55 protein-coding genes and 2 tRNA genes (1 of these 57 cut by a window edge) are annotated in these 55,984 nt (G+C 66.7%); 25 read left to right on the plus strand and 32 right to left on the minus strand.

Features of this window, described 5'->3' with window-relative positions; genetic code table 11:
• The first annotated feature begins 993 nt into the window (after positions 1-993).
• The 6 genes from RN629_RS04995 (at position 994) to RN629_RS05020 (ending at position 10,173) form a co-directional block, all read left to right on the plus strand.
• The gene (locus RN629_RS04995) at positions 994-2,136 is read left to right on the plus strand and encodes a succinylglutamate desuccinylase/aspartoacylase family protein (RefSeq protein ID WP_407034176.1); all 1,143 of its coding nucleotides are present in this window, start codon (positions 994-996) and stop codon (positions 2,134-2,136) included.
• 129 nt (positions 2,137-2,265) lie between these two features.
• A complete protein-coding gene (locus RN629_RS05000; RefSeq protein ID WP_407034177.1) occupies positions 2,266-3,462 on the plus strand; it encodes an aspartate aminotransferase family protein in 1,197 nt (398 codons plus the stop codon).
• Positions 3,459-4,880, plus strand: coding sequence for a succinylglutamate-semialdehyde dehydrogenase (astD, locus tag RN629_RS05005; protein WP_407034178.1), 1,422 nt, complete (start codon positions 3,459-3,461; stop codon positions 4,878-4,880). The genes RN629_RS05000 and astD overlap by 4 nt, the downstream gene beginning before the upstream one ends.
• Positions 4,877-5,893, plus strand: coding sequence for an arginine N-succinyltransferase (locus RN629_RS05010; protein WP_407034179.1), 1,017 nt, complete (start codon positions 4,877-4,879; stop codon positions 5,891-5,893). Before astD ends, RN629_RS05010 begins: the two co-directional genes overlap by 4 nt.
• Before the next feature lie 21 nt (positions 5,894-5,914).
• On the plus strand, positions 5,915-7,291 hold the full coding sequence (gene hglS / locus RN629_RS05015; protein WP_407034180.1) for a 2-oxoadipate dioxygenase/decarboxylase HglS: 1,377 nt from the start codon (positions 5,915-5,917) through the stop codon (positions 7,289-7,291).
• The gene (locus tag RN629_RS05020) at positions 7,291-10,173 is read left to right on the plus strand and encodes an FAD-binding and (Fe-S)-binding domain-containing protein (protein WP_407034181.1); all 2,883 of its coding nucleotides are present in this window, start codon (positions 7,291-7,293) and stop codon (positions 10,171-10,173) included. Before hglS ends, RN629_RS05020 begins: the two co-directional genes overlap by 1 nt.
• A gap of 6 nt (positions 10,174-10,179) precedes the next feature.
• On the opposite strand, the gene RN629_RS05025 is transcribed toward RN629_RS05020, so the two are convergent.
• Together RN629_RS05025 and RN629_RS05030 are read right to left on the minus strand one after the other, a co-directional pair.
• Positions 10,180-10,632, minus strand: coding sequence for an Lrp/AsnC family transcriptional regulator (locus RN629_RS05025; RefSeq protein WP_407034182.1), 453 nt, complete (start codon positions 10,630-10,632; stop codon positions 10,180-10,182).
• Positions 10,619-12,568 carry an isoaspartyl peptidase/L-asparaginase gene (locus tag RN629_RS05030; protein ID WP_407034183.1) on the minus strand — a complete coding sequence of 650 codons (1,950 nt, stop codon included), beginning with the start codon at positions 12,566-12,568 and terminating at the stop codon, positions 10,619-10,621. The genes RN629_RS05025 and RN629_RS05030 overlap by 14 nt, the downstream gene beginning before the upstream one ends.
• A 118-nt stretch (positions 12,569-12,686) precedes the next feature.
• Here RN629_RS05030 and RN629_RS05035 point away from each other — a divergent pair, with 118 nt between their 5' ends.
• The gene (locus RN629_RS05035; RefSeq protein ID WP_407034184.1) at positions 12,687-15,470 is read left to right on the plus strand and encodes a TonB-dependent receptor domain-containing protein; all 2,784 of its coding nucleotides are present in this window, start codon (positions 12,687-12,689) and stop codon (positions 15,468-15,470) included.
• Positions 15,471-15,475: 5 nt separating this feature from the next.
• Here RN629_RS05035 and RN629_RS05040 read toward each other — a convergent pair whose 3' ends face one another.
• Both RN629_RS05040 and RN629_RS05045 read right to left on the minus strand, forming a co-directional pair.
• Positions 15,476-16,390, minus strand: coding sequence for a LysR substrate-binding domain-containing protein (locus RN629_RS05040; protein ID WP_407034185.1), 915 nt, complete (start codon positions 16,388-16,390; stop codon positions 15,476-15,478).
• A gap of 290 nt (positions 16,391-16,680) precedes the next feature.
• Positions 16,681-16,757: transfer RNA gene (locus tag RN629_RS05045), tRNA-Arg, on the minus strand.
• An 83-nt stretch (positions 16,758-16,840) separates the two neighbouring features.
• Between RN629_RS05045 and RN629_RS05050 the strand changes: the two genes are divergently transcribed.
• Positions 16,841-17,575 carry a queuosine precursor transporter gene (locus RN629_RS05050; protein WP_407034186.1) on the plus strand — a complete coding sequence of 245 codons (735 nt, stop codon included), beginning with the start codon at positions 16,841-16,843 and terminating at the stop codon, positions 17,573-17,575.
• On the plus strand, positions 17,572-17,988 hold the full coding sequence (locus tag RN629_RS05055; protein WP_407034187.1) for a GNAT family N-acetyltransferase: 417 nt from the start codon (positions 17,572-17,574) through the stop codon (positions 17,986-17,988). Before RN629_RS05050 ends, RN629_RS05055 begins: the two co-directional genes overlap by 4 nt.
• A gap of 99 nt (positions 17,989-18,087) precedes the next feature.
• On the opposite strand, the gene purQ is transcribed toward RN629_RS05055, so the two are convergent.
• Genes purQ through purC form a run of 3 tightly spaced genes read right to left on the minus strand, consistent with a single transcriptional unit; the run spans position 18,088 to position 19,765 of the window.
• Positions 18,088-18,756, minus strand: coding sequence for a phosphoribosylformylglycinamidine synthase subunit PurQ (gene purQ, locus RN629_RS05060; RefSeq protein WP_407034188.1), 669 nt, complete (start codon positions 18,754-18,756; stop codon positions 18,088-18,090).
• On the minus strand, positions 18,756-18,986 hold the full coding sequence (purS, locus tag RN629_RS05065) for a phosphoribosylformylglycinamidine synthase subunit PurS (RefSeq protein ID WP_175313981.1): 231 nt from the start codon (positions 18,984-18,986) through the stop codon (positions 18,756-18,758). Before purS ends, purQ begins: the two co-directional genes overlap by 1 nt.
• On the minus strand, positions 18,986-19,765 hold the full coding sequence (gene purC, locus RN629_RS05070) for a phosphoribosylaminoimidazolesuccinocarboxamide synthase (protein WP_407034189.1): 780 nt from the start codon (positions 19,763-19,765) through the stop codon (positions 18,986-18,988). The genes purS and purC overlap by 1 nt, the downstream gene beginning before the upstream one ends.
• A gap of 278 nt (positions 19,766-20,043) precedes the next feature.
• On the opposite strand from purC, the gene RN629_RS05075 reads away from it, so the two are divergent.
• The 4 genes from RN629_RS05075 (at position 20,044) to RN629_RS05090 (ending at position 26,107) form a co-directional block, all read left to right on the plus strand.
• Positions 20,044-20,433 (plus strand): hypothetical protein, encoded by a 390-nt coding sequence (locus tag RN629_RS05075; protein WP_407034190.1) that lies wholly within the window; start codon positions 20,044-20,046, stop codon positions 20,431-20,433.
• Between the two features lie 238 nt (positions 20,434-20,671).
• Positions 20,672-21,844 carry a GGDEF domain-containing protein gene (locus RN629_RS05080; RefSeq protein WP_407034191.1) on the plus strand — a complete coding sequence of 391 codons (1,173 nt, stop codon included), beginning with the start codon at positions 20,672-20,674 and terminating at the stop codon, positions 21,842-21,844.
• A gap of 259 nt (positions 21,845-22,103) precedes the next feature.
• Positions 22,104-24,356 (plus strand): DNA topoisomerase IV subunit A, encoded by a 2,253-nt coding sequence (gene parC, locus RN629_RS05085; protein WP_407034192.1) that lies wholly within the window; start codon positions 22,104-22,106, stop codon positions 24,354-24,356.
• Between the two features lie 158 nt (positions 24,357-24,514).
• On the plus strand, positions 24,515-26,107 hold the full coding sequence (locus RN629_RS05090) for a putative bifunctional diguanylate cyclase/phosphodiesterase (protein ID WP_407034193.1): 1,593 nt from the start codon (positions 24,515-24,517) through the stop codon (positions 26,105-26,107).
• On the opposite strand, the gene RN629_RS05095 is transcribed toward RN629_RS05090, so the two are convergent.
• The 4 genes from RN629_RS05095 to RN629_RS05110 form a co-directional block, all read right to left on the minus strand.
• Positions 26,098-27,255, minus strand: coding sequence for a CCA tRNA nucleotidyltransferase (locus RN629_RS05095; RefSeq protein ID WP_407034194.1), 1,158 nt, complete (start codon positions 27,253-27,255; stop codon positions 26,098-26,100). The two genes, RN629_RS05090 and RN629_RS05095, sit on opposite strands and share 10 nt — an antisense overlap.
• Positions 27,252-27,836 (minus strand): CoA pyrophosphatase, encoded by a 585-nt coding sequence (locus RN629_RS05100; protein ID WP_407034195.1) that lies wholly within the window; start codon positions 27,834-27,836, stop codon positions 27,252-27,254. Before RN629_RS05100 ends, RN629_RS05095 begins: the two co-directional genes overlap by 4 nt.
• Entirely contained in the window at positions 27,833-28,405 is a 573-nt protein-coding gene (locus RN629_RS05105) for a DUF1285 domain-containing protein (RefSeq protein ID WP_407034196.1), read from the minus strand. The genes RN629_RS05100 and RN629_RS05105 overlap by 4 nt, the downstream gene beginning before the upstream one ends.
• A 69-nt stretch (positions 28,406-28,474) precedes the next feature.
• Positions 28,475-28,987 carry a GNAT family N-acetyltransferase gene (locus tag RN629_RS05110; protein ID WP_407034302.1) on the minus strand — a complete coding sequence of 171 codons (513 nt, stop codon included), beginning with the start codon at positions 28,985-28,987 and terminating at the stop codon, positions 28,475-28,477.
• A 145-nt stretch (positions 28,988-29,132) separates the two neighbouring features.
• Here RN629_RS05110 and RN629_RS05115 point away from each other — a divergent pair, with 145 nt between their 5' ends.
• Both RN629_RS05115 and RN629_RS05120 read left to right on the plus strand, forming a co-directional pair.
• Entirely contained in the window at positions 29,133-29,504 is a 372-nt protein-coding gene (locus RN629_RS05115) for a dihydroneopterin aldolase (RefSeq protein ID WP_407034197.1), read from the plus strand.
• Between the two features lie 2 nt (positions 29,505-29,506).
• The gene (locus RN629_RS05120) at positions 29,507-29,794 is read left to right on the plus strand and encodes a Rossmann fold domain-containing protein (protein WP_407034198.1); all 288 of its coding nucleotides are present in this window, start codon (positions 29,507-29,509) and stop codon (positions 29,792-29,794) included.
• Here RN629_RS05120 and RN629_RS05125 read toward each other — a convergent pair.
• Entirely contained in the window at positions 29,770-30,702 is a 933-nt protein-coding gene (locus tag RN629_RS05125; protein WP_407034199.1) for a hypothetical protein, read from the minus strand. The two genes, RN629_RS05120 and RN629_RS05125, sit on opposite strands and share 25 nt — an antisense overlap.
• Positions 30,703-30,917: 215 nt before the next feature.
• Here RN629_RS05125 and RN629_RS05130 point away from each other — a divergent pair, with 215 nt between their 5' ends.
• From RN629_RS05130 to RN629_RS05150, 5 genes are all read left to right on the plus strand, one after another.
• Positions 30,918-31,598, plus strand: a complete 681-nt coding sequence (locus RN629_RS05130; protein WP_407034200.1) for an energy transducer TonB — start codon at positions 30,918-30,920, stop codon at positions 31,596-31,598.
• 51 nt (positions 31,599-31,649) lie between these two features.
• Positions 31,650-32,444: a MotA/TolQ/ExbB proton channel family protein gene (locus RN629_RS05135; protein WP_407034201.1), complete on the plus strand. Its 795-nt coding sequence runs from the start codon at positions 31,650-31,652 to the stop codon at positions 32,442-32,444.
• Positions 32,445-32,547: 103 nt separating this feature from the next.
• A complete protein-coding gene (locus RN629_RS05140) occupies positions 32,548-33,021 on the plus strand; it encodes an ExbD/TolR family protein (protein ID WP_407034202.1) in 474 nt (157 codons plus the stop codon).
• 34 nt (positions 33,022-33,055) lie between these two features.
• Complete coding sequence (locus tag RN629_RS05145; RefSeq protein WP_407034203.1) at positions 33,056-33,481, plus strand: ExbD/TolR family protein; 426 nt, start codon at positions 33,056-33,058, stop codon at positions 33,479-33,481.
• A gap of 310 nt (positions 33,482-33,791) precedes the next feature.
• Positions 33,792-34,136 (plus strand): tetratricopeptide repeat protein, encoded by a 345-nt coding sequence (locus tag RN629_RS05150; RefSeq protein ID WP_407034204.1) that lies wholly within the window; start codon positions 33,792-33,794, stop codon positions 34,134-34,136.
• A gap of 324 nt (positions 34,137-34,460) precedes the next feature.
• On the opposite strand, the gene dcd is transcribed toward RN629_RS05150, so the two are convergent.
• Positions 34,461-35,015: a dCTP deaminase gene (dcd, locus tag RN629_RS05155; RefSeq protein ID WP_407034205.1), complete on the minus strand. Its 555-nt coding sequence runs from the start codon at positions 35,013-35,015 to the stop codon at positions 34,461-34,463.
• A gap of 126 nt (positions 35,016-35,141) precedes the next feature.
• Between dcd and RN629_RS05160 the strand changes: the two genes are divergently transcribed.
• Entirely contained in the window at positions 35,142-35,903 is a 762-nt protein-coding gene (locus tag RN629_RS05160) for a MerR family transcriptional regulator (protein WP_407034206.1), read from the plus strand.
• Positions 35,904-35,907: 4 nt separating this feature from the next.
• Here RN629_RS05160 and RN629_RS05165 read toward each other — a convergent pair whose 3' ends face one another.
• From RN629_RS05165 to RN629_RS05175, 3 genes are read right to left on the minus strand one after another with little or no spacing between them, the layout of a single operon-like run.
• Complete coding sequence (locus tag RN629_RS05165; protein WP_407034207.1) at positions 35,908-36,366, minus strand: cytidine deaminase; 459 nt, start codon at positions 36,364-36,366, stop codon at positions 35,908-35,910.
• Positions 36,363-37,037 (minus strand): GH25 family lysozyme, encoded by a 675-nt coding sequence (locus tag RN629_RS05170; protein ID WP_407034208.1) that lies wholly within the window; start codon positions 37,035-37,037, stop codon positions 36,363-36,365. The genes RN629_RS05165 and RN629_RS05170 overlap by 4 nt, the downstream gene beginning before the upstream one ends.
• Positions 37,037-37,519: a UPF0262 family protein gene (locus tag RN629_RS05175; RefSeq protein ID WP_407034303.1), complete on the minus strand. Its 483-nt coding sequence runs from the start codon at positions 37,517-37,519 to the stop codon at positions 37,037-37,039. Before RN629_RS05175 ends, RN629_RS05170 begins: the two co-directional genes overlap by 1 nt.
• Before the next feature lie 98 nt (positions 37,520-37,617).
• On the opposite strand from RN629_RS05175, the gene RN629_RS05180 reads away from it, so the two are divergent.
• Positions 37,618-39,111: a replicative DNA helicase gene (locus RN629_RS05180; RefSeq protein WP_407034209.1), complete on the plus strand. Its 1,494-nt coding sequence runs from the start codon at positions 37,618-37,620 to the stop codon at positions 39,109-39,111.
• Positions 39,112-39,211: 100 nt separating this feature from the next.
• On the opposite strand, the gene RN629_RS05185 is transcribed toward RN629_RS05180, so the two are convergent.
• From RN629_RS05185 to RN629_RS05195, 3 genes are all read right to left on the minus strand, one after another.
• The gene (locus tag RN629_RS05185) at positions 39,212-39,661 is read right to left on the minus strand and encodes a MaoC family dehydratase (RefSeq protein ID WP_407034304.1); all 450 of its coding nucleotides are present in this window, start codon (positions 39,659-39,661) and stop codon (positions 39,212-39,214) included.
• Positions 39,662-39,688: 27 nt separating this feature from the next.
• Positions 39,689-40,978, minus strand: coding sequence for an alkaline phosphatase family protein (locus RN629_RS05190; protein ID WP_407034210.1), 1,290 nt, complete (start codon positions 40,976-40,978; stop codon positions 39,689-39,691).
• Between the two features lie 110 nt (positions 40,979-41,088).
• Positions 41,089-44,475: a chromosome segregation SMC family protein gene (locus RN629_RS05195; protein WP_407034211.1), complete on the minus strand. Its 3,387-nt coding sequence runs from the start codon at positions 44,473-44,475 to the stop codon at positions 41,089-41,091.
• 410 nt (positions 44,476-44,885) lie between these two features.
• On the opposite strand from RN629_RS05195, the gene RN629_RS05200 reads away from it, so the two are divergent.
• Positions 44,886-45,323, plus strand: coding sequence for an acetyltransferase (locus tag RN629_RS05200; protein WP_407034305.1), 438 nt, complete (start codon positions 44,886-44,888; stop codon positions 45,321-45,323).
• An 86-nt stretch (positions 45,324-45,409) separates the two neighbouring features.
• On the opposite strand, the gene RN629_RS05205 is transcribed toward RN629_RS05200, so the two are convergent.
• The 3 genes from RN629_RS05205 to RN629_RS05215 all read right to left on the minus strand — a co-directional run bounded on the left by RN629_RS05205 (position 45,410) and on the right by RN629_RS05215 (position 47,884).
• Positions 45,410-46,009: an ATP-dependent Clp protease proteolytic subunit gene (locus RN629_RS05205; RefSeq protein WP_407034212.1), complete on the minus strand. Its 600-nt coding sequence runs from the start codon at positions 46,007-46,009 to the stop codon at positions 45,410-45,412.
• Positions 46,006-46,377 carry a helix-turn-helix domain-containing protein gene (locus RN629_RS05210; protein ID WP_407034213.1) on the minus strand — a complete coding sequence of 124 codons (372 nt, stop codon included), beginning with the start codon at positions 46,375-46,377 and terminating at the stop codon, positions 46,006-46,008. The genes RN629_RS05205 and RN629_RS05210 overlap by 4 nt, the downstream gene beginning before the upstream one ends.
• A gap of 241 nt (positions 46,378-46,618) precedes the next feature.
• Positions 46,619-47,884, minus strand: a complete 1,266-nt coding sequence (locus tag RN629_RS05215) for an NAD(P)/FAD-dependent oxidoreductase (RefSeq protein WP_407034214.1) — start codon at positions 47,882-47,884, stop codon at positions 46,619-46,621.
• 45 nt (positions 47,885-47,929) lie between these two features.
• Here RN629_RS05215 and RN629_RS05220 point away from each other — a divergent pair, with 45 nt between their 5' ends.
• Entirely contained in the window at positions 47,930-48,946 is a 1,017-nt protein-coding gene (locus tag RN629_RS05220) for a 4-hydroxyproline epimerase (protein ID WP_407034215.1), read from the plus strand.
• A gap of 40 nt (positions 48,947-48,986) precedes the next feature.
• On the opposite strand, the gene RN629_RS05225 is transcribed toward RN629_RS05220, so the two are convergent.
• Genes RN629_RS05225 through yajC form a run of 4 tightly spaced genes read right to left on the minus strand, consistent with a single transcriptional unit; the run spans position 48,987 to position 52,326 of the window.
• The gene (locus tag RN629_RS05225; protein WP_407034216.1) at positions 48,987-49,370 is read right to left on the minus strand and encodes an MTH938/NDUFAF3 family protein; all 384 of its coding nucleotides are present in this window, start codon (positions 49,368-49,370) and stop codon (positions 48,987-48,989) included.
• Positions 49,371-49,380: 10 nt separating this feature from the next.
• A complete protein-coding gene (gene secF, locus RN629_RS05230) occupies positions 49,381-50,361 on the minus strand; it encodes a protein translocase subunit SecF (protein WP_407034217.1) in 981 nt (326 codons plus the stop codon).
• A 16-nt stretch (positions 50,362-50,377) separates the two neighbouring features.
• Positions 50,378-51,982 (minus strand): protein translocase subunit SecD, encoded by a 1,605-nt coding sequence (gene secD, locus RN629_RS05235; RefSeq protein ID WP_407034218.1) that lies wholly within the window; start codon positions 51,980-51,982, stop codon positions 50,378-50,380.
• An 8-nt stretch (positions 51,983-51,990) separates the two neighbouring features.
• On the minus strand, positions 51,991-52,326 hold the full coding sequence (gene yajC, locus RN629_RS05240) for a preprotein translocase subunit YajC (RefSeq protein WP_407034219.1): 336 nt from the start codon (positions 52,324-52,326) through the stop codon (positions 51,991-51,993).
• A 191-nt stretch (positions 52,327-52,517) separates the two neighbouring features.
• Between yajC and RN629_RS05245 the strand changes: the two genes are divergently transcribed.
• Positions 52,518-52,594 (plus strand) — tRNA-Pro (locus tag RN629_RS05245).
• A gap of 160 nt (positions 52,595-52,754) precedes the next feature.
• Here RN629_RS05245 and RN629_RS05250 read toward each other — a convergent pair.
• The 6 genes from RN629_RS05250 to RN629_RS05275 all read right to left on the minus strand — a co-directional run.
• A complete protein-coding gene (locus tag RN629_RS05250) occupies positions 52,755-53,201 on the minus strand; it encodes a hypothetical protein (RefSeq protein WP_407034220.1) in 447 nt (148 codons plus the stop codon).
• A 406-nt stretch (positions 53,202-53,607) separates the two neighbouring features.
• On the minus strand, positions 53,608-54,105 hold the full coding sequence (locus RN629_RS05255; RefSeq protein ID WP_407034221.1) for a hypothetical protein: 498 nt from the start codon (positions 54,103-54,105) through the stop codon (positions 53,608-53,610).
• On the minus strand, positions 54,098-54,379 hold the full coding sequence (locus RN629_RS05260; protein WP_407034222.1) for a hypothetical protein: 282 nt from the start codon (positions 54,377-54,379) through the stop codon (positions 54,098-54,100). Before RN629_RS05260 ends, RN629_RS05255 begins: the two co-directional genes overlap by 8 nt.
• A 6-nt stretch (positions 54,380-54,385) precedes the next feature.
• On the minus strand, positions 54,386-55,027 hold the full coding sequence (locus RN629_RS05265; protein ID WP_407034223.1) for an OmpH family outer membrane protein: 642 nt from the start codon (positions 55,025-55,027) through the stop codon (positions 54,386-54,388).
• Positions 55,028-55,031: 4 nt separating this feature from the next.
• Positions 55,032-55,937, minus strand: coding sequence for a SapC family protein (locus tag RN629_RS05270; RefSeq protein ID WP_407034224.1), 906 nt, complete (start codon positions 55,935-55,937; stop codon positions 55,032-55,034).
• On the minus strand, positions 55,934-55,984 hold the final stretch of the coding sequence (locus RN629_RS05275; protein ID WP_407034225.1) for a TIGR03032 family protein. Its footprint extends 1,116 nt past the window's final position; only the last 51 of its 1,167 coding nucleotides appear in the window; its start codon lies beyond the right edge, outside the window; its stop codon occupies positions 55,934-55,936. Before RN629_RS05275 ends, RN629_RS05270 begins: the two co-directional genes overlap by 4 nt.

The raw sequence follows: 55,984 nt of genomic DNA on the forward strand, positions 1-55,984 counted from the left end.
CTTGGGAAAGAACGGTTGCAGACGCGCCATCTGCTCATCCGTCAGCCAGTACAGGTCGCTCATCCACTCTCTCCTCACGGAGCCTGAATCAGATCGCGCCTCCCACATCAATGGGTCCTGACCCTAGCCGCGTCAACGGCCTCTTGATTTCGGCGCAAACCTGCTGCCAACATCACGCTTGATGCGCTACCAATTGGTTCTGATGCTATTCGGCCTGTTAACCGCGTGTAGCAGTGCTTCAAACCAGTCTCTGCCACCTATTGCCGATAAACTTCCGGCTGACGTTCGCGATGCCGAGCGGGTCTTCGATCAGCGAGTGCGTGCCGCTTATCCTGTGGGCTCCGCCGAGAGCGCTGTTATTTCGACACTTCAGAAGGACGGCTTTAAAATCAGCCCTCAAGGCCCTGACGGATACCGGTCGGCAGATATTCAACGAGGTAGCGCAATCTGCACAACGATATGGTCAGTGCGCTGGAAGGTTGACGCCAAGTCCATCACGGAGGTGTTCGGCGTATTTGGTCACCGATGCCCATAGACCTGCAATTTGTCCACGCCTCCTAGACTTCTGAGTGCCGTTTTGCGGTGGCGGCTGGCAAGCCCGACGCCAAGGATAATAGGCCATTGCCCGGACCTCACCTGTAATTTCCACCTGCAATGAGCAGGTGTCCACGCAAACCGACTCGATGGCACGGTTCGCTAGCCAAGGGGAGCCATCCTCCATGTCATCGCCTGATCCAGCACTCCGTTGAATGGCGATCGAGAGTGCAGCGGCACGATTTCGCGTTAGACGCCAAGGGTCGGCGGGGCAACGCCTCATACCTGCTCGACCATCGTCTCAGGATAGCTGCAAACTCACGCGGATGCGTCAGGAACCTTCCATGACGACACCCTGTTCCAGTGATGAGCAGGATGCATGAGGACATGACGGATTTTCGCTTAGCCGCATACGTAACGACATGCGAGGTCTTGATCCTGTGACCTTGGAGAACCGCCATGTTCGGATCGTTCCGTATGTTCATCCGGCCCATGCTGGCCGTCGCATTGTCGGCAGCCTTGCCTGCCGCCGCCCTGTCGAGCGAGCCGGGGGACCGGATCGACGGTTCGCCGGTGATCGAGAAGCTGGACGTCGCCGCCCTGCCCAGCGGCAAGACGCGGCTGTGGCTGCGGGTCGAAGACAATGAGGTTGGACAGGGCTATTATGTCCCGATCGTGGTGGTGAAGGGTGCACAGCCCGGCCCGCGCTTCCTTCTGACCGCGGGCATCCATGGCGACGAACTGAACGGCATCGGCGTGATCCATCAGCTGGTCGAAGGCCTCGATCCGGCGGCGCTGAAAGGAACGCTGATCGCGGTGCCGGGCCTCAACGCGCCGGGGCTGCGCAATTCGACCCGCGCCTTTACCGGCGGGCACAATGGCTCGGGCGACAATCTCAACCGCCTGATCCCCCGCGATCCGCACGCGCAGGGCGGTGAGGGCAATGCGGCAAAGCGCTACGCCGGGCGGCTATGGTCGCGTATCTTCATCGGCAATACCGATTTCGCGGTCGACCTGCATACCCAGTCGCGCGGCGGTACCTATCCGGCCTATGTCTTTGTCGCGACCTCCATCGCCAAGCGGATCGCGATGATGCTGCGGCCCGACAGCGTCTATGTGAATGCGGGCTATGACGGCGCGGTGGAGGACATGCTGAACGCCAATGCCATCCCGGCCGTCACCTATGAACTGGGCGGTGCGGAGATGTTCGACGATGCGATGATCGCACGCGGCCTGCGCGGCGTGCGCAACGTGATGATCGACCGGGGGATGCTGCCGGGCAAACCCGATCTGCGCGATCCGGAACCGTTCCTCGGCAATGTCGTGACCAATGTCGAAAGTCCGCGCGGCGGATGGGCGCATGTGCGCGTGAAGCTGAACCAATATGTGAAGAAGGGCGACGTGCTGGCGATCGTCACGGACCCGTTCGGCCGGACCATCGCCACGGTGACCGCGCCGCTCGACGCGCGGGTCGCGGGCATCGGCACCGACCCGCGCACTCAGCCCGGCGACATGGTCGTCCGCCTGTTGTCATGGGACGACAGCCTGCCCTGCAAGCGGGAAGGATGCCCGCCGACCGTCACGCCCGTCACGGCGAAATAGCGCCAGCGTGTTCATTCCGAACCGTCATCAACAGATGACGTCAATGCGTTTGGCCACGCCCATATCCGGGTCCAATAGCACCGTTGCGTGAAGCGCCCGTGCATTCCCGAATCGATGATAGGAGCCGTCATGACAGATCCCCTGATGAACCTGTACAACCGCGCGCCGATCGCGGTGGACCACGGCGAGGGCGTCTGGCTAATCGATACCGAGGGACGGCGCTATCTCGACTGCGTGGCGGGGATCGCCACCGACGCGCTGGGCCATGCCCATCCCGCTCTGGTCGCCGCGCTTATCGAACAGGCAGGCAAGCTGTGGCACGTCTCCAACATCTTCCGCATTCCGGGGCAGGAGGCGTTGGCGCGGCGGCTGGTGGATGCGTCGTTCGCCGACTGCGTGTTCTTCGCCAATACCGGCACCGAGGCGGTCGAATGCGCGATCAAGACCGCGCGTCGCTATCACCACGTCAGCGGCCAGCCGGAGCGGATCGACATCGTCGGGTTCGCCGGGTCGTTTCATGGCCGGACCTATGCCGCGATCAACGCCTCGGGCAATGCGGGCTATATGGAGGGGTGCGGTCCCCGCCTGCCGGGCTTCGTCCAGTTGTCGATCGATGATGCCGCCGCGATCGAGCAGGCGATCGCCAGCCCGACCACGGCGGCGGTGATCGTCGAGCCGGTGCAGGGCGAAGGCGGCGCGCGTGCCCTGTCGGGCGATTGGCTGCTGCGGCTGCGCGAACTGACCCGCCATCACGGCGTCCTGCTGATCCATGACGAGGTGCAGAGCGGCATGGGCCGTACCGGCACGCTCTTCGCGCACCAGTGGTTCGATGGGGCCGCGCCCGATATCATGGCGCTGGCCAAGGCGCTGGGATCGGGCTTTCCGGTCGGGGCCTGCCTGGCCACCACCGAAGCGGCCAAGGGCATGACGCCGGGCGTCCATGGCACGACCTTTGGCGGCAATCCGCTGGCCATGGCGGTCGGCATCGCTGCCTTCAACACCATCGCGAACGACGCGACGCTGGCTCATGTCCGTGCCGCCAGCGCCGATTTCTTCGAGCGGTTGGAGGCGTTGCGCAGCAGCTTCCCCGACGTGATCGCCGAGGTGCGCGGCAAGGGCCTGCTGATCGGCCTGAAGATGATCCCGAACAATCGCGCGTTCATGGGGATCGCGCGCGACCATGGCATCCTGGTCGCGGGCGGGGGTGAGAATTGCGTGCGCCTCCTCCCCTCGCTGCTGATCTCGGCCGAGGAGATTGCCGAGGCCGTCACCCGGCTGGAAGCGGCCTGTGTCGCGGCGCGCGGCATGATGGCGCAGGCGGCATGAACATGTTGACCTCCATTTGTCCGGCGACCGGCGAGACGGTCTGGTCCGGCCCGACCGCGAGCCGCGTCGATGTCGACGCGGCGGTAGCGCGCGCCCGCACGGCGTTCCGCGACTGGCGGCGGACGTCGGTAGAGGAGCGTGTGGCCATCGCCCGTGCCTATGCCGCGGTGCTGAAGGCCCGGACCCCAGACATCGCTGAACTGATCGCACGCGAAGCCGGCAAGCCCTTGTGGGAGAGCACGCAGGAGGTCGGGACGATGGTCGGCAAGGTCGCGCTGTCGATCGCCGCCCAGGCCGAACGCGCCGGGGAAAAACGCAGCGCCATGCCCTTCGGCGAGTCGGTGCTGCGCCACCGCCCGCATGGTGTGATGGTGGTGCTGGGTCCGTATAACTTCCCCGGCCACCTGCCCAACGGTCATATCGTGCCCGCCCTGCTGGCCGGGAATACGGTCGTATTCAAGCCGTCCGAGCTGACCCCGGCGGTCGGCGCGGCGATGGCGGCGGCCTGGTCGGAGGCAGGTCTTCCCGGAGGCGTGCTGAGCGTTGTGCAGGGCGCGCGCGAAACCGGCGCGGCGCTGGTCGCGGCGGATATCGACGGACTGTTGTTCACCGGATGGGCGACGACCGGCGCGCATTTCCGCCGCGCATTTGCCGAGCGGCCCGACGTCATCCTCGCGCTCGAACTTGGCGGCAACAACCCGCTGATCGCGTGGGACGGGGACGTGACCGAGGTGGCGGCGCTGATCGTCCAGTCGGCCTATATCACCACCGGGCAGCGTTGTTCCTGCGCCCGCCGCCTGATCCTACCGACCGGGACGTTCGGCGATGCGGTGATCGAGGCGGTGGCCGCGCTGATCCCGCGCCTGCCCATCGGCCGCTGGGACGAGAACCCCTATATCGGCTCCCTGATCTCCGACGCCGCCGCCGCGACCGCCCGTGCGCAGGTCACCGCGCTGGAGGCCGCCGGTGCCCGCGCCATCGTGCCGTTCGAAGGGATTGACGGGCGCAGTGCGGCCTTCGTCACGCCCGCACTGCTCGACGTGACCGGCGTGGCGGTGCCCGACGAAGAGATTTTCGCGCCCGTGCTGCAGGTCGTCCGCGTCGCCGATTTCGACGCCGCGATCATGGCGGCGAACGACACCCGGTTCGGCCTGTCCGCCGGGCTGCTGACCGGCGACGATGCACTGTGGGAGCGCTTCGTCCTCGACGCGCGTGCCGGGGTGGTCAACCGCAACCGCTCGACGACCGGCGCGGCGGGGGCGCAGCCGTTCGGTGGGATCGGCGACTCCGGCAATCATCGCCCCAGCGCTTATTATGCCGCCGATTATTGCGCCTATCCGATGGCCAGCTTCGAGGCGGCCAGCGCGGCGGGCAACTGGGACACGCTGAAAGCCGTATTGGGAGCGGGTGCCGCGTGACGATCGTCCTGCGGGCGGCCGGCGGGCATGACCTGTCGGCGCTCTATGACATGGCCCGGACCACCGGCGGCGGGTTCGTGAACCTGCCGCCGGACGAAGCGAAACTGGGCCAGCGGCTGGCCGCTGCCGATGCCGCCTTTGCGCGCGATACCGACAGCTTCGGCGTCGACCGCTTCCTGTTCGTGCTGGAGAACAGCGCGACCCGCGCGATCCATGGCACCTGCCAGATATTCTCGCATATCGGCACCGACGCGCCATTCTATAGCTATCGCATCGACCGGCATGGCGCGGACCATGGCGTGCTGGGCCGCTCGGTCGATCACACCACGCTGACCATTTGCACCGACCATGCCGGGTGCAGCGAGGTGGGCGGGCTGTTCCTGCGTGCCGATGCCCGCGCCGGGGGAGCAGGCACGCTGCTGGCGCGCAGCCGCTATTTGTTTATCGCCATGCACCGTCGTCGTTTCGCCGACCGGACCATCGCCGAGTTGCGCGGCGTGGTCGACGATGCGGGCGAAGCGCCGTTCTGGGACGGGATCGCCGCGCGTTTTTTCGGAATGGGCTTTGCCGCGGCGGATGCGTTCAACGCGGAACATGGCACCCATGTCCTGGCCGGACTGATGCCGACCACCCCCGTCCTGCTGGCGATGCTGCCCGAAAGCGCGCGGGCCGTGCTGGGCGTGCCGCACCCCTCCGGCCGCCCCGCGCTGCGGCTGCTGGAGAAGGAGGGGTTTCGGCATGACCATTATGTCGATCTGTTCGACGGCGGCCCGACCGTGACCGCCGCGACCGACGACATCGCCACCATCCGCACCGCCCGCAGCGCCGTCGTCCGGGCGGTGGGACACAGCGATACCGCCATGCCCAGCATCGCCGCCGCTGGCCGGCTGGCGGGCTTTCGCGCCTGTTTCGCGCAGATTGCCGCGCAAGATGACGGTGTCCTGCTCGACCCCGATGCCGCCCATAGGCTGGGCGTCGGGATCGGCGATCCCATCACCTTTGCCCCGCGCTAACCCCATATGTTCGAGGTGACCATGACCCGCCCCTTCACGCCCGCCGACGCCATCCGCACCCGCTTTTCCGAGGCCATGTCGGCGATGTACCGCGCCGAAGTGCCGCTCTATGGCGAGTTGCTGTCGATCGTCGCGGAGGTGAATGCCACCGTGCTGGCCGAGCGTCCCGATCTGGCGGCGGAATTGGCGGCGGCCGACGAGTTCGACCGGCTGGACGTCGAACGACACGGTGCGATCCGGCTGGGCACGGCGGCCGAACTCCACATGATGCGCCGCGCCTTTGCCGTGATGGGGATGGTTCCGGTCGGCTATTACGACCTGTCGGTGGCGGGCGTGCCGGTGCATTCGACCGCCTTTCGCCCGGTCGACGACGGGGCGCTCGCGGCCAATCCGTTCCGGGTCTTCACCTCGCTGCTCCGCCTCGAACTGATCGAGGATGCGGGCCTGCGCGCCGAGGCTGAGACGATCCTTTCAACGCGCCGGATCTTTACCGACGAAGCGATCCATCTGATCGAACGGCATGAGGCGCAGGGCGGGCTGGACGATGCCGATGCCGGTCGCTTCGTCCTGGCGCTGCTCGAAACCTTTCGCTGGCACGGCGATGCACGGGTCGATGCCGCGACCTATGACCGGCTGCATGAAGCCCACCGGCTGATCGCCGATATCGTGTCGTTTCGCGGGCCGCATATCAACCACCTGACCCCGCGCACGCTCGACATCGATGCCGCGCAAGACGCGATGCAGGTGCGCGGCATCGACGCCAAGGCGGTGATCGAGGGGCCGCCGCGGCGCGCCGTGCCGATCCTGCTGCGCCAGACCAGTTTCAAGGCGATAGAGGAGGACGTGATCTTTCCCGGCGAGCAGCCCGGCCAGCACACCGCCCGGTTCGGCGAGATCGAACAGCGCGGCGCGGCGCTGACGCCCAAGGGCCGCGCGCTCTATGACCGGTTGCTGGCGACGGCGCGGGGCGAGGCGGGGTCGCAGGATGCAAGCTATGCCGACCGGCTCGCCACCGCCTTCGCCGCCTTTCCCGACACAGTCGATGCCTTGCGCGAACAGGGGCTAGCCTGGTTCCGCTACGAACTGACCGAGGCTGGGCAGCGGCTGGTGACGACCGGCGGATGTCGGGCGGGCGACATCGAGGACTGGCTGGCGGCAGGCCATGTCCGCGCGCGGCCCATCGTCTATGAGGATTTCCTGCCGGTCAGCGCGGCGGGCATCTTCCAGTCGAACCTGGGCGGCACCGAACAGCGCAGCTATGCCGCATCGGCGGCGCAGGCCGCGTTCGAGGCGGCGCTGGGTAGCGCAGTGCAGGATGAACTCGCGCTCTATGCCGAGGTGGAGGCACGGTCCATGAGGGCCGTGCGCGAGGCCTTGCGCGGGGCGGCGGCGGCCTGATGGCGACGGTCGCCGACCTGCTACGCGCCCTGGACCGGGCGGGATTCACCGGCGATGCGGAGGACGGCATCGGCGCGCGGCAGGTCGCATCGACCGACAACAGCATCTATCAGGTCCGCCCGGCCGCCATCGTCTATCCGCGCTCCGGCGATGATGTGTCCCTGCTGGTCCGCGCCCTGCGCGACACCGACCTGTCGCTGACGCCACGGGGCGGCAATACCGGCACCAACGGCCAGTCGCTGAACGACGGGATCATCGTCGATTTCGCCCGCCACATGCGGGGCATCGGCACGTTCGACGCGGATGCGAACACGGTCACGGTCGAACCCGGGGTGGTGCTGGACCAGCTCAACGCCTTTCTGAAACCGCATGGCCGCTTCTTTCCGCCGATGGTGTCGACCGCCAGCCGCGCGACGATCAGCGGCATGGTCGCGACCGATGCGTCGGGCAAGGGATCGCGCCGCTGGGGCAAGACATCGGACTATATCGTCGCGATGGACCTGACCCTGTCCGACGGCACCTCCTGGCGCGCAGAGCCGATGACTCGGCGCGAGGCAGAGGCCATCGCGGCGGGTAGCGGCATCGTCGCCGATATTCACCGCGAAGCGCTGCGCATCGTCACGACCCGCGCCGCCGACATCGCCGCGATCTTCCCGGAGATGAACCGGGGCCTGACCGGCTATAACCTGCAAAAGACATGGGACGCCGCAACCGATCGGTTCTTCCTAGGCTATCTGCTCGCAGGGTCGGAGGGCACGCTGGCGATCACCCGCTCGATCACTTTGCGCGTCGCCCACCGTCCGAAGACGCGCGCACTGGCGGTCATCCGTTACGGTGCGTTCGACACCGCGATGCGCGACGTTCAGCGGCTGATCGCCGCCGATCCGGTCGCGATCGAAATCCTCGACGACAAGGTGCTGGGCGTCGCGCGCAGCGATATCATCTGGGCGAGCGTCGAAGGGCTGCTGGGCAGCACGGGCGACGAGCCGGTAGCGGCAATGAGTTTCGTCGAATTCACCGCCGATGACGAGGCGACGATCGAAGCCGGCCTGACCGCGCTGGCCGATATCGGCCCGCAGGGCGACATGCGGATCGTCCGTGACGAGGCCGCGATCGGCCAGCTCTGGTCCTTGCGCGAGAAATCGGTCGGGCTGCTCGCCCGGCTGGGCGGCACGCGACAGGGTATTCCGTTCGTCGAGGATACCGCCGTCCCGCCGGAAAAGCTGGCCGATTTCGTGGCCGAGTTTCGCGCATTGCTGGACGGGCACGGCCTCAACTACGGCATGTTCGGCCATGCGGATGTCGGCTGTCTGCATGTTCGCCCGTTCCTGGACCTGCGCGATCCCCAACAAGCCGCGCTGATCCGCCCGATCTCCGACGAGGTGGCCCGGCTGACCAAGGCTTATGGCGGGCTGCTCTGGGGCGAGCATGGCCGGGGCTATCGCGGCGAGTTCTCGCCCTTGTTCTTCGGCAGCCTGTACCCGGAATTGCAGGCGCTGAAGGCCGCGTTCGATCCGTACAATCGCCTCAACCCCGGCAAGCTCGCCGCCCCCGCTGGCCAGCCGATCGACCGGATCGACGCTGTGCCCCTGCGCGGAGAAGCCGATCGCCGCATCGATGCGGCGCACTCGGAAGCCTTCGACCGCGCGGTCGCCTGCAACGGCAACGGCGCGTGCTTCGCATGGGACTCCCTTGACGTGATGTGTCCGTCCTACAAGGCGACCCACGACCGTGCGCAATCGCCCAAGGGCCGCGCCTCGCTGTTGCAGGCCTGGGCACGGCTCGATTCGATCCCCCATCCGATGCCGGCTGAGGTGGCGGAACGCGACGCAATGGCCGCCGATACCCAGGCATCGCTCGCCACCTGCCTGTCGTGCAAGGCGTGTACGACGCTGTGCCCGGTCAAGGTCGACGTGCCGACGATGAAGTCACGCTTCGCCGAACGCTATTGGGGCAAGCGAGCCCGTCCCATCCGCCACCACGTCGTCGCGCGGATGGAAGCGATGCTGGCCGTGGCGCGCCTCCTGCCGGGCATCGCCAACCGCATCGCCAGCAGCGACCGGGCGAGAGCGACGCTGGAGCGCAGGCTCGGTTATGTCGATCTGCCCGCCTTCGCGGTCGCCCATCCGCGCGCGCTGCCCCCGATCGTCTCGCCCAGCAGGATCGGGAAGATGGCCGCCGACATGCGCGCGCGCACGGTCGTGCTGGTCGAGGACAGCTTCACCGCCAGCTTTGACGGCCCGCTGGCCGCGGCCGCCGCTCGGGTGCTCGCGGCGTGCGGCTACACCGTGCAGCGCCTGCCACCGCGCAACAATGGCAAGGTGCTGCACCTGCTGGGCATGAGGGACCGCTTCGCTCGCATCGCCCGTGCGCGGATGGCGGAAGTACGCGCGCTGGCCGATCTCGGGGTGCGGCTGGTCGGGCTCGATGCCGCCACCGCGCTGATGTTCGCACAGGAATTTGCCGAGATGACCGGCGACAGCGTTGAGGTCGCCGGGCTGGAGACACTGCTGGCCGAGGCGGTTCGACAGGGCCGCGTGCCTGCCGCCGCTAACGCAGTTCCGCCGCAACGCCTGCTGGGCCACTGCTCTGAACAGGCGCTGCGGCCACAGGTGCTGGCGCTCTGGGCGGAGGCGCTGGCAGGGTTCGGCATCCCCGCCGAGCCGACCAGGACCGGCTGTTGCGGCATGGCCGGGCTGTTCGGCCATGAGGCGGAGAACCAGACATTGTCGCGCGATATCTTCGCGCTCAGCTGGGCGCAGGCGACTCAGGACGATGCGATGCTCGCGACCGGCTTTTCGTGCCGCTGCCAGACCAAGCGCCTGACCGGCCGCCGCCCGCTGCACCCGGTCGAACTGATCGACCGGGTGTTGGCGAGGTAGGAACCGCTACCGCCGCAACCGGGTCGCCAGCACGACCGCCGACATGGTTCGCCCGATCCCTTCCAGCCGCCCGATCGCGTCGATCACATCGTTCAGCCGCTCCAGGCTGGGCGCCTCGACCATGGCGATCAGGTCATATTCGCCGGCGATGGCATAGATCCCGGTCAGCTCCGGGATCGCCGCCAGCGCCTCGTTCGTCTCGTCCAGCAGCTTGGGCAGCGTCGTCATCATCACATGCGCGCGCACCATGCGCCGGTCATGCGCCTCGCCCAGCCGCACGGTATAGCCGTCGATCGTCCCGTCCTGCTCCATGCGCGCGATGCTGGCATAGACATGCGCGCGCGACACGTTCAGCACATGCGCCAGTTCCGACACCGGCACGCGCGAATCCTGCCGCAACAGCGCCAGCAATCGCGCGTCCAGTTCGCGCTTCGAGGGGGTTGGGTTATCGGCCGACATCCTGTTCTCCCGCATAGATAGCGGTACGTGGGGGCTGGTCGTCCGATACGCTACCACGATACATGCCGTCGCTGTTCATCGCGAAGGCGATGTGGCCGCGTCCATCCATCGCGATCAGCCCACCATCGCCGCCGATCTCGCTCACTTCCTCGATCGTGTCGCTGGCCGCCGTGGCGATGTCCTTCCCCTTCCACTGGACCCGGTCGCAAAGCTGGCGCGCGGCGACTTGCCGGATGAAGAATTCGCCGGTGCCGGTCGCCGACACCGCGCAGGTCTGGTCCATCGCATAGGTGCCCGCCCCGATGATCGGGGAGTCGCCGATCCGGCCCCAGCGCTTACCGGTCAGCCCGCCGGTCGAGGTCGCGGCGGCCAGGTGCCCGCGCTGGTCGCGCGCCACCGCGCCGACCGTGCCGAAGCGGTGCGTCGGGTCGAGCGCCGCGTGCTGCTCGTCCTTCTTCCACTCCAGATATTCGCGCCAGCGCTTGTCGGTGCGGAAATAGGACGGATCGACCTGCTCCACCCCCTGTTCGCGCGCGAACTGGTCCGCCCCCGCCCCGGTCAGCAGGACATGGCGGCTATGCTCCATCACCGCGCGGGCGAGCACGATGGGGTTCTTGGTCGCGCTCACCCCGGCGACCGCGCCCGCGCGCAACGTCGCGCCGTCCATGATCGCGGCGTCGAGCTGGTTCTTGCCCTCCGCATCGAACACCGCGCCGCGCCCCGCGTTGAAGTTGGGATCATCCTCCAGCACCCGAACCGCCGCCTGTACCGCATCGAGGCTGCTACCGCCCTTCGCCAGCACCGCCGACCCAGCGGCCAGCGCCGCGTTCAGCCCGGCGCGATAGGCGCGCTCCTGCTCCGGGGTCAGCGATCCCTTGGGGATCACCCCCGCCCCGCCATGAATCGCCAGCGACCAGTGACCGCCGGGTGGCAGCGGCGCGTCGATCAGCTTGCCCGCGACGACCTTTGCCGTGCCGACGAATGCAGGCTTCGGCACGCTCAGCCGGTTGAGGTCGATGGTTCCGCCCGGTGCGATGCCGGTGATGCGGATATCGGCCCAGTCGAGCGGCTTGCCCGGCGTCAGCGGCGGCACCCCTTGCGGCTGCACCAGCCAGGCATGAGTGTTCGCCGGTCCGTAAAAGGTCGCGCGTCCGTCCGCCTCGACGCACAGCGTGCCCGCTTCATCGACGCCCAGTCCGATCGCGGTCGGATCACCGGTCGCGCGCGCCTTGGCCACGAAGGCGATCAGCCGACCCAGCCGGTCGCGCTCGTTGAAATGCGTGTCCGTGATGACGTGGGCCAGGCGCGGCATGTGCAGGAAATCATGCACCAGCGTCACCGCATCACCCAGCGGGTCGGACAGCGCCTTGAACGAATCGATGCTGCCCCCGTCCGTCGCGCCGTAAGCGGTCCCGCCCAGCACGGCGAGACCGGCGCTGGTGCCCCCGATCGGCTTGCCCGCAGCGACATGCGCGTCGAGCGCGCGGGCGACCGGCGTCCCCTTCCAGAAGCGGACATATTTCGCCTGGTCGCCGCCCGCCAGATAGATGCCGTCGGCCTTGGCGATCGCCGCCAGCACGCGGGGGTCGGTCGAAGCGGCGCGATCGGTGAACAGGATGGTCGATACCGACTGCACCCCGGCCATCATGGCGAACATCTCGCGTCCGCCCTCGCCGTCACCCGATGCGCGCAGGATCAGGATGTGGCCATAGCCCGCCTTCTTCGCGAACCATTGAAACGCCTGCTTGTCCCAGTCACCGCCGCCCATCAGCATCAGGCCCTGCGACGTGGTGGCGGGCCGGGGCTTGGCCGGATCGCCGGACACCAAAAAGCGGGCGCCTGCGACCGAAGCCGTTGCCGCCTGCTGCGCCGCAACAGGCACTCCCGACGCGATTCCCGCGCATATCAATGCGATGCCCGTAACATAGTGTCGCAAGGCCACACTCCCTATCAAAATAGCTATACGCTCATTCAGTTTTGAGTTTTTATATTTCAGTATGTTCAAAGTCTATGTCATTATGATTGCATTCAGGGGAGAAAAAGGGAGCATTGTAATGCGGGGGGAATGGGTCGCGCACTGGCTGGCGGGTGCGGGGATGGTAACGCTGGCGACCGCAGGCAGCGCGATAGCGCAGGACCTGCCCACCAGCGCTCCGGCGGCGGGGGCATCGGATGAGATCACCGTCCTGGGATCGCGCATCCCGCGCGTGCAGAAGGAAGGCCCCGCGCCGGTCACCGTCGTCACCTCGGAAGATATCCTGAAGGGCGGCTTTCTCAGTGTGCCCGACGTGCTACGCAGCCTGACCCAGAACAGCGGCGACACCCAGGGACAACAAAGCGCCTCGGGCGCCAGCTTCAGCCCTGGTGCGCAACAGGTCGACCTTCGCGGCCTAGGACCCAACCACACGCTGGTCCTGGTCAACGGCCGCCGCATCGCCGACTTTCCCCTGCCGTTTCAGGGCAACAGCAACTTCACCGACATTTCCAACATCCCGGTCGGCCTGATCGACCGGGTCGAGGTGCTGAGCGGCAGTGCCTCGGCGATCTACGGGTCGGATGCGATTGCGGGCGTCGTCAATTTCCAGCTGAAGACCAGGGCCGATGGCACCCGGATCGACATGCGCTATAGCGATACCGACCATGGCGGCGGCGCGGCCTATCGGTTGATGGCGACGACCGGCTGGGAAACCGGCGGCTTCCACGGTGTCGCCGGGATCGAATATCTGAACCAGCGCCCCTTGTGGCAATATCAGCGCAAGCGGCAGGATTCGACCGCCGACAACCCGACCACCGCCGCCCCGCTGGCGCAGCGAACCTTCCTGCGGTCCGACGAGAATACGAACTATCTCGATCCGGGCCAGGCGACGTGCAGTGTGCTGTCCTCGCTGAACCAGGGCACGACCTATTACGCCGACCGCCGCCGTTACGGCCGTTTCTGCGGTAGCAACGAGTCGGTTGCCTATGGCACGATACTTTCGGAGCGCAAGTCGCTCACCGCCTACAGCTCCATGGGCTACGACCTGGGCGGCGGCACCGAACTGTTCGCCGACCTGCAATTTAGCGTGTCGAAGCTGAACCTCTTCCGCCGGGTGAAAAGCTGGTATTACGTATCCCCCGCCGGGAATGAAGAGGGCACCTTCTTCAATCCCAACCTCTCCCCTGACGCGACCGACAGCGGGCTGCAACTCGACAACTGGACGCGCCAGTTCACACCCGAGGAGATGGGCGGATTTCAAAACGGCATGACCCGTAACCGGTCGATCACCTTCAACATCACGCCCGGCATCCGAGGTCAGTTCGGCCAGAACAACAAATGGAAATACGAGGTATCGCTCAACCACGCGCAATATGATTCGCGCGTCACCTTCCCCGAAATCGTCATCTCGAAATCGAACGCGCTGTTCCTGGGGCAGCAGCAGGGGGTCGATCCTGCGACCGGCTATGCGATCTTCAACGCCGATGCACGCCGCCTCTACACGCCGCTGACCCCGCAGGAATACCGCTCGATCTCGGTCGATTCGCTCTATCGCCCGCGCTCGTGGACCGACACGCTGTCCGCGTCGCTCAACACGACCGACCTGTTCCAGCTGCCCGCCGGACCGGTCGGCTTCGCGCTGGTCGCGGAGGCGGGCAAGCAGGGTTATGAACTGCGCCCCGATCCGCTGGCGCTGACCAATCATTATGTCGGGCTGGTCGATTCGGACGGCAGCGGGTCGCGCAGCCGCTGGGGGCTGGGCTATGAATTCCGCGTGCCGGTGCTGTCGTTCCTGCAACTGAGCACGGCCGGTCGTTACGATTCCTTCCACATCGCCGACAACACCTTCGGCCGCTTCACCTATAATATCGGCGGCGAGTTGCGCCCGACCCGGCGACTGTTGCTGCGTGCCGCCTATGGCACCGGCTTCCGCGCGCCCGACCTCAATTATGTCTTCCGCGGGCCGGGCAACACCCATCCTTCCGCGACCGATTATTATCTGTGCCGGACCAAGGAGCCGAACGAGACGATCGGCGATTGCAGCTATGCCGACCAGACCATCATCGCCCGCAAGGAAGGCAATCGTCAGCTTCGGCCCGAAACCTCGACCTCGTTCAATGGCGGGGTGGTGTGGCAACCGTCGAGCCGGATCGACGTGTCGATCGATTATTTCCGGGTCAAGATGAAGAACCAGGTGCTCGATATCAGCATCGACTCGGTCTTGCGTAACGAATCGCAGTGCCAGGCGGGCGGCAATCTCGACCCGTCCTCACCCACCTGTCGCGACGCCATCGCGCGCGTGGTCCGCTATGCCAGCGGCGCGCTGGCCGGCCGGTTACAGGCGGTGAAGGTCAACCCGATCAACGTCGCGGAGGAAACCACCGACGGCATCGACATCGCCGCCAATTTCCGTCTGCCAACCGCCGCGATCGGCGACTTCACCCTGTCGGGCGGCTATACCTATGTCTTCAACCACACGGTTCGACAGTATCCGGGCGATCCGGTCATCAACAAGTTCGCGGTCGACAGCAATTTCGACATTCCGCGCGAAAAGGGCACTGCCAGCCTGACCTGGAGCCTGGGCGATTTCTCGACCACGCTCACCGGAATGCGGCTGGGCAAGCTGCCCAATTACGACCAGAATAGCTTCATCAAGGCAAGCTATCTGTTCAACCTGTCGGCGCGCTACGACCTGACCGAACGCCTACGCGTGACCGGGACCGTCACCAACCTGTTCGACCAGGCTCCGATCCACGATGCGACCTATGCGTCCTATCCCTATTACGACATTTCGTGGTTCGACGGGATCGGCCGCAGCTATGCCGTGCAGCTGACGTGGAAGATGGGCGGCAAGCCGCTCTGATCCTCCTACGCTTCCGCCCTGGCTTCATCCAGCAGCCAGTGGCGGAAGCGGTCGAACAGGGGGCTGTGGCTGCTGCTGCGCGGCCATACGAGATAATAGGCTTCGCGGGCGCTGAGCGTGATATCGACCGGTGTCACCAGCGCCCGCGATTCCAGTTCCGGCCGGATCAGGAAGGACGGGACCAGTGCCATGCCCATTCCCGCCGCCGCCGCATGGGCCAGCATCAGGAAGTGTTCGTAGACCGGTCCGTCGCCGATCACGGCATCGGCCATTCCGGCAGCGGCGAACCAGCGGCTCCACGCATCGGGCCGTGCCTCCAGCGACAACAGCATATGCGGCAACAGGTCGGCAGGCGTCGCCACCGGGTGGCGCGCCAGCCAGGCGGGCGAGCAGACGGCCACCACATCCTCGTGGAACAGCAGCGCATGGTCCGCGCCGGGCCAGTCGGGCAGGCCGAAATGGATCGCGGCATCGAACCGCTCCTCGGCGAAATCGAAGGGATAGGAGCGCGCGGCGAAGTTCACCAGCAATTCGGGGTGCCGCGCGGTCAGCCCCGGCAGACGCGGCGCCAGCCAGCGCATCCCGAAACTGGGTAGCGTGGCAATGGTCAGCGCGCGGTCGGCGACCGGGGTCAGGAACCGCCGCGTGGCGCTGCGCAACCGTTCGACCGCCGGTGCCACCGCCTCGGCATAAGCGAGCGCCGCCGGAGTCGGCGTCACCCGCCGCCCACGCCGCTCGAACAGCGGCACCCCGAGCCAGTCCTCCAGCAACGCGATCTGGCGACTGATCGCACTTTGGGTCAGCGCCATGCGCTGTGCCGCGCGGGAAAAGCTGCTGGTTTCCACCGCCGCCAGGAAACTGGCGAGCGCGGGCAACGGCGGCAACTCGCGACGGTGAATGTCGTGATGATCGTTGGGCATGAAGGGCGGACCGGATCCGGTGGCATTGCGTCAGGCCGAACGCTGACATCCCACGTCTGAAACAGCAAGGAAATCATGCCGGGAGCGCATCAGGGCCGAGATACAACCAGTGAGCGGCTGCCGGTTTCGCGAACATCAAGAGAGATGTTTGTGGAACCGAAGGTATGAATGACGGTGCCCCGAAGTTCACAGGCTTCATCGTGTTTTCGCCACTTCATGATGGCGTTCGGTGCCGATTACTTCCGGCGGCCTGCGGCAGAATTCGCGTGAATCCGCGGCTGTTTTCAATATGGCGCGCCCGGAGGGATTCGAACCCCCGACCGAGGAGGTAGAAGCTCCTTGCTCTATCCAACTGAGCTACGGACGCGCGGATGGCCGCGTCCCTAGCGTGGTTTGCAGCCCAAGGGAATGGCGATAAACACCGGGCGATCGGTGTGTTGGGGACAGGATATGGGCGCGGAACGGGTGGTTGCGGCGCGGGATATGGGGCGCGAGGCGTTTCGCTGGTTCGATTTCGTCATGGCGGCCTTCGTCACCATCCTGCTGCTCTCCAACGTCATCGGCGCGGGCAAGGTCGCGGTCATCACCCTGCCGCTGGTGGGCGCGTGGCCGTTCGGCGCGGGTATCCTGTTCTTCCCGCTCAGCTATGTGATCGGCGACGTGCTGACCGAGGTCTATGGCTATGCCAGGGCGCGGCGGGTGATCTGGGCGGGGACGGTGGCGGTGCTGTTCATGGCGTTCATGAGCTTCGTCGTCGTCGCGCTGCCGCCCGCGCCCAGCTGGACTAACCAGGCGGCCTATGAAGTCATCTTCGGCCAGGTGCCGCGCATCGTCTTCGCCAGCGTCTGCGCCTTCTGGGCGGGCGAGTTCACCAATGCCTATGTCATGGCGCGGATGAAGGTGTGGACCGGCGGGCGGCATCTCTGGTCGCGCACCATCGGATCGACGCTGGTGGGGCAGGGGGTGGACAGCCTGATCTTCTATCCGCTCGCCTTCTGGGGCGCGGTCGGCTGGACGCCGCATCTGGTGATCGTGGTGCTGTTCACCCAATGGGCGCTGAAAGTGGGATGGGAAGTGCTGCTGACCCCGGTGACCTATCTGATCGTCGGCTGGCTGAAGCGCGCCGAGGGCGTGGACGTGTTCGACGAGGGGACGGACTTCACGCCGTTCCGCGCGCGAGTGTGAGCCGGGTTCGCCTGGCATTTTGCGAGCGGACCGAGGCCGATCCGGTGCGCGGCCGGGTGCCCATGCTGCGATACGACATCGTGGCGGACGGGGACCGGGTCGGGGAGATCGTGCTCCGGCTGGGAAAGACCGATCATCTGCGGCGATATGGCGGGCAGTTGGGCTATCGGGTGCGTCCCGACGCGCAGCGAAGGGGGCATGCGACGGCGGCGGTGAGGTTGCTCCGGCCGATCGCGGTGGCGCAGGGTTTCGATGCGTTGTGGGTGACCTGTCGGCCGGACAATGTCGCATCGCGGCGGGTGCTGGAGAAGGCCGGGGCGGTCTTTGTCGAGGCGGTGACGGTGCCCGGGGATAGCGATCTGTTCGCGCGAGGGGACCGGGTGATGTGTCGCTATCGGCTCGCGCTTCCCTGATCCGGGTTTCGCGCGGGGATATGAAAAAGGGGACGCGCATGGCCTCGCGTCCCCTTTTTCGGATGTCGTCCCATGACCAGGGGCCTTGGGGAGAAAGGGTTAGGCCCCGACCATCTCCAGCAGCCCCTCGAACAGGCGGCGGCCATGGTCGCCGCCATGCGCGGCCTCGATCCGGCGTTCGGGGTGCGGCATCATGCCCAGCACGTTGCGCTTCTCGTTCAGGACGCCCGCGATGTTGCGGGCCGAGCCGTTGACGTCCTCGGCATAGCGGAACGCCACCCGGCCTTCGCCGTCCAGCCGGTCGAGCGTGTCGGCATCCGCGAAGTAATTGCCGTCATGATGTGCGACCGGAATGCGGATCGTCTCGCCCTGCTTGTAAAGCCGCGTAAAGGCGCTGTCGGTGGTGGCGACCTCCAGATCGACGTCGCGGCACACGAAGTTGAGCGAGCGGTTGCGCATCAGCGCGCCCGGCAGCAGCCCGGTCTCCGCCAGCACCTGAAAGCCGTTGCACACGCCGAATACCGGCGTCCCCTTGTTCGCCGCATCCACGACCGCGCGCATGATCGGCGAGCGGGCCGCGATCGCGCCGCAGCGCAGGTAATCGCCATAGGAAAAACCGCCGGGTACGCCGATCAGGCCCAGCCCCTCGGGCAGTTCGCTGTCGCCGTGCCAGACCATGGCCGGCTTGACGCCCGTCACCGCCTCCAGCGCGACGGCGAGGTCGCGGTCGCAGTTCGAGCCCGGAAAGACGATCACGGCGGTCTTCATCAGGCGCGCTCCACCCGGTAATTCTCGATCACGGTGTTGGCGAGCAACTGGCGGCACATCTCGTCGATCTGCGCGTCGGTCGTCTCGTCGGCGACCTGCATCTCGATCAGCTTGCCCGCGCGCACGTCATCGACGCCCGCGAAGCCCAGGCTACCGAGCGCGTGCTGGATCGCCTTGCCCTGCGGGTCGAGCACGCCGGGCTTCAGGGTGACGAAAATCTTCAGCTTCATTACTTGCCCCGGCTCTTGCGATGTTCTTCCAGGTCGAGGACGGCGGTGTCGCCACCTTCGGGCAGCAGGCCCAGACGGCGTGCCACTTCCTGATAGGCCTCCACCTCGCCGCCCAGGTCACGCCGGAAGCGGTCCTTGTCGAGCTTCTCGTTGGTGGCCATGTCCCACAGACGGCAGCCATCGGGGCTGATCTCGTCGGCCAGGATGATCCGGCCGAAATCATTGTCCCAGACGCGGCCGAATTCGAGCTTGAAGTCGACCAGGCGGATACCGATCGCGGCGAACATGCCGGACAGGAAGTCGTTCACGCGGATCGCCAGATCGGCGATGTCGTGCATTTCCTCCTGGCTGGCCCAGCCGAAGCAGGCGATATGCTCGTCGGTGACCATGGGGTCGCCCAGCGCATCGTCCTTGTAATAATATTCGATGATCGTGCGGGGCAGCTTGACGCCCTCTTCGATCCCGAGGCGCTTGGACAGCGAGCCCGCCGCGACGTTACGCACCACGACCTCGATCGGCACGATCTCGACCTGGCGGATCAACTGCTCGCGCATGTTCAGGCGGCGGATGAAGTGGGTCGGCACGCCGATATGGTCGAGCATGGTGAAGACATGCTCGGAGATACGGTTGTTGAGCACGCCCTTGCCGTTGATCGTGCCCTTTTTTTGGGCGTTGAACGCGGTGGCGTCGTCCTTGAAATACTGGATCAGCGTGCCGGGCTCGGGGCCCTCGTACAGGATCTTGGCCTTGCCTTCGTAGATTTGGCGGCGGCGAGCCATGCGGCGGTCCCCTGAAATGAGTACAGCCCCGGTGCCCCCATGCTGAGGCCCGAGGCGGGATGGCGGGCCCTATAATGGATGGATGGCGGCGGCGCAATGGAGCTGGGCATTTGGGTGTCAGCCAATGCGCCGAACGGAGTGGCGGGATTACATCGCCGTCATTTCAGGTCCATGATGGATGTTACTTGGTCATGTGATTAAAATCCTGCAAGGTTTCAAGTATAGGAAACCGATCCTTCCAGTCATGGGTTTTGTCTGTGCTTGCAAAGGAGATGGTCATGAGCAAGGTGATGGTCGGAATTGTTGGTGGGGCGTTGATGCTGATGGCGGGAACTGCCGAGGCGCGGTCCGCGCAAGTGGCACAGTCGTCGCAGATCTGGGAGCAGGCGCATGTGCCGCTGGCCAATGGCCTGGAGGCCATTGCCGTGGTGAGGAACGGCCAGGCCGAGCGCACCGTCGCCTGTCGCGATACGGCCGATGTCGTTGCCGCTTTCCGGCCCGAGGTCATCGCCTTCGCCCCGGCGCATAATGCCAGGGGCAGGGCAGTGACCGACGAAGAGGTGGCAGGGGTCGAAACCCTGACGCCGGTCGCCTTCCAGAACTGCACGGTGGCGGCGGGCGATCATTTCAACCGGGATGTCGCCAAGGCGCAGGCGACTCGATCATAAGCGGCCGTCCATTCCCCGTCGGGGATGGGCGTGAGGAAGCGGGGGCGGCGCATGGCGTGTCCCCGCCCTTCGCCCCACCCGCATTCGGCGGCCACGGCGGCGTCGCGCTATTCATGGTTCTCCCGCATTTATAGTTCTCTCGGGCGCGCGTTTGCGCTAGGGCCGCCCCATGCCGGCTGTGACGCAGGGTCGGCCATGAAACAGGGTCATCCAGACGACGGGCGAGACGACGGGCATCATGCCGCAAGCCACTTTGCCATTGCTGATGAACGCGATGGTCGCATCGATGTTCATCATGACCTTCCTGGTCATTGCATGGCTCAATCCCTCTGCGCGGGGCAGCCGCTGGTTCGCGCTGAGCTATGGCGTGGGCGTGCTGGAGCCGTTGTTGCGGCTGTCGGTCGTGGCGGGGGCGGATCAGGCTGTGGTTCAGATCCTGGCACCGTGCGTCTTCCTGATCGGACTGACCCTGATGTCGCCCGCCATGTCGCTGTTCCACGGGCGGCGACCGCGATGGGGTCTTTGTGCAGCGATCGTCCTGCCCGGCATCGCCTATTATGTCTTCCGCAGCCGCATGCCGAGCGGCTGGTTCTGGTATGAAGGGGTCTATCACGGCTTTTTCGCCGCGAGCATGGTGCTGTGCGGCGTCACGACCCTGTTGGATGCGCCCCGGACCGCGATGCACCGGGCGCTGGCGATGGTCTTCTTTTTTGCTGGCCTGCAATTCCTGTCCAAGACGGTGATCGCCTATCGCTTCGACACCAGCCTGATCGATCAGAATTATGCGGGATCGCTCTATGCTGTCTTTTCGCAGACCAGCGCCGGAGTGCTGCTCGTCGCGGCGGGGCTTCTCATCCTGATCTCGGTGCTGCAATCAGTGGTGCAGACGCATCACGATCAGGCGCGGATCGATCCGCTGACCGGCTTGCCCAATCGCCGGGCGCTCCATGAAGCCTATGAGAAACGTGACCTGGCCGGCGCCTCGGTGGTGCTGATCGATATCGATCACTTCAAGGCGGTCAATGACCGGTTGGGCCATGATCGCGGCGATGCGGTGTTGCGCGCGGTGTCCGATTGCCTGGACCGTACGCGGCCCGCCAACGCGTTGCTGGCGCGGATCGGCGGCGAGGAATTCGCGCTGCTGCTCCCCAACAGCGTCGGGGAGACTGCGCGGCTGATCTGCGAGGGCATGCGCCTGTCGGTCGCCGACCTGGCGCTTCCCGATCTGCCGATGGTGACGATCAGCCTTGGCGTGGCCCCGATGAGGCCGGGCGAGGATCTGGCCGACGCGCTGCGCCGCGCCGACCGCCCGCTGTACGAGGCCAAGCGGACGGGCCGCAATCGCTGCGTCGTGGCCGACGCCGAAGAACGGCGGCCACGCCTGACGCTCGTGGAGGCGGTGGCTCCCTGATCTGCCGGACGCCCGCCGTCGCCCTGTCTGATCTTGCGCGAGCGGCGCTTCGCGAGATTGCATGGCAACTGCGCATGCGCGTCAGCATGGCCTTTTCGCGCCGGGGCGGATCGGCCGACGGGCGGCGGCGCGGCATCGATCTGGCTCGCTTCTGACCACCGGCGTGTCGCGCAGGGAACGGCCGTCAAGTGTGGTTTCGTTCCCGATTTGATCCGCCCGATTGCCCCTGCGCTTCGGGCTTGCTAGAAGCGGGGTACCCATGGCGATCGATCTCCGCGACAATCCTCCCGTCGGCATATTGGACGCACCGTTCGACAGTGCGCTGTCCGAGCGGTATCTCGTCTATGCGCTGTCCACGATCACCGCGCGTTCGCTGCCCGATGTGCGCGACGGCCTGAAGCCCGTGCACCGGCGGCTGCTCTGGGCGATGCGGCTGCTCAAGCTGGATCCGGCGGCGGGATACAAGAAATGCGCCCGCGTCGTCGGCGACGTGATCGGTAAATATCACCCGCATGGCGACCAGTCGGTTTACGATGCGATGGTCCGCCTCGCACAGGATTTCGCGCTGCGATATCCGCTGGTCGACGGGCAGGGCAATTTCGGCAATATCGATGGCGATAACGCCGCCGCCTATCGCTACACCGAGGCGCGGCTGACCCAGGTCGCGATCGACCTGATGGACGGCCTGGACGAAGATGCCGTCGCCTATCGCCCGACCTATAATGGCGAGGAGCAGGAGCCCGAGCTGTTCCCCGGGCTGTTCCCCAATTTGCTGGCCAACGGGGCAAGCGGCATCGCGGTCGGCATGGCGACCAGCATCCCGCCGCACAATGCCGCCGAACTGCTGGAGGCCGCGATCCTGCTGGTCGACCGGCCCGATGCGGACGACGACGCGATCCTCGCGCTGGTCAAGGGGCCGGACTTCCCCACGGGCGGCATCGTGGTCGATGCGCCCGCAATCCTGCGCGAAAGCTACACCACGGGGCGGGGCGGCTTCCGCGTCCGCGCCCGCTTCGAGGTCGAGCGCGAAAAGGGCGGCGGCTGGCAGATCGTGGTCAGCGAAATCCCTTACGGCGTCGCCAAGGGCAAGCTGATCGAACAGATCGCCACGCTTATCAACGACAAGAAGCTGCCGATCCTGGCCGATGTGCGCGACGAATCGGATGCGCAGGTCCGCATCGTGCTGGAGCCGCGCGCCCGCACCGTCGATCCGCAGGTGCTGATGGATGGGCTGTTCCGCTTCTCCGACCTGGAGACGCGGATCAGCCTGAACCTCAACGTGCTCGACAAGGAGCGCACGCCCCGCGTGATGTCCCTGCGCGAGGCGCTGGCGGCGTGGGTCGAACATCAGTTCGTGGTGCTGCGCCGCCGGTCCGAGCACCGGCTGGCCAAGATCGCCGACCGGATCGAGCTGCTCGACGGCTATCTGGTCGCTTATCTCAACCTCGATCGGGTGATCGAGATCATCCGTACCGAGGATGAGCCCAAGGCGGTGATGATCGCGGAATTCCGCCTGACCGATCGTCAGGCGGAGGCGATCCTCAACATGCGGCTCCGTTCGCTGCGCCGGCTCGAGGAATTCGAGATTCGCGGTGAGCGCGACAAGCTCGACAAGGAACGCGAGCAACTGACCCTGCTGCTCGGCTCGGAGGCGCGGCAGCGGACGCGGATGAAGAAGGATCTGGCGAGGATTCGCGACCGTTATGGTCCCGAAACCGCGCTGGGTGCCCGCCGCACGCTGATCGAGGAAGCCGCGCCGACCCGCGACATCCCGGTGGAGGCGATGATCGAGCGTGAGCCGATCACCGTCATCCTGTCGCAGCGCGGCTGGATTCGCGCGATGAAGGGGCATGTCGATCTCGCCTCGGCCGAGACGGCGAAGTTCAAGGAGGGCGATGGCCCCGCCTTCGCCTTCCACGCGCAGACCACCGACAAGCTGCTGCTGGCGGCGGCGAATGGGCGGTTCTTCACGCTGGCGGCGGACAAGCTGCCCGGTGGGCGCGGCTTCGGCGAGCCGGTGCGCGCGATGATCGATCTGGACGGATCGATCGGCATCGCCGGGTTCCTGCCCGCCACCCGCGCGGCCAGGCTGCTGGTCGCGGCGTCGGACGGGCGCGGATTCATCGTGCCGAGCGCCGACACCATCGCCGAGACGCGCAAGGGCAAGACGGTGCTGACCCCGCGCGCGGGCGCGAGCCTGAAGGTCGTCCGGCCGGTGGGGCCGGACGATGATTATGTCGCGGCGATCGGCGACAATCGCAAATTGCTGGTCTTCCCGCTGACCGAGTTCGTCGAACTGTCACGCGGCACGGGCGTCCAGCTTCAGCGCTATCGCGACGGCGGCTTGTCGGATGCGACGACCTTCGTGTTCAAGGACGGGCTCAGCTGGCCGATGGGGGGCGAGACCGGGCGCGTGCGGACCGAGGCCGATCTGTCGGCCTGGCGGACGGCGCGCGGGGCGGCGGGGCGGATGCCCCCGACGGGCTTCCCGCGCGACAACCGCTTCGACTGATCGAACAGGCTGATGGCGGCGCCGTTTCCGATCGAAATTTTAGGGGGTTTTAACGTTCGCGGCCTAGACGCGATGGTCAGATGGCTTCGATCGCAATACCTTTGCCGCAGACGGCGGAGCGGGATTCCGCGACCTTGACGTCGTGCGCGATCGGAATCATGGCCATTCCCGCGGCCGAGATCGCGATCGCCGACGGTTCGCCGGTCATCGTCCATGCCAATGCCGCGTTCCGCCGAGCCGGTCTGGACGACGAGCGGGGGCAGGCGATGCTCATGGGCGAATTGTCGCCGCGGATCATCGAATTCCTGCTGTCGGGTCGCGATTCGACCGAATTCCCGGTGGCGCTGGGCGATGTCATCGACTGCCGCTATTTCCGGGTCACGCTGACCCGGGCGGGTGAGGGGAGCGCAGAACGCTGCATCCTGATGCTGGTCGATCACACTGCCCAGCATCATACCGAGCGCAGCCTGCGGCGTGAGATGACGACGGACAGCCTGACCGGCCTGCCCAACCGGCAGGGTTTCGGCGATCTGATCGAGGCGATGATGGACGCGGGCGATCGCCACGCGGTGCTGGTCGTCGACCTGCACCGGTTCAGCCGCCTCAACGCCTGCATGGGCTCGCTGCTCGCCGACGAATTGCTCATCACGCTGGCGCGGCGGCTGAAGGGGACGCTGCGCTCGCGCGACGCGCTGGGGCGGATCGGCGGCAATGAATTCGGCGTCCTGATGAAGATCGACGGCGCCGAGGACGAGGCACATGTGCTGGCCGAGCGGATCGAGCGGGCCCTGGGCAACCCGTTCCGGCTGACCGATCATGAGGTGAATATCGAGGGGTCGGTGGGCATCGCCTTTGGCGGCGACCGGGACGGCGATGCCGAGGAACTGATCCGCCATGCCCAGTTCGCGGTGAAGCACGCCAAGGCGACGGGCCGGACCGAAGTCTATCATCCCCAGGCCTTCACCATCGCGCGGGCCCAGTTCGCGATGGAGACCGCGCTGCGCCGCGCGATCGAGCAGGAGCAACTGCACCTCGCCTATCAGCCGATCTGCGACCTGTCCTCGGGCCGGATCGTGTCGTTCGAGGCGCTGGCGCGGTGGCGCGATGCCGAGGGGCGGATGCAATCCCCGACCGATTTCATTCCGGTGGCCGAGGAATCGGGGCTGATCGTGCCGCTGGGCCGCTGGGCGGTGCAGCAGGCGGTGGCGCATCTGGCGCAATGGGACGCCCGGGCGGGCGGCAATTGCGGCGTGCGCATGTCGGTCAATGTCTCGGCGATCCAGTTGCACCGCGATGCGATCCCCACGCTGGTCGACCGGGTGCTGGCCGATCACGGCATGAAGGGTGACCGGCTGACGCTGGAACTGACCGAGAGCGCCATTGTCGGCGATCCCGACCGGGTGAGCACGATCATGGCCGCGCTCAAGGCGCTGGGCGTGACCGTGGCGATGGACGATTTCGGCACCGGCTATTCCAACCTCGCCTATCTGCAGAAGCTGCCGATCGACATCCTCAAGATCGATCGCAGCTTCGTGACCGGCATGTTGGCCGACCGCGACAAGATCGCGATCGTCCGCGCGATCCTGGGCCTGGCGCAGGCGCTGGGCATGAAGACCACGGCCGAGGGAATCGAGACGATCGAACTGGGCCAGACCCTTGCCGCGCTCGGCTGCACCTATGGACAGGGCTATGCCTATGCCAGGCCGCTCGAACCCGATGCGGCCTGGGCGATGATCGCGGCTCAGGCCTGAGCGACCGCCGCGTCGGCCAGCTGCGCGACGCGCGCGGGGCCGGGGAAATTCTCGGCGATCCACTGGGTCTCGATCGCGCGGAGCAGGCGCGCGACATCCGGTCCCTTGCGCACGCCCCGCGCGACCAGCGCCCCGCCGGTCAGCGGCAGGGCGGGCGGCGTCCAGTCGCGAATGGATTCGACCGACGCTCCCGCCAGCAACAGGCGATCGATCGCGACCACCAGTCCGACGCGATAGGCGAGCGCCTGCGGGCCTTCTTCGCCCGCGCCGGCGGTGGCGGCGATCAGGCGCTTGCGATCCGCATTGGACAGTTTCAGCCGCGCGCCGACCGGCTCGGCAGCGTCGGGCGGCAGCAGCGCGGCGAGGCGCCGGATCGGATCGGGCGCAATGCCCGCCGCCGCTTCCGCCTCGGCCAGTCGGGCCAGACGCGTGACCCCGGCCGTGTCGATCTCGGGGATGACCGCGCGGAAAATCCCCCGCTCGACCATCAGCGCGACGACGGGCACCGCGCGCGCGGCGACCAGCAGCTTCAGCAGTTCCGCCGCGATCCGTTCGCGCGACAGCGCCATCAGGTCGTTGGCGCGCGCGGTGCAGGCGGCGAGCCCGTCCGCATCGATCGTCTCGCCGAACCGCGCATGGAAGCGGAAGAAGCGCAGGATGCGCAGGTGATCCTCGGCGATCCGCTGCAACGCGTCGCCGATGAAGCGCACCCGCCCGGCTTCCAGATCGGCGAGGCCACCGAAATAGTCGTGAACGGCGCCGGTCGCGGGATCGACATAGAGCGCGTTCATCGTGAAATCGCGCCGCGCCGCATCTGCTCGCCAGTCATCGGTGAAGGCGACCACCGCGTGGCGGCCATCGGTGGAGACGTCGTGGCGCAGCGTCGTCACCTCGACCGGCCCCTCGGGCAGGATGGCGGTGACGGTGCCGTGCGCGATGCCGGTCGGCACCGCCTTCAGCCCGGCGGCCCTGATCCGTTCGACCACGGTCTCGGGGGGCAGGGGCGTCGCCAGGTCGATATCGGCCACCGGCTGGCCGAGCAGCCCGTCGCGCACCGCGCCGCCGACGAACCGGGCGTCCAGCCGCTCGGCCAGCGCCAGCAACGCGGTTCGGCCCGCCCAGGGCGGGGTCGCCAGCGTCGCCGTCATTGCAGCCGCCGCGAGAGGTTGACGATCATGGCCGCCGTCGCGCCCCAGATCCGTCGTTCGTTCCATAAGATCTCGTAATAATGGCGGGTCTGGCCGTTCCACGGCACGCTGACCCGGCGATGATGCTCGGGATTGAGAAGATAGGCGAGGGGAACCTCGAACAGGCTGGCGACCTCCGCCTCGGCGGGGCGCAGCGCCAGGTCGGGCGGGATGACGCCCAGGACCGGGGTGACGTCAAAGCCGGTGACGGTGCGATAGCGATCGGTCGTGCCCACCACCGTGACCGCGCGCGGCGGCAGGCCGATTTCCTCATCCGCCTCGCGCAGGGCGGTGGCGATCAGGTCGGTGTCGCCCGGATCGGCGCGGCCGCCGGGAAAGGCGACCTGCCCGGCATGGTGGCGCAGCGTCTCCGTCCGCTGGGTCAGCATGATGCCGGGCTCGGGCCGGTCGGTGACGGCGACCAGCACGGCGGCCGCGGTAGGCCCGTCGATGATGTCGGCCAGTCGGCTGTCGTCGCCGGTCAGCAAGGGCGCGGCGGGCGCGCGCGCCATCGCCCGTGCCAGCCTTTCGGCCAGCGTCATGCCGGATCCGGTGCGATCAGCGGGAAAAAGACGCCGTCGCTCCACACTCCCGGCGGCTCATGATCCTCGGCCAGCGCGCGTTCGGCGAGTTCGTAATAGACCGGCCGCGCCAGCAGCGCCTCCAGCCCGTCGCGCACGTGCAGATAGGGGCGGGGGGCATCCGCGCCCTGCTCGATGCGCAGCGCATGGTCGGGGCCGGCGGCGACCAGATCGCCGGTGTTGAGCTGGAACACCAGCCGCGCGTCGGTGCCGTCGCCCTCGGCCTTCAACGCGGTGGCGACGAAGGGCGCGTCCTCGACCGCGATGTCGAGCTTCTCGACCGGCGTGACCAGGACATGGCGCCCATCCTGCTCCCGCCGGAGGATGGAGGAGAAGAGGCGGACCATGGCCGGACGACCGATCGGGCTGCCCTGATGATACCAGGTGCCGTCGCGCGCGATCCGCATCTCGCTATCGCCGCAATGGGTGGGGTGCCATTGCGATACGGGAGGAAGCGTCTGCGCCGCCATCGCCTGCACGATGTCGGAGAGGCTGAGCGAGGACAGGTCTGGGGGTGGCGCCATCGGCATGATCGTCCCGAGTTAGGGACGGACGCCCGGCCCGTAAAGGCTCGGAACGCGGATAAGGCGGGCCGGACCCTATGCGTCGGGCAAATCCGGGCCCAGCATCCCCGCCTCGTCCGGAACGCCCGCGCCCAGCGCCAGCAGGCGATGCCGCTCGACCGGGCCGGGCAGCCGCCACGCGCCGGTGCGATCGGCGGAGAAGCCGAAGAAGCGCCCATAATAATCCGGGTCGCCGATCAGCATCATCGCATCGGCCAGCCCCTGCGTGCGCGCGGCGGTGAGCATATGGTCGATCAGGCGGCGGCCGATGCCGTCACCCTGCCGTTCGGGGGCGACTGCGACCGGCCCGACCATGACGAGCGGATAACGCTGCCCGTCATCGCCGTGCAGCACGACTGGCCAGCACTGGATCGAGCCGGTCAGCGTGCCGTCGCGCTCGACGATCGCGAAGCTCAGTTCGGGGATCGCGCGCGTCGCGCCGCGCACCTTATAGGCGGTGCGCGCCTGCCGTCCCGGGGGGAAGGCGCGGTCGAGCAACGCTTCGACCGCAGGGGGGGCGATCGTGTCGAGCGGCACTGGGGCAGTGATGATGGTCACGCGGGGCAGGGTCCGATGCGCGAAGGAGGGGCGGGCGCGCCCTTAACGCGCCTGACGCGCGATGCAAGCGCGACGGAGAGCGAGTGGCGTTCGCGCGGGCCTTTCGCTGGCCGCCCGCTCTGCTAAAGGCGACGGGATGGAAGACCGTCTCCAGCTCGAAGTGCACGACCTCGAAGTGCAGGTTCTGACCGGCATTTACTCCGAGGAAACACACCTGCCGCAACCGTTGCGGATTTCGTTGACCGTCGATCTCGACTGTCCCGCGCATTATACGCCCGACACGCCGCTGACCGAGTCGAAAAATTATCTCGACCTGAAACATGCCGCGACGGTGCTGCCCGAAGGCGTGCATTTCACGCTGATCGAAGGGGTTGCGGATCATATCTGCGACACGCTGTTCGTCCAGGACCGGCGCGTGCGGCGGGTGCAGGTGAAGATCGTGAAGCTGGCCATCGCCGAAGAGGGCGAGGCGATCGGCATCACCCTGGTCCGTTACCGGCGCGACTGATCGTGAACGCGCGCCGCCTGGATATCGCCCCCGACGCCGATCCGCGCGTCGCGGTGGCGGCGAATCCCGGCGTAGACCTGGTCCTGGTGCTGTTGCCGGGGCGCGACCCGGTGGCGCAGGCGATGGCGGAAGCGGCGATTGCCCCGCTCGCCATCGCCGCGGCGCCCGCCGCGCGAATCAATGCGGTGCTGCCCGAGGCCGGAGCCGTCGCGGCGGACGTGGCGGCGGCGGTCGCCTATCTCGCCGCCGCGCATGCCGTGACGGGTCAGTCGCTGGTCGTCACCGCCTGACGCGTGCGCCCGCACGCGCCCAGCTTCTGCATCACGAACTGATAATCCTCGCGCGCCGCCTGGGCATTGTCGGGCGATAGCGACGCGGTGCTGTGCTCGGGCAGCGAATCGGGCAGCGCGCAGGCCAGCCGATACCAGAGCAGCGTGTCGCGCGCGGGCGGCGCGGCCGATTCGTCGACGATCTCGCTCAGCGCCACGGCATAGCGCCGGTCCTGGCCCGGACGACGCAGCACCGACAGCGACACGGGGCGGTTGTTGGCGGTGGTCAGGAAAATCTGGGTCTCGCCTTCGCCCGGCAGGCTGCTCGGCACATAAAAGGCATTGCCGATGCCGGTGATGACCGGCGGCGCATCGGGTGACAGGGCATCGCGTGCGATGGTCCGGCTGCGCGCCTCGCTATCGGGCGTCCAGGGCAGTTGCGCGTCGGGGGCGATCAACTGAAGCTGGTCGGCGGCATTGGGCACGCGCCGCGCATAGATCAGGACACGCATCTTGCGCAGCTTCGGTGCGCGGCCGCGCGCATCGGTCTCGGCATCGAACAGATAGCCGATTCGTTCGGGCAGCCCCCCCGATCCGCGGATCAGCGTGCCGACATCGGCCTCGACATAGAGCCGCTGGTGTCCCGGCGCGACGCCCATCGCCTCGGCGCCCTTGATCGGCGTGGTCGAGCGGATGGTGACATCGGCGATCACCGGCGCGGACAGCACCAGATCGGCCAGATCGGCATAGCCGGGGCCGGACGGCGCGACCATGGCAGGCTGGTCCGCCGGGGCTGATCCCGCCTGCATCCATGCGGGCATGATGGTGGCGGACAGGGGCGCGGCGGACAGGGGCCCGGCAGGCAGGGGCATCACCGCGATCGCCAGCGTCCAGGCACAGGTGCGAAAGGCGTTGGGCACAGATTTCATCGCTTCGCGCTACTCCTCGCATTATTAACGGTACAGAAATAATTTCGTCATCGCGCTATTGTACGTTTATTACGTCCGACAAACTGATTGCGCCGCGCCAGCCGTGACGATAGGGTCCAAGGCTCTGCCGCATGCCCGAAGAGCATGGCAGGAGTTTCCCACGTCCCCACGCTACGGCGAGGCGAAACTGGCAGACTGAGGAGTTTCGTTGCTGAATGGCCTATACTGACCAGAAGATGTCCGGGGGCAAGGTGGTCGCGATCGTTATCGTCGTGCTCATCCACGCAGCCCTGGGCTACGCCTTCGTCACGGGACTGGCATACCAGTACGTGAAGAAGGCGACCGAAAAGCTCGACACGTTCAACGTGGAAGAGCCGCCGCCCCCACCCCCACCGGATGAACCGCCGCCCCCGCCGCCGGAGCAGCCCAACCTGCCTCCGCCGCCGACCACGGTGGTGACGCCGCCGCCGATCGTGAACGTGCCCTCGCCGGCGCCCACGATCTCGACGACGAGCATCATCCCGCTGAGCCAGCCGACCGCGCCGCCGGCCCCGCCTGCGCCGCCGGCTCCGCCTGCGCCGCCGCCCGCTCCGACCGTCTCAAAGGCGGCCGGTCTGCGCGGTAACCCGGGCCAGTATTTCGGTCCCGACGCCTATCCGCCCTCGGCCCAGCGCGAAGGCGCGGAAGGCCGTGTGTCGGCCAAGCTGACGATCGGCACCGATGGTCGCGTGACCGACTGCTCGATCCTGTCGGGCAGCGGCAACCGGGCCCTGGATGATGCGACCTGTCGTATTTCCAAGGCACGCGTGCGGTTCACCCCGGCACAGGACGCAGCGGGCAACCCGATTGCTTCGTCCTACACGCTTAACATCCGTTGGCAGTTGCCACAGGAATAACGGCTAAAAGCCGATCCAATCTAACGCTTTAGTCAGAGGACCTAACCAACCATGCTCACCACCATCCTCGCCGCGGGCGGCGCTGCGGCCGGTGCCGAAAATCCGTACGGTCTCGGCCAGGCTCTGAAAGAGGGCGGCCTCATCTCGCAGTCGGTGTTCACCATCCTCTGCTTGATGTCGATCGTCTCGTTCTACATCCTGTTCTCGAAGCTGTTCGAGCAGCAGAAGATCATCAACCAGGCCAAGCGCGTCCGTCAGGGCTTCTGGTCGTCGAACTCGCTGCGCGAAGGTGCGGCCAAGCTCGAGAAGAACTCGGCCTACAAGCAGATCGTCGACGACGGCCTGGCCGCTCAGGACCAGCATGCGAAGCTGACCGATCCGGTCGAGGCGCATGACTGGCTGCACGGTTCGCTGGAGCGTTCGGAAGCCGCGATCAACTCGAAGCTGGGCGGCGGTCTCGCCTTCCTCGCGACGGTCGGTGCGACCGCGCCGTTCATCGGCCTGTTCGGTACGGTTATCGGCATCTACCGCGCGCTCATCAAGATCGGCTCGTCGGGCCAGGCGTCGATCGACGCCGTCGCGGGTCCGGTCGGTGAAGCGCTCATCATGACCGCGCTGGGTCTCGTCGTCGCCGTTCCGGCGGTGCTGGCCTATAACTGGCTGCAGCGTCGCAACAAGGGCATCGCCGAAGACCTGTCGGCCTTCTCGAACGACGTGCTGGGCTTCCTGGCGTCGAACGGCGCCGTCCGTCCGGCGGCTGCCGGTGCGGCCAAGCCGGCCGCCGTCAAGGCGACCCCGGCGACGACCACCGCCGGTCAGGCTGGTGGCGTTCAGACCCGCGCCTGAGCTTAAGGGGACGGGGCGGCCCGGCCTTCGGGTCGGCCGCCCCGTCACCCCCCGCCGCTCCGTTCGGGGCGGCGATAGAATGCATGGATAGGATAGCTCTCTCATGGCGATGAGCGTTGGCGGTGACTCCGCCGAGAAACCGATGTCGGAGATCAACACGACGCCCCTCGTGGACGTCATGCTGGTGCTCCTCATCATCTTCCTGATCGCGGTTCCGGTCGTGATTCAGACCGTTCCGCTGAAGCTGCCGAGCGTTCGCTTCGATCCGACGACGACGAAGCCGGAGAACGTGTCGCTGTCGGTGACCAGCGAGAATGGCCAGTGCAAGGTGTATTGGGGTCTGAGCCCCGTCACCTCGGACGAGCTGCGGAACAAGGCGGTCGACAAGCTGAAGGCAGAGATCGAACGTCTCGGGCCCAACATCACGCCCGACCAGCTGCCCGAAGCGCATATTCGCGGCGACGTGAATACGCCGTATCGGTGCATTGGCGGCACCATCTACACGATGCAGCAGGCGGGTTTTGCCCGCGTCGGCTTCATCTCCGAGCCGCCTCCCGGCGGCAACCCCCGCGCCTGATCGGCCGGGCGGACAGAATAGGAGTTAGCACGCCATGGCAATGAGCGCCGGATCCGATGATGGCGAGCCGATGATGGACATGAACACGACGCCGTTGATCGACGTCATGCTCGTGCTCCTCATCATGTTCATCATCACCATCCCGATCCAGACTCACGCGGTGAAGGTCGACCTGCCGGTCAACTCGAAGACCAACACGCCGATCGTGAATTCTGAAAAGAACAAGGTCGGTATCGACGCCGCCGGGACGGTCACCTGGAACGGTGCGCCGGTCGACGAGGTGACGCTGCGCCAGTATCTGGATCAGACCAAGGCCATGAACCCCGAGCCGGAACTGCACTTCCAGCCGGCCCCCGACGCGAAATATGCCAAGGTCGACGAGATCCTGGCGGTCATCAAGCGTTCGGCGGTAGGCAAGCTCGGCTTCATCGGCAACGAGCAATATCGCAACGATTTCTGATCGATCCGATCAGAGCGTTACCGGAATAGGGCGGTCCCACAGGGGCCGCCCTTTTTCGTTGGGACAAGAAGGGTAGCGTTGGCGATCCCGCTCCGGGGCAAGACGCGACGTTGTCATATGGCACCGGCATCCGGCCCGGACCACGCTATCGGTATCGTAAGACAGGGTGCCGGATGGATTGCTTTTCTACGGTCGTCTTTCGGACTCATCCGGCTTGATGCGTCTTTCGCCTCTTGCGGACGTTTCATAAAAATGACAACTTAAAGTCATAAAAATGAAACATAGGAGATGGATGATGCGTGGAGTGGCAATGGCTTTGCTTGTGGCGGCGGCGGGCATGGCGGCCCCGGCCATGGCCCAGACAGTCTGGCCGCAGCCGACGGGGTATCAGGAAATTGCCGCAGGTCGCCTCGCCGCGGCGGAGCGCACCTTGCTTCAGGAACGTCGGGTGAACCCGGACAGCCCCGAATTGATGCTCAATCTCGCCGCCGTCTATGCCCAGACGGGACGAGCGACCGAAGCGCGGGCGTTGTATGACGCCGTGCTGGGCGAAAAGCCAATCGCGATGGACATGCCATCGGGCGCGGTCCTGTCGTCGCACAGCGTTGCCCGGACGGGCGTGCACCGGCTGAATCAGATGGTCGCGGCGCGATAAGGACAGGCGAGCATGTCCGGGCCGAGATGGCGGTTCGGACAAGGTCCGATGGCGGCGCGGTGCTTGGGCTATCCCATCGACGTTCAATGCCACCGGCTTCGAATGACGGACGCTGGCATGACTCGGCCAATGACATCGCGGGGTGGGGCTGCGCACCGGACGGCCGCCATGGGCTCCCCGCCGATCATAACGATCAGGGGGCGGTCATCGCCTTCGCCGAAGGATCTTGCGGCCGTTCGGCTGGATATCGGGTCGCCAACCGCCGGGGGCTGACGCGCGCGGCTCGGATATGGCCCGCCTGCTGTGTTGCCCGATCTGCGGCTTTCAAAGCCGCGGTAAGGTGACCCCGCGCTGTCCCATATATTTGCCCGCGCGGTCGGCATAGCTGACCTCGCAGGGTTCGTTCCCCTTGAGGAACAGGAACTGGCACGCGCCCTCATTCGCGTAGATCTTGGCGGGCAAGGGCGTGGTGTTGGAGAATTCCAGCGTCACATGTCCTTCCCAACCGGGTTCCAGCGGCGTGACATTCACGATGATGCCGCACCGCGCATAGGTCGACTTGCCCAGGCAGATGACCAGCACGTCGCGCGGCACACGGAAAAACTCGACCGTCCGGGCCAGTGCGAAGCTGTTGGGCGGGATGATGCAGACATCGGTCTTGCGATCGACGAAGCTGTTCGACGCGAAATCCTTGGGATCGACGACCGCGCTGTCGACATTGGTGAAGATCTTGAACTCGTCCGCCACCCGCGCGTCATAGCCATAGGAGGACAGACCATAGCTGATGCAGCCATCGCGGCGCTGATTCTCGACGAACGGCTCGATCATCCCCTGGGTCTGCGCGGCTTCGCGAATCCAGCGGTCGGACAGGATCGACATCTTCATTTCCTTCAGGTTTGGCCGCTCATCGCCGGATCGTGGGGGCAGGGCAAGGGGGCAGCCGCCAGAAAGGGGCTTGCGGTTGACGCTGCGTCAAGCGGTACGGTCGCGCCATGACCAGCATGATTGACATTGCCGGGATCGCGCGCCACCGGCCTCAGCAGCCGGGCGCTGCGATTTTATGAAGCACGCGGGCTGATCCGGCCGCTGCGCAGCGAGGGCGGGCGGCGCATCTTCGGCGCGGGCGAACTGGAGCGGCTGCACGCGATCGTCGCGTTGAAGCGGGCGGGCTTCACCCTGGCCGCGATCGGGCGGATGCTCGACCGGCCCGATGCGCGGCTCGGCCCGATGATCGCCGCGCAGCGCGCCGTGGTCGAGGCGCAGCAGGTGGTCTTGGCGGACACCGCCGCGCTGCTCCGCTCCATCCAGTCCCGCATCGATGCCGGCGAGCGCATCGACGTCGCGACCCTGTGCTCGCTGATACGAAAGGGAAACGCCATGACGACGACCCAGTGGAAGGCGGTGGTCGACCGCCATTTTACGCAGGACGAGCAACGGCATTGGGCTGAGCGGATGGCCACGCTGGCGCCGGACTTCGACCTGGATGCCTATCAGGCGCAATGGGCCGAGCTGGGGCAGCGGATCGCGATCGCCTTGCCGCTCGATCCCGATGCAGAGGCCGCGAGGGGCTTCGTTCGCGAATGGTTCGCGCTGCTCGCGCCGTTCCGGGCGGTCGCGACGCCGGAGATGTGGGCGGGGGCGACCCGCCTCCATGCCGATCGTGCGGCGTGGGACGGGCAGGAGGATCCCGGCTTCCCGGCCCAAGTCTGGCAGTTCATCCAGCAGGCCGAGACCGCGATGCGCGCCCGTGGCGAGGCGCCGGGATGACGGTTCAGCCGATCCCCAGATCGGCCGGACCGAAGGCATCGGGCAGCAGTTCGGACAGGCGATAGCTACGCACCGCATCGCCTTCGGCCGCCCCGCAATGGACGGGCAGGTCGCGGCCGCCCATTTGCGCGGCTTCGTTGATGACCTGGCGGCACCGGCCGCACGGGCTGACCGGCGTGGTGCCTTTGGGGGCACCGTCGGCGTCCATCGCGCCGCCGATCACGCCGATCGCGACGATCTCCCGCAACCGCCCGGCGGCCGAGGCCGTGGCGATCGCCACCGTCTCGGCACAGAGCGACAGGCCATAGCTGGCGTTTTCGACATTCGCGCCGGTGATGAGCGTGCCATCCTCCATCAGCAGCGCGGCACCCACCGCGAAGCGGCTATAGGGCGCATGGGCGTGGCGCGCGGCGGCGCGGGCGGCGGCGATCAGCCGTTTGGCCTGCGGATCGATCTGGCTCATGAGGTGACGACGTCCCAATTCACGGGGCCTTCCACCCCCTCGACCCGGCGGATATCGCTGGCGCGCCACATCCGCCAGGGACGGGCCGCGTAATCGGGTTTCAACAGGGTGCCCATCGCCCAGACGGGGCGGGGCAGGGCGGCGGTGATCCGATAGTCCGATTCGAAGGCGCGCGACACGCGCAGCATCACCGGCTTGCCGGTATGCGTCTCCACCATGGACAGGAAGCGGGTCAGGTCGGCGATCAATTGGGCACGATCGGGCCGCGCGGTGCAATCGTCATGATAGGACAGGTCGATCGCGGCGGGCAGCGCATCGCCCGCGCGTGGCACGAAGATGTTGAAGGCATCGGCCTGCGCGGTGGCGGGCTGGCACAGCGAATAGAGATGGATCGCGCCGCGTCGCAGGCCCGCTTCGGGCAGCGCGGCCCAGTTCGCCTCGAACGCCGCGTCGCGCCGGTCCGCACCGGAGGTGGCGACGAGATAGGCGAAATCGGCGCCGTTCGCGCGCAGCGTCCGCCATTCCACGGCGGGCGGATTTTCGGGCAGGTCGATTCCCTGCAGCGGATATCGCTCGATCGGGGGTGCCCAATGGGTCGCATAGCGCCACCCGCCCATGCCCAAAGCGCCGAGGGCGGCCAGCCCCGCGCCGATTTTCCAGAGAATCGCCATTAGTTGCGGATATGCAGGACGCAGATCAGTGTGAAGAGGCGACGTGCGGTATCGAAATCTACTTCGATCTTGCCGGTCAGCCGGTCCTGCAACATCGCCGCCGCATCGTTATGGATACCGCGCCGGGCCATGTCGATCGTCTCGATCTGTTGCGGCGCGGCGGCGCGGATCGCCTGGTAATAGCTGTCGCAGATCGCGAAATAATCCTTGATCGGCCGCCGGAACCGGCCGAGCGCCAGCACCAGCGTCTCGATATGCGTCCCGTCCTCGCGGTGCATATGGATGCCCAGCCGACCTTCCTCGGACTCTAGCTTGATGCGATAGGGGCCGGCATAGCCGTCCGCCTGCGGGCGTTGCGGCGCGAAATAATTTTCTTCGATCAGGTCGAAGATCGCGATCCGCCGCTCCTGTTCGACATCCGCCGACCGCCAGCCCAGGCTGCGTTCGTCTAGTTCGATCGATATGATCCGGGGATCGGCCATGGCATGGGGATAGTCGCGATGGGCGCGCGCCGCAAATCCTCCGCTGATCGACGCAATCGACTTCACAGAAGGGCCACGGGCGCGCTAACGCCGGATAAATGGCCACCCTCGCATTTCAGAACCCCGCTGCCGCCACCGAGCCGCAGCAGCTTCCCCGCAATATCGAGGCGGAGGCCGCGCTGCTGGGTGCGATGATGATCGACAACCGGCTGGCCGACGACCTTGTCGATCGGCTGGACCCGGACCATTTCTTCGAGCCGGTGCATGGCCGGATCTTTTCGGCGATCAAGAATCTGCGCGCCACCGACATGCTGGCGACCCCGGTCACGTTGCGCCCGATGTTCGAGGCGGACGAGGGGATGAAGGCGCTGGGCGGGCCGTCCTATCTGGCGCAGTTGACCGGGTCGGGCGCGGGCCTGATCGGCGCGCGGCAGTTTGCGGCGCAGATCTACGACCTCGCCATGCTCCGCGCGCTGGTGACGGTGGGGCGGACGCTGGTCGACCGCGCCATGGATACGTCCGAGGAAGTGAATCCGCGCGCCCAGATCGAGCTGGCGGAGAATGAGCTGTTCAAGGTCGCGGCGGACGGCGGCTCCGAGACTGCGGTGAAGAGCTTTGCCCAGGCGACCACCATGGCGGTCAAGAATGCCGAGCGTGCGCTGAATTCGGGCGGCCATGTCTCGGGCATCACCACGGGTCTGGATTCGATCAACGCCAAGATCGGCGGCATGCACCGCTCCGACCTCATGATCCTCGCGGGGCGTCCGGGCATGGGCAAGACCTCGCTGGCCACCAACATCGCGTTCAACGCCGCGCGCCGCTGGATGCGCGACATGCAGGACGGGATTTCGCCGTCCGAGTCGGTGGGCGCGAAGGTCGCCTTCTTCAGCCTCGAAATGTCCGCCGACCAGTTGGCGACGCGTATCCTGGCCGAGCAGTCGGGGATCAGCTCCGAAGCGCTGCGCATGGGCAAGATCAGCCGCAACGAGTTCGCGCAACTGGCGGCGGCGGCGGCGGAACTGGAGCAGTTGCCGCTGTTCATCGACGATACCGGCGGCCTGTCGATCTCGGCGCTGCACACCCGCGTCCGGCGGCTCCAGCGGCGGCACAATAACGAGATCGGGCTGGTCGTGGTCGATTATCTCCAGCTTCTGACCGGCTCGGGGAAACAGTCGGACGGCAACCGCGTGCAGGAAATCTCCGAGATTTCGCGCGGGCTGAAGACGCTGGCCAAGGACATGAACGTGCCGGTGCTGGCGCTGTCGCAGTTGAGCCGCGCGGTCGAACAGCGCGAGGACAAGCGCCCGATGCTGTCGGACCTTCGCGAATCGGGCTCGATCGAGCAGGACGCCGACATGGTCTGGTTCGTGTTCCGCGAAGATTATTACATGATGCAGCGCGAACCCAAGCGCCCGATGGAGGGCGATGACGGCAGGGTCTTCGAGGATCATGCGAAATGGGCCACCGAGGTCGAACGCGTCTATGGCCTCGCCGAACTGATCGTGGCCAAGCAGCGTCACGGCGCGACCGGCAAGGTCGTGATGAAGTTCGACCCGACGATCACGCGCTTCACGGACTATGCGAGCTATTGAGGCGGGGTGAGTTGGCGTGTCGGGGCGGGGATCGCCCCTCGCCCCTGACCATCGCCTCGCCCTTCGCCCGGCGCGGCCCCGGGCGAAGGGCCATCGGCGCTCAACCCGGCGTGCGTGTCCGGATCATGACGGTCGGCCGGAAGCGCATCACCGCCGCGCCGTCCTGATTACGAACCGTGAGCAGGCTGGTGACAAGGCCCATCTCCGGCCGGCTGGCCGAGCGCCGCGCCTCGACCACCTCGGTCTCGCAGGACAGCGTGTCCCCCGGATAGACGGGCTTGAGCCAGCGCAACTCGTCCACACCGGGCGAGCCCAGGCTTTGAAAGCCGATATCGCGATAATGGGCGACGATCATCGCCATCGTCATGCTGGCGGTGTGCCAGCCGCTTGCCGACAGGCGGCCGAAATGGGTTTCGGCCGCCGCTTCGTCGGACAGGTGGAAGGGCTGGGGATCATAGCGACGGGCAAAGGCGATCACCTCGTCGCGCTCGACGACATAATGACCGAAACGCTCGGTGGCGCCGACCTCGATATCCTCCAACCAGATCATCAACCTCTCCTCTTTTCGTTTCGCGCCTCAGCGACTCCGAAGCGCCGCGCGCACCGGCGCATCGGTGCCGTCCAGGCCCTGGCCGGCGGGCAAGCCTAGCAGATCGCGCAGCAGCGGGGCGACCGCGACATTGTCGAACGGCGCGAGCCGGACGCCCTGGCGAAAGGCGGGTCCCTGCGCGATGAAGAGTGCCGCCATGGCCGGATCGGTCTGGTCATAGCCATGGGTGCCGCCCGTAAAGGGCTTAACCGGCCGCTTGTTCTTGATCACCCACCCCGTGTCGGCGAGGCAGAAATAGGGGGCGATGCGGGGATTGCTGCCATAATGGAGATAGGCGGGGATCTCCTGGCGGCGCCAGCACGCCGCATGGCCATGCTTGCCCAGCAGTGCGTGTTCCAGCGCGGCCTCATGCCCCGGATTGGCGCGGATATCGGCAAAGGGGCCGTCTTCGGACAACTGGTAGTCGGCCGGATCCAGGAAGGAATCGAGCGCGACCACCCGATCGCTGGAGATCGCCGCCATGCCGTGATCGGCGACGACGACCAGATTGGCGGGCTGGTCCAGCTTCGCCAGTTCCGCGATGAGCCGCCCGATCGCACCGTCGACCGCGCGGATGGCGGCATTCACCTCCGGCGAGTCGGGTCCGTCGGCATGGCCCGCCGTGTCGACCTCGTCGAAATAGAGGGTGAGGAAATGCGGGCGCGTTTCGGCCGGGCGGCGCAGCCAGTCGACGATCATGTCCACACGCTGACGATCGGTGATCGCCCCGTTATACTGGGCCCAGTCGCGCGGGCGGGTGCCGCCGACCACCATATGATGGCTGTTGGCCTCGACATGGCCGCCCCAGGCGACATTGGAACCGGGCCAGAACATCGTCGCGGTGGGAATGCCCGCCCGCTCCGCCGTGACCCAGATCGGTTCGGCGGCATTCCACCAGAAGGGGTCGTCCGATGCCATCGAGAAGCGTTCATCGGGGCGTGTCGGATCGGAGAAGCTGTTGGCGACGATGCCGTGACGGTCGGGCACGACGCCGGTCACCAGCGTCCAGTGATTGGGAAAGGTCTTGGACGGAAAGGAGGGGCGCATCACGGCGGTCGCGCCATCGCTCGCCAGCCGCGACAGATGGGGCGTCAGCCCGCGCGTCATATAGTCGGCGCGAAAGCCGTCGATCGACACCAGGATGGTCACGGGCGCCTTCGCGGCGGCCTGTGTCGCCCTGTGCATCGGGGCCGGCATCGCCATGGAAGGGGACGTGTCGGCATGGGCGCAGCCGCCCAGCAGGGCCAGGGCGAGAGCGGCAAAGGGTAGGAATTTCATGGATGGGAGTCCTTGCGCGGAAGACCGGGGGCTATGCGATCGGGCGGGTCATAGCCGCAACAGGTTTCCGTATGAGGAAATGTCGGTGTCCGGCAAAAACCGGGCTGGCGCTATTCCGCCGCCAGCAGGGTCTCGGCGGCCTGCAGGTCGACCGACACCAGGCGGCTGATCCCGCGTTCGATCATCGTCACGCCGAACAGCCTGTGCATCCGGCTCATCGTCACCGCATTATGGGTGACGATCAGATAGCGTGTGTCGGTGTCGCGCGTCATCCGGTCGAGCAGGCCGCAGAACCGCTCGATATTGGCATCGTCCAGCGGCGCATCGACCTCGTCCAGCACGCAGATCGGCGCGGGGTTGGTCAGGAACAGGCCGAAGATCAGCGCGATCGCCGTCAGCGCCTGTTCGCCGCCCGACAACAGGGTCAGCGATTGCAGCCGCTTGCCCGGCGGTTGCGCCATGATCTCCAGTCCGGCCTCCAGCGGATCGTCGGAATCGACCAGGGCTAGATGCGCCGCGCCGCCGTCGAACAGCGATGCGAACAGCGTCTGGAAATGGCCGTTCACCGCCTCGAACGCGGTGAGCAGCCTTTGCCGCCCCTCGCGATTGAGCAGCCCGATCGACCCGCGCAGCCGCGCGACCGCCTGGACCAGATCCTCGCGCTCGGCGGCGCTGGCGGCCCCGCTCGCTTCCAGCTCGGCCAGTTCCTGTTCGGCGACCAGATTGACCGGGCCGATCCGCTCGCGGTCGGCGGACAATTTTTCGTGGGCGGCCGCCTCCGCCTGGGGCGAGCCGACATCGGCCCCGGCAAAGCCGAGCCTTTCGGGCAGCACGGGGGCGGGGCAGGCGAAGCGCTCGCCGGAGACGCGGCCCATCTCCACCCGGCGCAATTCGTGATTCTCGACGCGCGCAACGGCCCCCGCTCGCGCCTCGCGCGCGCTGGAGAGGACGCCTTGGGCATGGCCATGCGCCGCCTCGGTCTGGCGCCGTGTGCGTTCGGCCTCGGCTTCCTCGGTCTGGGTGCGTTCGGCTTCGGCCCTGGCGCTATCGTGCGCGGCGACGAGGTGCGCGATTTCGGCGGCGAGCGCGTCGGGGCGGTCGGCGAGCGCGGCCGCCTCCTCATCCAGCGCGGCGGCGCGCGTCGCCATTTCGGCGATCCGCCCGGCCGCCTGTCCGGCGCGCGCCTGCCAGCTCTCCGTTTCGGTCGAGGCCGCGGCCAGCCGTTCGCGCGTCTGGGCCAGCGTCCGGTCGAGCGTCGTCCGTTCCGACCGGGCGAGCGCCACCGCCGAGCGGGCCAGCTGCGTCTCGGTCTGCAACCGCGCAGTCTCCGCCGCACTGGCGCGACCGTCGGGTAGGGCGGCGAGCGCCGCCTCGGCCACGTCGCATTCGCGTCGCGCCTCGTCCATCTCGGCGGCGATCCGTTCGGCACGGGTGGCGAGATCGGCGCGTTGTGCGTTCAGCCGCTCGATCTGCGCCTGCGCCCGGTCCTCGACGCGCTGGGCATCGCGCAGCGCCGCCTCGGCCCTGGCGTGCAGCGTGCGCGCGCTGCTGGCGGCCAGACGGGCGCGGGCGATCCGCTCGTCGATCGCCACGCGTGCCTCGGTCGCCGCCCGGACCGCAGCCTCGGCGGCGGGGCGTTCGGCGTCCAGCCGGGTCAGGCGGTTGCGGCGTTCCATCCGCTCGGCCGCCGCCGCGCCGCCGCCTTCGCCGACATAGCCGTCCCAGCGCCGCAGCCGCCCTTCGCGCGTGACCAGCCGCTGCCCGACGGCGAGCGGCTGTCCCGAATCGCCCTCCACCAGGAAAATCTGCGACAGACGCCGGGCCAGCGTCCCGGGCGCGGCGACGCGTTCGCCCAGCGGCAGCGTGCCGACCGGCGCGCGCGGATCGTCCGGGGCGATGGCCGATCCCTGCCAGTCGGCCAGCGGTGTATCCAGTTCGTCGCCGAGCGCGGCGGCCAGCGCGCGCTCGAACCCCGGCTCGGCCTGCACCTCGTCGAGCAGCCGGTCGCCACCCTTGCGCTCGGTCGCGCGGGCGAGCGCCGCCGCCTCGGCATCGAGCGCGGCCAGCGCGGCGATCGCCTGTGCGCGCGCGGCCTCGGCCGGATCGCGCTCGGCGGTGGCGATGGCTTCATTCTCCTCGGCCCAGCGCAGCGCCGCCCCGGCCTTGTCCGCATCGGCGCGCGCGGCATCCTGCGCGGCGATGGCGGCTTCGCGCTCCGCCTCCTGCTGCGCCAGGTCGGGCAGCGCCTCGATCGCGGAGGCGACACCGCGCGCATCGCGTTCGGCGCGTTCGTGGCGCGCGCGCGCGGCGGCAAGCGCGGCCTCCGCGATCCGGCGCTCGGCCGCTTCCGCCGCCTGCGCCGATACCGCGCGCGCCAGCGCCACCTCGGCATCGCGCGCCTTGCTCTCCGCCTCGCCCAGCAGCGAGTCGAGCCGGGGCATCGCCTGTGCGGCATGGGCGATGCGCGCGTCGAGATCGGCGCGTTCGTCGCTCAGCCGGGCGATGGCGGCGGCCGCGTCATGCGCCAGCGAATCCTCGCGCGCCTGATCCTCGCCGATGCGCGCGCGGGCGGCGGCGAGGTCCTCGATCCGGCGGTGCAGGCCGTGGCGGTGGTCGCGTGCGCGGGACAGGGCGTGGCCGGCCTCGCTCATCGCATCGCGCGCGGCCAAGGCGGCGGCGCGGGTCTGGGCGGCCTGGGTGACGGCCTGGTCCTGCGCGGCGGCGGCGGCGCGCTCGGCGGTGGTCGCGGTGGCGACCTGGGCCTCGGCCGCCTCCGCCTCGACCCTGGCGGTGGTCGCGGCGGCGGCGGCATCGCGCCAGCGCGCGAAGATCATCCGCGCCTCGGCCAGGCGGATCTGCTCGGAGATCAGCCGATACCGCTCCGCCGCCCGCGCCTGTCGCCGCAAGGTCGCGATCCGCCCATCCTGATCGGCGATCAGTTCGTCGATGCGCGCCAGATTGGTCTCGGTCGCGCGCAGCCGCACCTCGGCATCGCGGCGGCGGACGTGCAGCCCGGCGATTCCGGCCGCTTCCTCCAGCATCGCGCGGCGTTCGGCGGGCTTGGCGGCAATGACCACGCCGATCCGGTTCTGGCTGACCAAAGCGGGGGAATGGGCGCCGGTCGCGGCATCGGCGAAGAGGAGCGCCACGTCCCTGGCCCGCACGTCGCGCCCGTCGATGCGATAGGCGGAGCCCGCGCCCCGCTCGATCCGGCGGACGATCTCGGTCTCCTCGCCGTCGCGCTCGGCCAGGATCGCGACCTCGGCAAAGTCGCGTGGTGGCCGGCTGGCGGTTCCGGCGAAGATGACATCCTCCATCCCCGCCCCGCGCATCGACCGCGCGCTATTCTCGCCCATCGTCCAGCGCAGCGCTTCGAGCAGGTTCGACTTGCCGCAGCCATTGGGCCCGACAACGCCGGTCAGCCCCGGTTCGATGACCAGATCGGCCGGATCGACGAAGCTCTTGAAACCCGAAATGCGAAGCCGCTTGATCTGCACGTTTCCGGTCGCCGTCCCCCACGTCGATAGTGGTTAACCGATAGCGGATGGGGGCGCGTTGTCGAGGGGGAGTCGGGGCCGGGCGGATGGGGGCGATAGGCGGGACGGTTTTCGCTTTTTACGCGACCATGTCGCGCATGTCCGCTGTCGCTCAACCTGGACGCTCGGGCCGACGGTCCGGATTTCTAGTAGCTGCCGTTTGTCAAGCGGGACTTTTCTCGTTTCTCCGTCTCGGCCCCGCCATTATAGAAAATGCAATCGGGAATGGCTTTTGGGAAAGCTGCTGCCGGGAGGCGGCATTAAGTGCGAGTGCCTAGGCGGCCATCCCGCTAGATGTTCCTTTTCGGTAAGGCTGGTCGCCGGCCTTGCTCCAGTTGAAGGTCGTGGAGGTTCCAGGCTACTGCGTAGCGATGTTCACAATTAGGTCTTCCCGCCCTACGGACGGCGCGCGTATCTTGGAAATCTGGCGTGGCGCGGTTGATGCCACGCACCACTTTCTTTCTGTCGAGGATCGCATTGCGATAGGTCGGGAGGTTTGCGGCTTCCTTCCCCAAGCGCCGCTAACGCTTGCCATCGATGAAAACGATCGTCCGCTTGGTTTCATGCTGATCGATAAAGGCCACATGGAAGCATTGTTTATCGACCCGGCTGCATTCGGGCGCGGGATCGGCACAGCACTGGTGCGGCATGGTTTGGCGCTACACCCCGGCATGACGACCGACGTGAATGAGCAGAACGAACAGGCCGTAGGCTTCTACGAAAGAATGGGATTCGTACAGATCGATCGCTCGCCGCACGATGGGCAAGGCCGGCTATATCCCCTGATACATCTCGCCCACCGAAGTTGAGGAATCAGCAAACGGCGGAGATGCATACCTTCCCAAAATACCATCGCATTAATACCATCGCATTCTGGGAAAACAGCGACCACCTTCTACGAGGACGGCTCAACGGCTCGCGGCGCATAGACCTCATCGACCAGTTGCCATGCCAATGCCTCTTCGGCGTTCATGAAGTGATCGCGGTCGAGCGTTCGTGCCACCAGATCGACAGGTTGATGGCAATGGTGCGAATAGAGGCGGATCAGGTGTTGCCGCATCCTCAATATGTCCGCTGCGTGCCGTTCGATATCCGATGCCTGCCCTTTGAAGCTACCCGATGGCTGATGTAGCATCACCGATGCATTCGGCAGGATCGCGCGCATATCCGGCGCTCCTGCCATCAGCAGAAACGAGCCCATCGAAGCACCAAGCCCGAGGCAAAGTGTGGCGACGGGGCACCGGACATATTGCATGGTGTCGTAGATCGCCAAGCCGCTGGTGACGGCTCCGCCCGGCGAATTGATGTAGAGGGTCAGCGGCTTTTTAGGGTTCTCGGATTCAAGGAACAGCATCTGCGCGCAAACCGTAGCCGCAAGGTTGTCCTCGATCGGGCCGTTGACGAACACGATCCGTTCGCGCAGCAACCGTGAGTATATGTCGAACGAGCGTTCCCCTCGCGAGGATTGCTCTATGACCATTGGAATCAGACTCATGCGCCTTTGTCCGATGCCAGACGCTCTATCATTGCCAACAAATGGTCACGTTCGGTGCGAAACTTCTCGGCATCTTCGCGCCGCTCCTTTTCGGAACGATCGAGGCGGACTTTAAGGTCGTCCACCTGATCTTCCAGCGCGTTGATTAGGCTTTCCCGTTCGTTGCGTTTGAGAGGCGTGCCGACGCCAAGGCCCATGCGATCTCCATCCACCGCCTTGGTGGTTGCCTGTTCGTCACCGGAGAGGTCGAGCCACCACTGCCCCTTTTCATCACGGTTGGCCGGTAGCGTCCCGCTGCGAACCTGCCGACGTATGGTGTCTACCGACACGTTCAGCCGCTGCGCGGCCTCAGGTATGCTGACGATCATAATTGCTCCTGCCTATGCTTGCCTATGCTGCATATGCATGAACTTGCTGGCGGGTTCAAGCAGCTAGAGACGTTTCCCGATTAGGAGCGGCCCGTGAAACACGCCGTACATTCCATTTGGATCGTTTGCGGGACACCCGTCCGCGGTTGAGCGTCCGCTCTCACTACCTGCTTGACCAAAAGCCGACGGGCCGCTTCCATCCAGTATCGCCATCACGGTCAATGTCTCGGCCACACGGGAATCACCCGAACCGCGCCAGATTGAAGGCCTCTAAGAAAACTGGTGGCGCAATGTCCCCCAGCATCGCGGCCACCAACTCCCCCGTGATCGGCGCGAGCGTCAGCCCCAGGTGATTATGCCCAAAGGCATAGGACAGCCCGCGCGCGCCCGGCACCCGCCCGATCGCGGGCAGGTAATCCGGCAAGGTTGGCCGCGCGCCCATCCAGGGCTGGGCGTCGTCGCCGATCGGCAGGCCGAGCGCGGCGATGTGGTGGCGCAGGCGGTTCCATTTGGCGGGGTCGGGGGCGGCCTCGGCACGGGCGAACTCGACGATGCTGGCGGCGCGCAGCCCCCCGGCGAAGCGGGTGACGATCATCGAGCGGTCCTCGAACACCACCGGCGGCAGGTCGGCGGGCCAGTCGACTTGCGGCCCGGTCTGGAGGTGATAGCCGCGCTCGGCGATGATCGGGGCCTTCAGGCCAAAGGGGCGGAGCAGCGCGGCGCTGGCGATGCCCGCCGTCACCACGACTTGCGCGGCGGAGAGGCGGCGGTTGTCGTCCAGCCGCACCTCGCCATCGCCGACCGCCGCGACCCGCGCGACGATCCGGGTGCCGCCATCGGCGAGGAAGCGCGCGGTCGTCGTCTGGGCGAGGTGCGTCGGATCGGCGATCTGGCCGCTGCCGGAGAAACGGATGCCGCCCGCGATCGGCGCGTGGATAAGGCTGCGCCAGTCGTCCCGTTCACCCTCGGTCAGCGGGCGGAAACGCGCGGTGCCGGTGTCCGCCGCCTGCCAGTTGGCGAGGCCGCGCGCGGCACTCTCGGGTGTTTCCCACAGCACGACATGCCCGTCCTGCCGCAATAGCTCGGGCGCGCCGAGCGCGGCGACATGCCGGGTCCAGGCGGGCATGGCCTGGGCGAGCAGGTCCGCCAGCGCCGCATGCGCGCGGGCATAACGGTCGGCCCGCGCCGCCCGTAACAGCCGCAGTGAGAAGGGGAGCCAGGTGGCGATCTCCCTTGGTGGCAGGGACAGCGCCCCACCACGCCAGAAGAGCCGCCCGGCAAAGCCGCGGATCATGGCGGGCGAGGCGATCGGCTCGGCCTGCTCGGTCGCGATATGCCCCGCATTGCCCCAGGACGCGGTGCGTGGGGTCGGTTCCGCTTCGACCAGCGTCACGGTCCATCCCGTGCGTTGCAGCGACAGCGCGGTGGCCATTCCCACAACGCCGCCCCCGACGATCAGGGCGCTGCGATCCGCATTTTCCGACGACGCATTTTCCGGCTTGGGCATGACCCAACTAATACCGTATACGGATTGGGTAGCAAGGGAATCCCGATGACCTCTTCTCCTTCGATCCGCCATACGTTTTTCTGCATCGACGGCCACACGGCGGGCAATCCCGTCCGGCTGGTGGTCGGCGGCGCGCCGCTGTTGCGCGGCTCCACCATGGCGGAGCGGCGGCTCGATTTCCTCGATCGGTTCGACTGGATTCGCACCGGACTGTGCTTCGAGCCGCGAGGGCACGACATGATGTCGGGCGGCTTCCTCTATCCGCCATGCGAGCCCGATAGCGATGCCGCGATCCTGTTCATCGAGACGAGTGGCTGCCTGCCCATGTGCGGGCATGGGACGATCGGCATGATCACCTTTGGCCTGGAGCACGGCCTCATCAACCCGCGCGAACCGGGCAGGCTGAAGGTCGAGGTGCCCGCTGGCACCATCCATATCGAATATGAGAAGCAGGGCCCCAAGGTCACCGCCGTCCGGATCCGCAACGTCCCGGCCTATCTGGCGGCGGAGGGTATTGCGATCGAGGTGCCGGGATTTGGCCCCTTGTCGGTCGATGTCGCCTATGGCGGCAATTATTACGCGATTGTCGAGCCGCAGGGGGCCTATACCGGGCTCGACGCGATGGGCGCGTCACGGCTGGTCGAGTTGAGCCGGACGATCCGTGAGCTGGTGCGCGAAAAGTTCGAGCCGGTCCATCCGCTCGAACCCTCGATCCGCGGGGTCAGCCATGTGCTGTGGACCGATCGCCCCTCGGCCGAGGATGCCGATGGGCGCAACGCGGTCTTCTATGGCGAACGCGCGATCGACCGCAGCCCCTGTGGCACCGGCACGTCGGCGCGCCTCGCGCACCTGGCGGCCAAGGGGCGGCTGAAGGTCGGGGACCGCTTCATGCATGAAAGCTATATTCGCAGTCGCTTCATCGGCCGGGTCGAGGCGGCGACCGAGTTGGACGGGCAGGCGGCGATCGTGCCCTCGATCGAGGGCTCGGCGATCGCGACCGGGTTCAACACCATCTGGATCGACCGCGAAGACCCATTCTGGGCGGGCTTCACGGTCGTCTGACCCAGCGCGCCACCGCTCCCCTCCGTCAGGGAGGGGGGTATCAGGCGTCGAGCGGGTAGATGGCGGCGACGATCAGCCGCGCTTCGCTGCGCAGCACGCCCCAGGCGCGGGCGGCCGCGCGGCTGTCCATGGCCTCGATGCCCAGCCCGCGCGCGTCCATCGCGGCGCGAAAGCGGGCAGGGGGATGGCGAAGCGTGGCGCCGGTGCCGAGCAACAGGAATTCCGGCCGCTCGGCGATCAGCGACTCGACCGCCGCCATGTCGATGGCGTCGAAGGCGGGCGGTGTCCAGCCCTCATGCCAGTCGGGCGCCAGCAGCAGCGCGGGATAGGCGACCTCCCCGACCCGAAAGCCGTTCGCGGCAAAGCCACGGACGATCGGGCCGGGTGCGGTGGGATCGCGCGTGATGCGGATCGAATCGCTCATTGGCCGCAGCTCACCCCTCGCGCGGGGTGATGCGCTCCGCATCGGCGACGCTGCGCTTGCCGGGGGTGCCGGGCTTCTCGCGATTCGGCTCGGCACGCAGCCCGAGCGAGATGAGCAGCGAGGACGAGACGTAGATCGACGAATAGGTGCCGACCACAATGCCCAGGATCATCGCGGCGGTGAAGCCGCGCAGCACATGGCCGCCCAGGAACAGCATCGCGAACAACGCCAGCAGGATCGTGACCGAGGTCATCACCGTGCGCGGCAGCGTTTCGTTCACCGACAGGTTGATGATCTCGCGCATGTCCATCTTGCGATAGCGGCGCATATTCTCACGGATGCGGTCGTCGATCACGATCTTGTCGTTGATCGAATAGCCGATGATGGTCAGGAACGCCGCGATGATCGTCAGGTCGAGTTCGAACTGGGTGATCGCGAAGAAGCCGAGCGTCACCAGAAGGTCATGGACGATCGCGACGATGGTCGACACGCCGAACTGCCATTCGAAGCGGAAGATGGCGAACAGGCCGATGCCCAGGATCGCGAGCACGACCGCCAGCACGCCATGCTTGATCAACTCGTTCGACACCTTGCCCGATACCGTGTCGTAACGGCTGAACGTCGCGCCGGGGAATTGCTGTGCCAGCGCGGCTTCGACCTTGCGGACGACGGCGTTGGTGGCGCCCTCGTCGGTCGAGGAGGGCAGGGGCAGGCGAATGCTGACGGTGCGGCCATCGCCCACCGCCTGCAGATTGGCTTCGCCCACGCCCAGGCCATCGATCACCGCGCGAACCCGGTCGGTCGAGGGCGGGGTGGCGAACTTTTCCTCGACCATCAGGCCGCCGACGAAATCGACGCCGAGGTTCAGGCCGCGCGCGAAGGTGACGCCGACTGCCAGGACGGTCAGCAACAGGGTCAGCCCGAACGCCCAGCCGCGCAGGCGGACGAAATCGATGTTCGTATTGTCGGGAACGAGTTTCAGGAGGCGCATGATCTGTTCTCCTGCCTCAAATATTGATGGTCTTGGGCTTTTCGCGGCGCAACCACAGCACCACGAGCATCCGCGTGAAGGTAACGGCGGTGAACACGCTGGTCACGATGCCGATCAGCAGCACGACCGCGAAGCCCTTGACCGGGCCCGAGCCGAGCACGAGCATGATGAGGCCCGAAATGGCGTGGGTCACGTTCGCTTCGAAAATGGTGCGGCTGGCTTCCTTATAGCCCAGCTCGACCGCCTGGACCACGCTGCGCCCGCGTCGCCGTTCCTCGCGGATACGCTCGTTGATCAGGACGTTGGCGTCGACGGCCGTACCGATGGTCAGCACGAACCCGGCAATACCGGGCAGCGTCAGCGTGGCGTTGAGCATCGCCATGACGGCCAGGATGACCAGCACGTTGATGACGACCGCGATGTTCGCATAAATGCCGAACCGGCCATAGGTGAGGGTCATGAACACGATCACCGCGATCGCGGCGATGGCCGAGGCGAGGACGCCGGCATGGATCGAATCGGCGCCCAGATCGGGACCGACGGTGCGTTCCTCGACGACCTTCAAATTGACCGGCAGCTTGCCCGAACGCAGCGCGATCGCGAGTTCGTTGGCGGTCTGGACGGTGAAGTTGCCGCTGATCGACGCGCGCCCGCCCAGGATCGGTTCGTTGATGTTGGGCGCCGAGATCACCTTGTTGTCCAGGATGATCGCAAAGGGTTTGCCGGTATTTTCCTGGGTGATGCGCGCGAACTTGCGACCGCCCTGCGCGTCGAAGGTGATCGCCACCTGCGCCGCGTTGGTCTGCTGGTCGAAAGTCTGCTGTGCGTCGATCAACTGATCGCCCGAGATGATGACGGGCCGCTTCACCGCGATCACTGGCGCGCCCAGCGGATTGCCCGGATAGGACAGGACCTGGCTGCCTGCGGGGGCATTGCCCTTGGCGAGATCGGCCGGATTGGCGTTGGTGTCGACCAGCTTGAATTCGAGCTTGGCGGTCTTGCCGAGCAGATCCTTCAGCGCCTGCGGGTTCTGGAGGCCGGGCACCTGCACCACGATGCGGTTGCTGCCCTGCTGAAGGATGGTGGGCTCCTTGGTGCCCAGTTCGTCGATGCGGCGGCGGACGACTTCGGTGGCGTCCTTCATCGCGGTGTCGATCGCCTGGTTCAGCCCGGCCTGGGTCTGCTTCAGGATGAAGCGCGAGGTGTCGACGACCTGGATGTCCCATTCGCGCTGGCCGGTCATGCCCGCCCCGCCGCCGGTGATCGACAGCAGCCGCTCGCGCGCGGCGTCGACCTGGCTGGGGTCGCGCAGCATGAAGCTGAGCTGGCCGTCGCGCGTCGAGATGTCACCGATATCGATGCGCGGATTGCCGCGCCGCATCTCGGTCGACACCTGGTCGCGCATCGTCTCCAGACGCGAATTGGCGAGGTCGGCGGTGTCCGCCTCCAGCAGCAGATAGCTGCCGCCCGCCAGGTCGAGGCCCAGATTGACGCGCGGATGCGGGATCGGGCCCCATTTGTCCGTCACGCTTTCCGGCAGGAAACTGGGAATCGCCAGCAGGCACAGGGCCGCCAACAGGGCAACGATGGAAGCGACCTTCCAGCGGGGGAAATCCAGCATCGCGCGCGTCAGTCGTTGGCGGGCTTGGCGTTGGGATTGACCACGTCGGTCAGCGTCGACTTGACCACGCGAACGCGGACGTTCGGCGCGATCTCGACCTCGACCAGCGTGTCCTCCACGCGGGTCACCTTGCCGACGATGCCGCCCGCCGTGGTGACCTGATCGCCCTTCTTGACCCCCTCGATCGACGCTTGCAGCGTCTTCATCCGGCGCTGTTGCGGGCGGATCATGAGGAAATAGAAGACGACGAAGACGAGAAGCAGCGGCGCGAGGCTGAGGAACGAGGCGGCTCCGCTCGATGCGGCGACCCCGGTTGCGGCCTGGGCGGTGAAGGGAATGAACATTCGGACCCGTCTATGCTGAATGGGCATGGGCACCCTTCGACCAGAATGATCGAGCAGCCCCCATGTCGGATGGCCTGCCCGCTACCATCGCAGGCGGGCAGGCGCAATGGAGCCCCGAATGTGGGGGGCATAGTATCTCAACATCAAGGCTTGCATCCCACGGAAAACCCGCCTAATGGCCGCCCCTCGGTCGGGGCGTAGCGCAGCCTGGTAGCGCATCACACTGGGGGTGTGGGGGTCGCAGGTTCGAATCCTGTCGCCCCGACCAATATGTTCTCGTCGGAACAGATGGCTAGCAAGCCATCCCTTGGCGGCCCTTATGGCCTTTGCCGGTGCCGTCTGACACATTTTTCAGTACTTTCGCTGGCCGCCGGCGATTGCCCCGTCATGATAGTGCCAAGGTCCAAGAGCGCATGGTGCTGACGGCATCAGGCAGCGGGCGCCAAACCGATCCTTTCCCATGCATCCCTATATTCGTCGCGATCATAGTCGCGCGGCTCAAGCCAGTAGGCTTGCTGTCCGCCCTTGTCCTGCGATGCCAGTTTCCGAACCTCGTCAATCGTCAGGATATAGCAAACGGGATTATCGGAATTGGCGTGGATCGTGATGATCCACCATTCAGCGCGAAGCGCGGTCAGATCGCGACCGAGCGAAGCGGCTTGGCGCTTGCTGAGCGCCCTCGACTGGACGCCAAATTTTCGAACCTTATCGGCATCGGTAACAAGCATGTCCGACCCGCGTGCATGGCGAATTGTTGGCGTCACATGCCAGCCGCGCCGGGAAAGCGGCCAAGCGGCAAAGCTCAATCCTGCGTTGCAGGTCAACCGAGCGCTATTCTTGAAACTGCTATTTCCCATCTTTGCCCCAATCATCATTTGTGGCGGCCCGGCTCATGCCGTGCGTTCGTAACCCAGATCGCGGTCCAAGGCGCTGCTGTCGTTGGGCGGAACGCTGTATATGCGCGATGGCCGCCTGGCCAAGAAGCGTTGGCCGGTCCATGTTCGCAAGGGTTCGGAACCCTCACGAGTGGAAGAAGCCCCATCGGTCGCGAGACCGGAAATGGCGTAGCTTGAATGAGCCCATCTCGGTATCCGGCAAACCGGCAGCATGCCAGGATGATGCGCTGCTGGACCAGCAATACGCGATTCGATCTGAACGCCGCGACACTGTCACAGCGGCCGATCAGGTGCGAGCCCCGCGGGATCAGCAGTATCCCGCTCGTTACCGGCTCGAACGCGGTCTCGGACAGTCGATATAGCCAACCATCATCGCCAGCGAGTCTCAGATCGGATTGCTGCGCGACGGTGCCAGTGCCGGTGATGGTTCCGGCAACTCGGCACTGGCTGCAGCAAGTTGCACAGCGATGCGTAGCGGCAGCAGCATATTTCGGGGCGGGGCACCATCGAGCTTCTGGCCGACGATCAGGCTCCGCAAATCAGCGTTGGGCTCGGGATGGACGAAGGGGGTGAAATCGACGCGCGAAACCGCGCCATCGCGGTCGATCCACAGTTTGAGGACCAGCGGCGCGGTCGGCTCACCGGGGGCGGGTCTGGTCTGGTCGAGATAGGCACGAAGGCGCACCGCGACCTCGTTATCCGCCTTGAGCAGGCGCATGACCACTGCCGTCGCCCCTTGCGCATAATGCACCCATTCGACCGGGGCGGTGGCGGGATCGACCACCCGGCCGTTCGCCGGTGCGGCCGCCACAAGGCCTGCGCCCGCGAAGGCCGTGACCCAGCGGGCGAGATGCGCAAGGGGGAGCGGGGCCTTGTCATTCATAGCGTTGGCTCCAAACAGGATTGGGGGAGATCCGGTTCACAGGGTGGCCGTCGGCGAAGAAACGTCGGCTGGGCACGTCACGGATATGGCTGCCATGGCAGGTCCGTCCGCGGCTGGGACGCGTCATGACCGGCAATGATATGCCGGTCAGCTCCGAATCGACGCTCCGCGCGGCTTCGGCAGGTGGCCAGCCGAGAATGAGGGCCGCCATAAAGCAGTTGACGACAACACCGGACAGGACGTCGCCCGGCACCAGCAAGAGGATCGTCAGCACGTTATCCTATCGCGCCGGCCCGGCGGTCGGCTGGGCCGGCAGGCGTGCGCGTTCGATGCTGATCGTCTGGATCTTCGCGTCGAGCGCGCGGACGACATCGGCCGTCAGGTCGTTCGCGAAATTGCCGCCGAGGACGGTGCCGCGGTCGAACAGCAGGCCGCACTTCTTTTGGCCATAGACCTGCGCGATCACCGGCTGTGCCTCATTGGCGATTCGCTCCAAGGCCCTGGTGCGGGTTGCTTCGATCTCGCGGCTGGTTTGCGCCGCCTTTTGCTGCAATGCCTGCCAGCGCCTGGCCAACGCCTCGCGCTTTTGCTTGTTGGCTGCGTTGTCGGGCTGCCCTTCGAGCGCCTTCGCTTCGGCCTCGATCGCCGGGCGCTGGGCATCGATCTCGGCCTGCGCCGCGCGAGTCAGGTCATTGAGGCGCGCCGAGGCGGCCTTGCCGACCGCGGCATTGGCGTAGATCGCTTCGCGCGAGAGCAGGCATAGACCGGGCACCACAGGCCCGCCGAGCGGTGGGGTCGGAGACGTGGCGGTTGTCCCCGTCCGCACGGCCCCGACCGTCTGTGCGAAGGCGGTGGAGGCAAAGGGCGTGCCGGCGGTGGCGGCAATCAGGAAAGCGGAGGCGAGGTTGGGGAAGGCTTTCATCGGATCAGGCTTTCTTCGCTATGGTCTCGAGGGGCGCGGAGGCGGTGGTGTCTTCGGTGGGAATAATGCCCTCCGTCTGACGGGGCTCGGCGGTGGAGGCGGGCGCATTCGCTGCCATGGAGGTGCTCGCCTCCGGCGCATCCGAAACATCAACGGGTGACGTTTGCGCGATTGCAGTGTGCACGGCCTGACGCTCCAGCAGGATTGAAAAGCGATCCAGCGAGGCGAGATGGAAATGCACCAGCGCCAACAGACCCTGGCGCTGCCACGCGACGATCGTCGAATCGTCGAGCGCGGCGAATTTCTCAGCGTCGACGATCTGGAAGCCTGCGAGGCCGAATGTGCTGCCGTCGGGCAAGGTCGCGTCCGCGCGGCGGTCGATCAGGAGGTTTTTCTCCTTGAGGGCCGCCGTGAACATCTGTGTGATCTCAACCTCGCGTCCGAAGGCGGTGCAGAATTCCAGCGCCTGCCGGGTGAGCGCGCTCGGCTGCCCGTCCTCGAACAGCGCGGTGCCATCCGTCCCATCCTGCGCGACCCGCTCCGAGCCGGCATCGATTGCCAGTGCGAAGCCGTCGGGATTGGCGGTAGCGATGAACGCGAAAGGGTAGCGGCGCACATAGGCCGGCACATAGGCGCCTGGTGACCAGCGTCCGGCCTCGACGAACAGGTTGCGGCGATCCAGACCCAGGATCGCCACCGGCTGCGCGCTGTCGGCCGCGAACACGACCGGATAGTCGCGCATCGCCGCCGCCACTTCTCCCGCTACGATCGGAATGAAGGGACTGTCCGCGGCAAAGCGCGCATCGCCATCCTTCAGGCGCCAATGGGCATGGACCGACGAATGAAGCGGCTGAACCGCGTTGTAGAACAGTGGGAGCCTATGCTTCCCCTGCGCGCTGTCTCGGGTCATGGGTTGAACTCCTGAATGTATGAAGCGCTTGATGCGGCGGCTGCAGG

This window comes from Facivitalis istanbulensis, assembly GCF_040560405.1.
GTDB classification, from domain to species: domain Bacteria; phylum Pseudomonadota; class Alphaproteobacteria; order Sphingomonadales; family Sphingomonadaceae; genus Sphingomonas; species Sphingomonas istanbulensis.

Bases quoted from the DNA above. Each gene is read 5' to 3' on its own strand.
- RN629_RS04995 (WP_407034176.1), top strand. From the start codon at position 994: ATGTTCGGATCGTTCCGTATGTTCATCCGGCCCATGCTGGCCGTCGCA.
- RN629_RS05000 (WP_407034177.1), top strand. From the start codon at position 2,266: ATGACAGATCCCCTGATGAACCTGTACAACCGCGCGCCGATCGCGGTG.
- astD (WP_407034178.1), top strand. From the start codon at position 3,459: ATGAACATGTTGACCTCCATTTGTCCGGCGACCGGCGAGACGGTCTGG.
- hglS (WP_407034180.1), top strand. From the start codon at position 5,915: ATGACCCGCCCCTTCACGCCCGCCGACGCCATCCGCACCCGCTTTTCC.
- RN629_RS05020 (WP_407034181.1), top strand. From the start codon at position 7,291: ATGGCGACGGTCGCCGACCTGCTACGCGCCCTGGACCGGGCGGGATTC.
- RN629_RS05025 (WP_407034182.1), bottom strand. From the start codon at position 10,632: ATGTCGGCCGATAACCCAACCCCCTCGAAGCGCGAACTGGACGCGCGA.
- RN629_RS05035 (WP_407034184.1), top strand. From the start codon at position 12,687: ATGCGGGGGGAATGGGTCGCGCACTGGCTGGCGGGTGCGGGGATGGTA.
- RN629_RS05040 (WP_407034185.1), bottom strand. From the start codon at position 16,390: ATGCCCAACGATCATCACGACATTCACCGTCGCGAGTTGCCGCCGTTG.
- RN629_RS05050 (WP_407034186.1), top strand. From the start codon at position 16,841: ATGGGCGCGGAACGGGTGGTTGCGGCGCGGGATATGGGGCGCGAGGCG.
- purQ (WP_407034188.1), bottom strand. From the start codon at position 18,756: ATGAAGACCGCCGTGATCGTCTTTCCGGGCTCGAACTGCGACCGCGAC.
- purS (WP_175313981.1), bottom strand. From the start codon at position 18,986: ATGAAGCTGAAGATTTTCGTCACCCTGAAGCCCGGCGTGCTCGACCCG.
- purC (WP_407034189.1), bottom strand. From the start codon at position 19,765: ATGGCTCGCCGCCGCCAAATCTACGAAGGCAAGGCCAAGATCCTGTAC.
- RN629_RS05075 (WP_407034190.1), top strand. From the start codon at position 20,044: ATGAGCAAGGTGATGGTCGGAATTGTTGGTGGGGCGTTGATGCTGATG.
- RN629_RS05080 (WP_407034191.1), top strand. From the start codon at position 20,672: ATGCCGCAAGCCACTTTGCCATTGCTGATGAACGCGATGGTCGCATCG.
- parC (WP_407034192.1), top strand. From the start codon at position 22,104: ATGGCGATCGATCTCCGCGACAATCCTCCCGTCGGCATATTGGACGCA.
- RN629_RS05090 (WP_407034193.1), top strand. From the start codon at position 24,515: ATGGCCATTCCCGCGGCCGAGATCGCGATCGCCGACGGTTCGCCGGTC.
- RN629_RS05095 (WP_407034194.1), bottom strand. From the start codon at position 27,255: ATGACGGCGACGCTGGCGACCCCGCCCTGGGCGGGCCGAACCGCGTTG.
- RN629_RS05100 (WP_407034195.1), bottom strand. From the start codon at position 27,836: ATGACGCTGGCCGAAAGGCTGGCACGGGCGATGGCGCGCGCGCCCGCC.
- RN629_RS05105 (WP_407034196.1), bottom strand. From the start codon at position 28,405: ATGCCGATGGCGCCACCCCCAGACCTGTCCTCGCTCAGCCTCTCCGAC.
- RN629_RS05115 (WP_407034197.1), top strand. From the start codon at position 29,133: ATGGAAGACCGTCTCCAGCTCGAAGTGCACGACCTCGAAGTGCAGGTT.
- RN629_RS05125 (WP_407034199.1), bottom strand. From the start codon at position 30,702: ATGAAATCTGTGCCCAACGCCTTTCGCACCTGTGCCTGGACGCTGGCG.
- RN629_RS05130 (WP_407034200.1), top strand. From the start codon at position 30,918: ATGGCCTATACTGACCAGAAGATGTCCGGGGGCAAGGTGGTCGCGATC.
- RN629_RS05135 (WP_407034201.1), top strand. From the start codon at position 31,650: ATGCTCACCACCATCCTCGCCGCGGGCGGCGCTGCGGCCGGTGCCGAA.
- RN629_RS05140 (WP_407034202.1), top strand. From the start codon at position 32,548: ATGGCGATGAGCGTTGGCGGTGACTCCGCCGAGAAACCGATGTCGGAG.
- RN629_RS05145 (WP_407034203.1), top strand. From the start codon at position 33,056: ATGGCAATGAGCGCCGGATCCGATGATGGCGAGCCGATGATGGACATG.
- RN629_RS05150 (WP_407034204.1), top strand. From the start codon at position 33,792: ATGGCTTTGCTTGTGGCGGCGGCGGGCATGGCGGCCCCGGCCATGGCC.
- dcd (WP_407034205.1), bottom strand. From the start codon at position 35,015: ATGTCGATCCTGTCCGACCGCTGGATTCGCGAAGCCGCGCAGACCCAG.
- RN629_RS05165 (WP_407034207.1), bottom strand. From the start codon at position 36,366: ATGAGCCAGATCGATCCGCAGGCCAAACGGCTGATCGCCGCCGCCCGC.
- RN629_RS05170 (WP_407034208.1), bottom strand. From the start codon at position 37,037: ATGGCGATTCTCTGGAAAATCGGCGCGGGGCTGGCCGCCCTCGGCGCT.
- RN629_RS05175 (WP_407034303.1), bottom strand. From the start codon at position 37,519: ATGGCCGATCCCCGGATCATATCGATCGAACTAGACGAACGCAGCCTG.
- RN629_RS05180 (WP_407034209.1), top strand. From the start codon at position 37,618: ATGGCCACCCTCGCATTTCAGAACCCCGCTGCCGCCACCGAGCCGCAG.
- RN629_RS05185 (WP_407034304.1), bottom strand. From the start codon at position 39,661: ATGATCTGGTTGGAGGATATCGAGGTCGGCGCCACCGAGCGTTTCGGT.
- RN629_RS05190 (WP_407034210.1), bottom strand. From the start codon at position 40,978: ATGAAATTCCTACCCTTTGCCGCTCTCGCCCTGGCCCTGCTGGGCGGC.
- RN629_RS05200 (WP_407034305.1), top strand. From the start codon at position 44,886: ATGTTCACAATTAGGTCTTCCCGCCCTACGGACGGCGCGCGTATCTTG.
- RN629_RS05205 (WP_407034212.1), bottom strand. From the start codon at position 46,009: ATGAGTCTGATTCCAATGGTCATAGAGCAATCCTCGCGAGGGGAACGC.
- RN629_RS05210 (WP_407034213.1), bottom strand. From the start codon at position 46,377: ATGATCGTCAGCATACCTGAGGCCGCGCAGCGGCTGAACGTGTCGGTA.
- RN629_RS05215 (WP_407034214.1), bottom strand. From the start codon at position 47,884: ATGCCCAAGCCGGAAAATGCGTCGTCGGAAAATGCGGATCGCAGCGCC.
- RN629_RS05220 (WP_407034215.1), top strand. From the start codon at position 47,930: ATGACCTCTTCTCCTTCGATCCGCCATACGTTTTTCTGCATCGACGGC.
- RN629_RS05225 (WP_407034216.1), bottom strand. From the start codon at position 49,370: ATGAGCGATTCGATCCGCATCACGCGCGATCCCACCGCACCCGGCCCG.
- secF (WP_407034217.1), bottom strand. From the start codon at position 50,361: ATGCGCCTCCTGAAACTCGTTCCCGACAATACGAACATCGATTTCGTC.
- secD (WP_407034218.1), bottom strand. From the start codon at position 51,982: ATGCTGGATTTCCCCCGCTGGAAGGTCGCTTCCATCGTTGCCCTGTTG.
- yajC (WP_407034219.1), bottom strand. From the start codon at position 52,326: ATGTTCATTCCCTTCACCGCCCAGGCCGCAACCGGGGTCGCCGCATCG.
- RN629_RS05250 (WP_407034220.1), bottom strand. From the start codon at position 53,201: ATGATGATTGGGGCAAAGATGGGAAATAGCAGTTTCAAGAATAGCGCT.
- RN629_RS05255 (WP_407034221.1), bottom strand. From the start codon at position 54,105: ATGAATGACAAGGCCCCGCTCCCCCTTGCGCATCTCGCCCGCTGGGTC.
- RN629_RS05265 (WP_407034223.1), bottom strand. From the start codon at position 55,027: ATGAAAGCCTTCCCCAACCTCGCCTCCGCTTTCCTGATTGCCGCCACC.
- RN629_RS05270 (WP_407034224.1), bottom strand. From the start codon at position 55,937: ATGACCCGAGACAGCGCGCAGGGGAAGCATAGGCTCCCACTGTTCTAC.